The sequence below is a fragment of the Martinezella lusitana genome (genome assembly GCF_016901135.1).
GTDB lineage: Bacteria > Pseudomonadota > Alphaproteobacteria > Rhizobiales > Rhizobiaceae > Rhizobium > Rhizobium lusitanum_D.
The window spans coordinates 1-57,671 of the sequence record NZ_JAFEVL010000062.1; the positions used below are offsets into that span (position 1 = coordinate 1).

A 57,671-nucleotide genomic window follows, 5' to 3' on the forward strand; every position below is an offset into this window, starting at 1 on the left:
ACGTCGCTGCGATCGGCGGCCCGCCGGAAGATCCGATACACAAAACCCCATAGCTCAGAGACTGCCGACCGCGGGTTCCTGCATGAGAGGCTTTCGTACGCCTGACGGCACCCGAAACCCTTCACCAAAGCGGTCATCTATCGAAGGCGAGCCTACGTCCGCTTTTGGCGCGAAGCTGCCATTCCGCCAGGACCGTAATTGCTATCGAACCGCGAGCATGGCTAACCGATACGACAGCGCGTAAGGTGACCGACAATCACTGTCTGGCGCTCCGCCTCAAGCCGCAGCCGTGCGCCGCTTCATCCGCTCGCTGATGATGATGATAAACCCGGCGCTGAGGATGAGAATGGCGCCGATGAAGGTGTTGGCGCCGGGGATGTCTCCCCAGATCAGGTAGCCGAGCAAGAACGCCCAGACCAGCGACGTATATTCGAATGGCGCGAGCACCGAGACGGGCGCCTGCCGCATGCCTTCGAACAGCGCCAGCTGGCCGGCGCCGGCGATGATGCCGGTTAAGGCGAGCAGGACGATCTGGAAAGGCGTCGGCGTGTGCCAGTGGGCGATTGCCATGCCGGCGGTGAGGATGATGAACATGATGTTGGAGACGGCCATCTGGATATGGCTCTTCTCATGCAGCGCCGTCTTGCGCAGCAGCACCATGCCGCTTGCCCAGAGGACGGCTGCCTGCAGCGCCAGATAGACCGGCCAGGAGATCGACAGGCCAACGGGATTGGAGGCGATCAGCACGCCGCAGAAGCCGACCCCGACCGCCATCCAGCGGGCGAGGGTGACCTTTTCGCGCAGCACGATGGTCGCGAGAATGGTGCCGACGATCGGCGCGGCATAATAGAGCGTCGTCACCTCTGCGAGCTGCAGATAGGAGGCGGCCGAATAATAGGAAATCCAGGCAACCAGGATGATGATGCTGCGCAGGATCATCGGCTTGATGATCGGCGAGCGCGCCACCTTGCGGACCAGCGACGGGCCTTCGAAGACGAAGCAGCCGGCCAGGATGGTGCAGCTTCGAATGAACAGGACCTGCCAGACAGGGATGGAGGCAACGAGCAGCTTCACCGCCGAGTCATGGGCAGTGAACAGCATGTAGGCAAACACCGTAAGCAGGATGCCATAGCTGATGGGGTTTTTCACGGGGGCACCAAAGGGATGGCCCGACTCGGGCCGACTGAAGAATCTTTCAGGTCTCAACCGATAGGAGCCTACTTTTTCGCCGTCAATAGGACATTTTGCCAAGCCCTGCACATATGAATGATTTATTTGAGGTTGTGGCGTCTTTGCCTCCGCTTTAACAGAGGGAGACGAAATGTGACTGTTTCCGCTCTTTTCAATCGTTGCGATTTCAATCGATTTAAATAGACTGCGGCACCGATCGGGAGGGTTTTTTATGGACGATATGACGAGATTGGAGGGTCTTGAGGCGCGCAGGAGCGGATTCTTCACAAAACCGCGCGCGGCCGTTTCTCTGATGTTCTTGATCAACGGCTTCATGGTCGGCTGCTGGGCGCCGAAAATTCCGGAATTCGCCGAGCGGCTGCAACTGACGAAATTCGAGCTTGGCCTGATGATCCTGGTCTTCGGCGTCGGTTCGCTTGTCATGATGCCGCTTGCCGGCACGCAGATCGCGGTGCGCGGTTCGAGGGTCGTCGTCAGGGCGTTCGCGGTGCTGCTGGTGCCCATGCTTCTGGCTCTGACGCTGGCGCCGAACGTGTTGACGGCCGCCGTTGCGCTCTTCTTCTTCGGTGGCTTCATCGGTGCCATGGACGTGGCGATGAACGCCAATGCCGTATCGGTCGAGCAATCCATGCGCCGGGCGATCATGTCGTCCTGCCATGCCTTCTGGAGCCTGGGCGGCCTGCTGGGCTCGGCGATCGGCGGCTTCCTGATTTCGCATCTGGGCATTCTCGGCCATGCCGAGGTTTCGACCGTGCTGGCAGTCCTTTTCCTGATCGTTGCCTGGCCGATGGTTCTCGGCGACCAGCCGCATCCGGACGAGGCCAAGCCGAAGGCGCGGCTGCCGATGATCCCGCTGCCGTGGCTGCTCGGCATCGTCGCGCTGTTCTGCATGGTTCCGGAAGGTGCCGTGCTCGACTGGAGCGCGCTCTATCTCGGTCAGGAAAAGGGGGCATCGGTCATCCTGTCAGGCTTCGGCTTCGCCGCTTTTTCCGCCACCATGGCAACGATGCGCTTTGCCGGCGATTTCGTGCGCGATTGGCTCGGTGCGGTGAGGACGCTGCGCGTCTGCACGGTCTTTGCCATTATCGGCATGCTGACGGCGGCGTTGGCGCCGAATGCCGAGATCGCCATCCTCGGCTTTGCGCTTTGCGGCATCGGCATTTCCAACATGGTGCCGATCGCCTTCTCGGCGGCGGGCAACATTCCGGGCCTGCAGCCCGGCATCGCCATCTCCGTGGTCACCACGCTCGGCTATTCCGGCATGCTGGTGGCTCCCTCGGCGATCGGCTTTGCCGCCGAGCATATCGGCTTCTCGCCGGTGCTGATGGCGCTGCCGGTGCTGCTGCTCGTCGTGCTGGCGCTGTCGTCGCTGGCGCGCTACGCTGACGGCATCGGTGACAACAAGCAGTAATTTTGTCGCTTTTGCTCGGTATCGGCTAGATCCCGTCCGTTCAAAAGAGATGCCCGGAGCGGTTGACAACGACCGCTCCGTGATCCACCTGAAAGGCACCAGTTTTCCAAGGCCTGCGAGAGCTCTCCATGTCGTCTGCCAGTGATTTCGACCCGAAACCGCGCCGTTCCTCCGTTGCCGTCGATGTCGGCGGTGTAATCGTCGGCGGCGGCGCACCCGTGGTCGTCCAATCCATGACCAATACCGACACCGCCGATGTCGATTCCACCGTGGCGCAGGTGGCGGCCCTGTTCAAAGCCGGTTCGGAACTCGTGCGCATCACTGTCGACCGCGACGAGAGCGCTGCCGCCGTACCGAAGATCCGCGAGCGGCTGCTGCGTCTCGGCATGGATGTGCCGCTGATCGGCGATTTCCATTATATCGGCCACAAGCTGCTCGCCGATCATCCGGCCTGCGCCGAGGCGCTGGCGAAATATCGCATCAATCCCGGCAATGTCGGCTTCAAGGACAAGAAGGACAAGCAGTTCGCCGAGATCATCGAAATGGCGATCCGCTATGACAAGCCGGTGCGCATCGGCGTCAACTGGGGCTCGCTCGACCAGGATCTCTTGACCGCGCTGATGGACAAGAACGCCGCCGAGGGCTCGCCGCTGTCGGCTCGGCAGGTGACGCGCGAGACGATCGTGCAGTCGGCGCTGATCTCGGCCGATCTTGCCGAGGAAATCGGCCTGCCGCGCAACCGCATCATCCTGTCGGCAAAGGTCAGCCAGGTGCAGGACCTGATCGCCGTCTATTCCATGCTGTCGGAGCGTTCCGACCATGCGCTGCATTTGGGCTTGACCGAAGCGGGCATGGGCAGCAAGGGCATCGTCGCCTCGTCCGCCGCCATGGGCTATGTGCTGCAGCATGGCATCGGCGACACGATCCGTGTTTCGCTGACGCCGGAGCCGAATGGCGATCGCACCCGCGAGGTGCAGGTGGCGCAGGAGCTGTTGCAGGTCATGGGCTTCCGCCAGTTCGTGCCGGTCGTTGCGGCCTGTCCCGGCTGCGGTCGCACCACCTCGACCGTCTTCCAGGAACTGGCGCAGAACATCCAGAACGACCTCCGCAAGAACATGCCGGTCTGGCGTGAGAAATATCCGGGCGTCGAGGCGCTGAACGTCGCCGTCATGGGCTGCATCGTCAATGGACCCGGTGAGAGCAAGCACGCCGATATTGGTATCTCGCTGCCCGGCACCGGCGAATCGCCCGCCGCCCCCGTCTTCATCGACGGCCAGAAGGCGATGACGCTGCGCGGGCCGAATATCGCTTCGGACTTCGAAGCGCTGGTCGCCGACTATATCGAGAAGCGGTTCGGCCAGAAGAGCGTCGCGGCGGAGTGATCCGCCGCACAGTTTTCCTGGAATTGCTCTATATATTGCTCGTCAGCAGCTTGATGCCAGCGAAGCAATAGAAGCCGGCCATGGCGCCCTCGATCCAGCGGCGCGCGTTCCTGTAGATCTTCAGCGCATGCGGCGTCGAGAACAGCATCGCATAGCCCATGAACGCCACGAAACCTGTGACGCCACAGACGGTAATGATCAGCACCGCCACCGAAGCAGGCGCGCCCTGCGGCATGCCGAGCGCGATGATGGCGAGCCAGGCAAAGATCGCCTTGGGATTGGTGACGTGGATGCCGTAACCGCGCAGGACCAGCGACTTGAAGGTCGGAGCCTTTGTTTCGGTGGTAGCGGTCAGTACGTCGCCGCTTGCCCGCACGGCGCGAAATGCCTTGTAGGCGAGATAAAGCAGATAGATGCCGCCGAAGATCTTCAAAACCTCCAGTGCCATCGCGTAGGTCTGCAGCAGGGTGGCGAGGCCGGCGGCAGCTGCGATCGCCCAGGTCAGCGAGCCACCGAAGATGCCGAGCGCGAGGGTCATGCCCGCCTTGCGGCCGTGCGTCATCGATGTGCCGATGATGGCCATGATTGCCGGCCCAGGACTGACGACGGCGATGATATAGGCGATATAGGCCGGCAGGATCTGCGGCAGATAGGCAAGCGTCTCGCGCATGGAGAAAATTCCCGGGACGTTGGCTGGCGCGGACAATTCCGCGTCTACGGGCCAATTCGGCACGGGAATTTGTCATAAAACCTGCGGGAAATCACCCTCCGCTGCGGAGATTTTTGTCATGGTGACATTGGGCTGTTTCGAAAGGCCCATGCAACAGGGTGCTCTGGTGCAAGGCAAGCCACTCGGTCCGAGAGATTTCAGTTCCTGCGGTTCGCCACGAACCGCGCCGTTTCGACAAGCACATCCGCCTTGTCGCCGTAACCGGACAGCAGATCGGCTGCTTCGGTGACCAGCCTTGCAAGCGTCGTCTCGGCCCATTCCCGGCCGTGCAGCCCCACCAGCGTGCCCTTGCCGCGGGCGGCATCCTTGCCGGTTGCCTTGCCCATGGTGGCGGCATCGGCTGTCAGGTCGAGCAGGTCGTCGGCCAGCTGAAAGGCGAGGCCGATTTTTTCGCCGAAGGTTCGCAGGCGCCTTCGATCCTCGGCGCCAGCGCCGGCGATGATGGCGCCGGCCTCGCAGGCGCAGCGGATCAGCGCGCCTGTCTTCATCGCCTGCAGCGTCGTGATGCCGTTTTCGTCCGGCGTTTCTTTTTCCGCGGCAAGGTCGAGTGCCTGGCCGCCGGCCATGCCGCCGATGCCGGATGCCCGCGCGAGCGCAAGCACGAGCGCCATTTTCCGGTTCGCCGGCAGCTCCGTTTCCGGCGCGGCGATGATATCGAAGGCGTAGGTCAGCAGGCTGTCGCCCGCCAGGATCGCTGTCGCATAGTCGAAGGCGATATGCACGGTCGGCTGGCCGCGACGCAGGTCGTCGTCGTCCATCGCCGGTAGGTCGTCGTGGACAAGCGAATAGCAATGCACGCATTCGAGGGCTGCGCCGATCCTCAGAGCTGCATCCGCATTGCCGCCGAGAAGTGCTGACGACTCCATGACGAGAAAGGGTCTCAGCCGCTTGCCGCCATTCAGCACGCCGTGGCGCATCGCGCTCAGAAGCCGGGCGGGACGAACGATCTCATCGCCGAGGCTGGTATCGGCGAGAAGCCGGCTCAGCGTGGCCTCGATCTTGCCGGCATTCTCCCTGAGGCGCTGTTCGAATGAGGAATGGGTGCTGTCCATGGCCGCTGTTTGGCATGAGAGGCGGTTGCTGGCAACGAGAATTGTCAACAGCCGGGTGGGGAATTGCGTCGCACTCTGGTCATCGCTTTGTGTAGACGGTATGACGATTGCAGCATTCTGAGCGTTTCCCGGATGCGTGAAGAATGTTCCGGGATGGAGCGATCGTGGACGTCAGGCAATTGGACATATCGACTGATAGCGAGGGGGAAGCCGAGATGCCGCAACGGTTCTCGCTGTTTGCGCGCTTCAAGGACCGTCCTCTTTGGCAACGCATCGTCCTCATCCTGATCGGCTTGTTGCTGCTGCCCTATCTTTTCATCCTCCTTTACGTATTGCCGTTCGTACACCCGGTCTCGACCCTGATGCTGCGCGATGCCTTGACGTTTCAGGGATATGATCGCCGCTGGGTTCCGCTCGACCAGATAGCGCCGGTGCTGGTGAAATCGGTCATGGTCTCCGAGGACGGGCAGTTCTGCTTCCATGGCGGCGTCGATTGGGGTGAGATGCGGATGCTGGTCCAGGAGACGCTCCAGGGCAAATCCACGCGCGGCGGCAGCACGATCCCGATGCAGACGGTGAAGAACCTGTTTTTATGGAACAGCCGTTCCTTCGTGCGCAAGACGCTGGAGCTGCCGCTTGCGGTTTCCGCCTCCTTCGTCTGGCCGAAGCGCCGGATGATGGAGATCTATCTCAACGTCGCCGAATGGGGCCCCGGCATCTACGGCATCGAGGCGGCGGCGCGATATCATTTCAAGGTGCCCGCTTCCAAGCTCACCGCGCGCCAGGCGGCTCTTCTTGCGGTCTCGCTCCCCAATCCGATCGATCGGGTGGCGAGCAAGCCGGGGCGCGGCCTCAGCCAGCTCGCCTCGCTGATCCAGCGGCGTGCGAGGAATGCCGACGAATACATCAAATGCCTTTATGATTGAGATCAGAACTTGTCGTTCGATCGGCTGAGCGTCATCTGGCATTCTTGCTCATGACGTAAGGGCGGAGGATCTGCCAACCCCGGATCGGACATGCCCATGAATTTCGACGGTTTTTCTCCCGAGCTGCTGCAATATGCCAAGAGCCTGCATCCTGAGCCGCCGCGCCATCTCGGCACGCGCTACGATCTCTCCGGGGTCTTCCAGTACGAGCCAGGCAATACGATCGTCTGCCATGTGCCTGAGGGCTCGCAAACACAGCGTGCGATGGTAGCGGCACGGCAGAAGTACCTCGCGATGCCGGAAGCCCGGCAATTCACCTTCACGCCGATCTCCAGCCTGCATATGACGCTGTTCCAGGGGATCATCGAATATCGCCGCACACCGCCTCATTGGCCTGCGGATATTGCGCTCGACACGCCGATCGACGAGATGACCGAAATCATGCGCGAGCGCCTCAAGGCCTTTTCCATGCGTGATCCGTTCAAGGTGGCGGTGACGAAGGCGCGGCCCAGCGGTCTGGTGGTGGAGGGCGCCACGGAAGCGGATCGCAAGACGATACGGCAATGGCGCGACGCACTGGCCGATCTCCTCGGCTATCGCCATCCCGATCACGACACCTATGTTTTTCACATCACCTTCGCCTATGTCATCGAGCGGCTGTCGGACGAGGCGCTGCCGCGCTGGCAGGCGATGCTGGACGAGGTAGCGGCCGAGCTTCGCGCCGAGGTGCCCGTTCTCGAGCTGCGGCCACCGGCCTTCTGCTCGTTCGAGGATATGAACCATTTCGAGGAACTTCGCGTCCTCGAATTCCGGAGCTAACAAGGGAGCAGGGATCATGGACAAGCTGACCCTTTATATCGGCAACAAGAACTATTCATCCTGGTCGTTCCGGCCGTGGATCGCGCTGGAGGGTTGCGGCATCGCCTTCGAAGAGGTTCTGATCCCCTTCGATTTTCCGGGCGGCAATCCCAGCATTCGCGAGGTTTCGCCGACGGGCAAGGTGCCGATGCTGGTCCACGGTGGCTTCAAGGTCTGGGAATCGCTTGCCATCATCGAATATGTGGCCGAGCTTTTCCCTGATGCCGGGCTGCTGCCCAGGGACCTTGAGGCACGAGCGTTGGCACGATCCTACAGCATGGAGATGCTGTCCGGTTTCAGTGCTCTGCGTAATGCATGCCCGATGAACATGCGTCGTCCGGTGAGCTGCCCCGACCGGCTGGAAGGGGTCATGGAGGATGTGGCACGCATCGAAACCATCTGGCGCGAGGCGCGCTCCCGTTCCGGCGGGCCTTTCCTGTTCGGGGCGTTTTCGGGAGCGGATGCGATGTTCGCGCCGGTCGTCAGCCGCCTCGAAAAATACGATATCGTCACGGCCGCCGACACGCGGGACTATATGGCTGCCATGAAAGCGCTGCCCGCCTGGAAGAAATGGGAGGCGGCTGCGCTCAAGGAGACATGGATCGTGCCGGAGGACGAGGCCTGATCGCTGATTCAGCTCCGACATGTTCGAATCAGCCGCGGCGGGCAAAAAATGCTGGGAGGGACTGGTCAAAGCCCGACAAGCCATGTATAAGCCCGGCCAAATTCCGAAATTGATCCATGTCTGTTTCGGCCGCCTGGCTGGCCGCTGATATGTTTCGTCCGCAAAGTGGAGTAACGAAAAATGGCTGTACCGAAGAGAAAAACAAGCCCGTCCAAGCGCGGTATGCGCCGTTCGGCTGATGCGCTGAAGGCTTCGACCTACGTCGAAGACAAGAACTCCGGCGAACTGCGTCGCCCGCATCACATCGACCTGAAGACCGGCATGTATCGCGGCCGTCAGGTTCTGACGCCGAAGGAAAGCGCATAATTTCAGCGCTGCCCTTAGTGGCATGAATTAAAAAGGCTGGCGGTTTGCCGGCCTTTTTTCGTTTTGATCGGGTTGTATGGGTGGAAGAAAAGCCGCCTGTTTGTATGCCGCACCTCTGATACCCCCCTCTGTCCCTTTCGGGACATCTCCCCCACAAGGGGGGAGATCGTTGGGAGCTTGGGGGCCGTTACCCGTAAAACAACAAGCTATAATTTCAGCGGATTCGATGTTCGCTTGAGGCAAGGGTTGCCTGCGAGTTACTAATCTCCCCCCTTGTGGGGGAGATGTCACGAAGTGACAGAGGGGGTATGCGCTCTCCGCAAGTTCAGGGCCGGCTCTCATCCCGCCTCCGCCCTCCGGAACGTTGAAGAAGGGCGGGCACCTTCTCCCCCGAGGGGAGAAGGGTAGATTTCACAAGCTATCCAGCTTGCTCTGCATGGCGCGGAGCTGTTCCTTCAGCTCGTCGATATCCTTGGCCTCGGCCTTGCGGCTTTCCTTCGCCGGCGGCTTCATGAAGGGCGAGAACATCTGCATGGCCTGCTGGAACATCTCGGTGTTGCGGCGGACCTGTTCCTCGACCATCTGGATCGGCAGTTGCAGGTTTTTGCCGAGCGGCGTTTCGCCGAAGGCCCGGTTGATCTGCTCGCGCATCTGCACCTGTTGCTCTGTGAACGAACGCATGGAATGCTCGAGAAAACTCGGTACGACCATCTGCATCTGATCGCCGTAAAAACCGATCAGCTGGCGAAGGAAGGAAATCGGCAGCAGCGTGTTGCCGGTCTTTGATTCCTGTTCGAAAATGATCTGCGTCAGGACCGAATGCGTAATATCCTCACCGCTTTTTGCATCCTGGACGGTAAATTCCTCACCCTTCTTGACCATCTCCGCCAGGTCGTCCAGCGTCACGTAAGTGCTGGTTCCGGTGTTGTATAGGCGGCGATTGGCATATTTCTTGATTACGATCTGGCCCTCATTCTTTGCCATTATCAGTCTCCTGGCCCCGTCTGATTGTATGGAATACTCCTCCACCCCCGAGTGTAGACGCAAAAGAAGCTTGGTGACAATCGCTTTGTGCGATGCGGCAAGCCCTTTCCTTTGATTGCATTTTTTGAAGGCGGTGACAGCATTCGTGAAATGTGCGCGATGGAAATTCTTGCTGTTTGACTCAGGCGCAAAGCTTTGACAGTTTCGCCTCATATACTGTCCATTCTGTGAGGAGGCATCCATGAGCAGTTCATCCATCGTCGTCGCCAGCGCGGCTCGTACCGCCGTCGGCTCTTTCAACGGTGCTTTTGCGGCCGTTCCCGCGCACGAGCTTGGCGCCACCGCCATCAAGGGCGCGCTGGAACGCGCCGGCGTCGATGCCAAGGAAGTCGACGAAGTGATCCTCGGTCAGGTGCTGCAGGCCGGCGAGGGACAAAACCCGGCCCGGCAGGCTGCGATGAAGGCCGGCATCCCGCAGGAAGCGACCGCCTGGAGCGTCAACCAGCTTTGCGGTTCCGGCCTGCGTGCCGTAGCACTTGGCATGCAGCAGATCGCGACCGGCGACGCGAAGATCATCGTTGCCGGCGGGCAGGAATCCATGTCGATGGCCCCGCATGCCGCGCATCTTCGCGCCGGCACCAAGATGGGCGATATGAAAATGGTCGACACGATGATCAAGGACGGCCTGATGGATGCCTTCCACGGCTATCACATGGGTATCACGGCGGAGAACGTGGCGCGCCAATGGCAGCTTTCGCGCGAGGATCAGGATCAGTTTGCGGTGTCCTCGCAGAACAAGGCCGAGGCCGCGCAGAAGGCCGGGCGGTTCAAGGGCGAGATCGTTCCCTTCATGATCCAGTCGCGCAAGGGCGACGTCACCGTTGATGCCGACGAATATATCCGCCACGGTGCGACGCTGGACGGCATGGTCAAGCTCAGGCCCGCCTTCGACAAGGAGGGCACGGTAACAGCCGGCAACGCTTCCGGCCTCAATGACGGTGCGGCCGCAGCCGTGCTGATGACCGAGGCGGAAGCCTCGCGCCGCGGCATCCAGCCGCTCGCCCGCATCGTTTCCTGGGCAACGGCTGGCGTCGATCCGCAAATCATGGGCACGGGACCTATCCCGGCGTCCCGCAAGGCGCTGGAAAAGGCGGGCTGGTCGGTCGGCGACCTCGACCTCGTCGAGGCCAACGAGGCTTTCGCTGCTCAGGCGTGCGCTGTCAACAAGGATCTCGGCTGGGATACGTCGATCGTCAATGTCAATGGCGGCGCCATCGCCATCGGCCATCCGATCGGCGCTTCCGGCGCGCGCATCCTCAACACGCTGCTGTTCGAAATGAAGCGCCGTGGCGCCCGCAAGGGTCTCGCCACGCTGTGCATCGGCGGTGGCATGGGTGTTGCCATGTGCTTCGAGGCGTTTTGAAGCATCTCGCGCGCGGGGGCGCTCGAGGTGATCCTGAGCAAGGTTTTCCAGAAGAAGCGGTGAAGGCGGAGCGGGCGACCTGAAGAGCGGTCGTCCCGTCTCCGCAGCAACAAAGGGGAGTGGCACATGAGCAGAGTGGCATTGGTAACGGGGGGTACGCGCGGCATCGGAGCGGCCATTTCAATGGCGCTGCGCAATGCGGGCTACAAGGTGGCGGCAACCTATGCCGGCAATGAGGAAAAAGCGCGGGCCTTCCACGAGGTGACAGGCATTGCCGTCTACAAGTGGGATGTGACCGACTACGAAGCCTGCGGCAAGGGCATCGCCAAGGTCGAGCAAGATCTCGGTCATGTCGAGGTCCTGGTCAACAATGCCGGCATTACTCGGGACGCCATGTTCCACAAGATGACGCCGCAGCAATGGCAGGAGGTTATCAACACCAACCTCACGGGCCTGTTCAACATGACGCATCATGTCTGGCAGGGCATGCGCGACCGCAGCTTCGGCCGCGTCGTCAACATCTCGTCGATCAACGGCCAGAAGGGGCAGATGGGCCAGGCAAACTATTCCGCTGCCAAGGCCGGCGACCTCGGCTTCACCAAGGCGCTCGCGCAGGAGGGAGCTGCCAAGAACATCACGGTGAACGCCATTTGCCCGGGCTATATCGGCACGGAAATGGTGCTTGCTGTGCCGGAAAAGGTTTTGAACGAGCGCATCATTCCGCAGATCCCCGTGGGGCGCCTGGGCGAGCCCGAGGAAATCGCCCGCGTCGTTGTCTTCCTTGCCAGCGACGATGCCGGTTTCATCACGGGATCGACGATATCAGCCAATGGCGGCCAATTCTTCGCTTGAAGCCGATCTTCGTTATCGGTGGGATTGCCGGGCTCGCCCGGCAATCATCCTCGGCTTGAATTGGCCGATTGCCGCTGTCGCGGCTTGAATTCCAGGACGACGGCTTCCAGTGCCATCCGCCGTTTTTCCTTGTCACGCGCCCTTGTCGCGCAGACGAGCGCATAAAAACTGGTGCCAATGAGCGCGAACGCTGCAATGCTTGCGATGATTGCGGCCATGATGCCGTTCCTTTCTCAAAACACTGCTCCCTTCCCGCGATCGGTCGTCGCGGGAAGAGGATTGTCCTACAGGAGTTGCTCTCCGGGAATCCGGCGCAAAGAGCCTGACGGTCATGACCGACCGTCAAGTACGATCGGCCATGAGATGTCAGCCTGCCTCAGCGGCAACGAGCCTCGTAACGGCGGCCATAGCGGTCGCGGTAGATGCAATAGCCACGACGATCTTCCGACCGTCCGATAAGGTTGCCAACGACACCACCGGCGACAGCGCCGACGGCAGCACCGCCCCAGCTATGCGTGGCCACGCCGCCGATCAGCGCGCCGGTACCGGCGCCGATGGCTGTGCCTTTTTCGGTGGAGGTGCACGACGCTAGTGCGCCGACAAGCGCGATCGCGACGATGATCTTCTTCATGGTGTTAGCTCCCTGGTGTTTCGAGGTTTTCAACAATGATCTGAGATTAGATCCGACCCATCAATAGCAGAATGAGAACGATAACGAGAACAAGTCCGAGGCCGCCCGATGGACCATATCCCCAAGCCCGGCTGTAGCCCCAGCTCGGAAGTGCGCCGACCAGTAGCAGAATCAGTATGATGAGCAGTACTGTACCAAGCATGATGCGTCCTCCATGTGCGTCGCTCGAACATTCCGCCGGCGCGGGCTTACCGCCCGTCCGACAGCATGCTTCATGTGGCCCCGCTAATCCGTTTATGGCGAATTAGCGGAGTTCCTTGCGTTGCTGCCGTAGAAACTTTCTTCCGGGAAAATTGTTCCGGCTAAGAAATAAAAATACGCGAGTGCAATGAGCTCGATGTCCGGCAAAGGGTTAACGCGACCAGGTGATGTGATGGCGGAGCCGGCCAGGCAAGACTTATGCTTATGGTTAAAATTTGTTTAAAATACAATATGTTGCGGTGAACGAAACGGGAAAGCGATCATGTCTGTGATTCGTCGGCGATTCGTTCTGCATATGAGCCTTGGTTAACGTCGGGGTCGGCGGGGAAGGCGTTTGCGCTCGACGCTCGATCGGGAAGGAGCCTGCGCGGATCGCCGGAAAGTGGTGCGTCGCGGGTCCGATTGGTTAATGGGGACCAATTTGCGCATTGGCCGGGCGCGCGTGCCGTTCTTCATCTCGCGATGCATTTCTGTCCAGCTACTAGATATGGCCGTGAACAAACGAAATACGGAGACGAATCAGCGATTCGTCTCCGATTCGTTCCGGCTTTGGTCGAAGTGTTAATGGATACAATTACAGGGTGTATTTATTGATTCATTATATCTGAGCTCGCTGAAAGATTAATCGCAATCCCAGATTCGGGCCGAATCGCGGTCTCAACCATTCAGAGTCCTGCGTGTTTTCGACGAAAAGCCGCTATATATTGTAGAGAACAAAGGCAGAAACTACCGGAATCAGCGATTCGTCGCTGATTCGTTCGGGCTTTGGCCCAATTGTTAATGCGACGGCGCGCGCATCGGAAAATCCAGCATATTTACAAATGATTAACCGTAAACCCGCGTGAAATTTCGCCTCTCGTGAATTCACTGCTTGACTCCTCTTTCCGCGAAAAAGGTCATGAAAGTATGATTCAGTATTTGGTGGGATTCTGTGAATCGAAATCCATATATAGTGGTGAACGAATGAGGAACGACGCCGAGTCAGCGATTCGTCGCCGATTCGTTCCCAGGCTGTTCCCCAGTCGCCGGGACTCGCATGGGGTGCAGCGATAATGTATCTTTTGGTTGAGACTGCCGTTTATGAAATCAGCTGTTGCGGCCGCTGTTTTTTGATTCAGGTCTTGCCTTTGTCACATATGGTCGTCATCTGTTCTTCTCTTCAAGGAGGAGCTCGCTGATCGGAAGACGGTAGTTTCTCGCCCATGCACGGACCCATGACTCAAATCTCGCAGCCCATGATCCTGAGCGGACGCGGCGTAACCGCGGTGCTCGGACCTACCAACACCGGCAAGACCCATTATGCCATCGAGCGCATGGTGGCGCACGGCAGTGGCGTGATCGGCCTGCCGCTGCGGCTGCTCGCGCGTGAGGTCTATACGCGCGTCGTTGAGAAGGTCGGGGCCCAGCATGTCGCGCTGGTGACGGGTGAGGAAAAGATATCGCCGCCCAATGCACGCTTTTCGGTCTGTACCGTCGAGGCCATGCCGCGCGAGACGCGTGCTTCCTTCGTCGCCATCGATGAGGTGCAGCTCGCCGGAGATCTGGAACGCGGCCACATCTTCACGGATCGCATCCTGCATTTGCGCGGCCGGGACGAGACGCTGCTGCTCGGCGCCGGCACGATGCGGCCGATTCTCGAGCAGCTTCTGCCCGGGATTACCGTCCTCGAACGGCCCAGGCTGTCACATCTCTTCTATGCCGGGCAGAAGAAGATCACGCGCCTGCCGCAACGAACGGCGATCGTCGCCTTTTCCGCCGACGAGGTTTATGCCATCGCGGAGCTCATCCGCCGCCAGCGCGGCGGGGCCGCCGTCGTGCTCGGTGCGCTGAGCCCCCGCACCCGCAATGCACAGGTGGCGCTCTACCAGGAAGGCGAGGTCGAATATCTGGTTGCGACCGATGCCATCGGCATGGGCCTCAATCTCGACGTCGATCATGTCGCCTTTGCGCAGGATCGCAAGTTCGACGGCTATCAGTTCCGCACTCTCAATCCCGCCGAGCTCGCCCAGGTCGCCGGGCGCGCCGGGCGCCATCTGAAGGACGGCACTTTCGGCGTGACGGGCCAGGTCGATCCCTTCGACGACGAGCTGGTGCGCCGGATGGAGGGGCACGAATTCGACACGGTGAAGGTGCTGCAGTGGCGCAGCAAGCATTTCGACTTCGCCTCGATCGCCGCGCTGCGCGCCAGTCTCGAAGACGCGCCGCGCGTGCAGGGCTTGACGCGGGCGCTGCCTGCGGTAGACCAGCAGGCGTTGGAATATCTGTCACGCGATCTGGAGATTGCCGATCTTGCCAGCAGCCCGGCGCGGGTCGAGAAATTATGGGAGGCCTGTGCGCTTCCCGACTATCGGCGCATCACGCCCGCCCAGCATGCCGATCTTATCGCTACCCTCTTTTCCGATCTCGTGCGCTATGGCACGGTGAAAGAGGACTTCCTGGCCGAGCAGGTGCATCGTGCCGATCGGACAGATGGCGAGATCGACACGCTTTCGGCGCGAATCGCGCAGATAAGGACTTGGACCTATGTGTCGAACCGGCCCGGTTGGCTTGCCGATCCGACACACTGGCAAGAAAAGACGCGGGAAATCGAAGATCGATTGTCCGATGCGTTACATGAACGGTTGACGAAACGCTTTGTTGATCGCAGGACATCTGTGCTCATGAAGCGCCTGAGAGAGAATGCGATGCTGGAAGCTGAAATCAGTGTGAATGGGGATGTCTTTGTCGAGGGGCATCATGTGGGGCAGTTGACCGGATTCCGGTTCACGCCAATCTCGGGAACGGAGGGACCGGACGCCAAGGCTGTCCAGTCGGCTTCGCTGAAGGCGCTTGCGCTGGAGTTCGAGGCGCGTGCCGCCCGCATGCACGCGGCCGGCAACAGCGATCTTGCGATCAGCGCCGATGGCCTCGTGCGCTGGCTCGGCGATCCCGTGGCGCGCCTGTCGAGCAGCGATCATATCATGCGGCCGCGTGTCCTCCTGCTCGCCGACGAGCAGTTGACCGGCAATGCGCGCGATCATGTCGCCGCCCGCATCGAGCGCTTCGTGAACCATCATATCAGCACGATCCTGAAGCCGCTCGACGATCTCCAGCGCGCTGAGGATCTGCAGGGCCTCGCCAAGGGGCTGGCCTTCCAGCTGGTGGAAAATCTGGGCGTGCTCTTCCGCCGCGATGTCACCGAAGAGGTGAAGTCGCTGGATCAGGACGCGCGCGCCTCCATGCGCCGTTATGGCGTTCGCTTCGGCGCCTATCATATTTTCGTGCCTGCGCTGTTGAAGCCGGCTCCGGCCGAGCTCATCACCCTGCTCTGGGCGTTGAAGAACGATGGCCTGGACAAGCCGGGCTATGGCGATCTCATTCCGGTGCTGGCCGCCGGCCGTACCTCCGTTGTCACCGATCCGAGCTATGAGCGCATGTTCTACAAGCTCGCCGGCTTCCGCTTCCTTGGCAAGCGCGCGGTGCGCATCGATATTCTCGAGCGGTTGGCGGATATCATCCGCCCGCTGCTGCAGTGGAAGCCCGGCCAGGCTTCGCGCCCCGAAGGCGCCTATGACGGCCGCCGCTTCACGACGACGACGGCGATGCTCTCGATCCTCGGCGCGACGCTTGAGGACATGGAGGAGATCCTCAAGGGTCTCGGTTATCGTGCCGATCCCGTGAAGGCGGAGGAGGCGACAGCCTTCCTCGCACAGCAGGATGCGGTGGCGGCGCCGGCCGCGCAGGCGACGGAAGCTGCTGCCGAAAAGGCAGACCATGACGATGCCGACGCTGCCAGCGACGAGCCCGCCAAGGAGGCCGAATCAACCGCCGAAGAACCAGCTCCGGCTGCGGATGCGCCGACTGAGCCGGCGGTTGCGGCAACCGAAGCCACCGAAACCGAAACTGAGGCCGTTGCAGCCGAGCCGGTGGAGCCGAAGCCGGTTCTGCTTTGGCGTCTTGGCGGCCGCAGCGATCAGCAGCAGCGGCAAGGCGGGCGTGGTCACGGTGATCGCCGTGGCCAGCAGGGCGAGGGCCGCGCTCAGAACGGCAACCGCCGCACTGGCGAGCAGCAACAGCAGCCGAGCGGTGAGGCCAATCGCGAAGGCCGTGACAAGCGCGACGGTCGCGAAGCCCGTGGTGGCGACAAGGGTCCGCGCACCAATAATCGCGATGGTGGCCGTCCGCCGCATCAAGGTGGCCGCCCCGAGCGCAACGACCGCCAGGAACGCGGCGATCGCAATGACCGCAACAATCGGAACGACCGGAACAATCGTGGCGCGTCGCAGCCTTTGCGCTTCGAAGCCAAGCCGCCGCGCAAGGAAAAGCCGATCGATCCGGATTCTCCTTTCGCAAAGCTCGCTGCGCTCAAGGAGCAGATGAAGAAATAGGCTATGAAGGACGAGGGACAGACATTTTCCGGTTCGCGCCAGCGCATCGACAAATGGCTGTTCTTTGCCCGCATGGCGAAATCCCGCTCGCTGGCCCAGGTTTTTATACAGAATGGCAATGTGCGGGTGAACGGCGAACGGGTCGTACAGCCGAGCCACGGCATTAAGGCCGGCGACCGGATAGAGCTATCTCTCGAGCGGCGCGATTTGATCCTCATCGTGCGTGCACCCGGCGAACGCAGGGGGCCTTTTGAGGAAGCCAAGCTACTCTACGAGGACCTGACGCCGCCGCCAGATGAGACAAAACGCCTCACGGCTTTCGAACAGGCCTTGCGGGCGCCGGGCAGCGGCAGGCCGACGAAACGCGACCGGCGCGCCATCGACCGCCTGACCAAGGACGAGGATTAGAAAACTCTGCCTGCCCCGGACGGTTTTCAAGATTGTTTGTCCTTGAAATTAGCTTGCAAAGTCGATACCTCACCATCAACCTGCCGGTAACCAGCCGGACGGCACGGGTGCTCCTTTGGCATTCGTCTGTTCGTTCGGCACCGCGGGAGGGCGCGACGTTCCAGGTTGCGCATCCGCGGAAAACTAGAGACATTCCTGGAGTGCTTCATGACATATGTCGTGACCGACAATTGCATCCGCTGCAAATACACCGATTGCGTGGAAGTCTGCCCCGTCGACTGCTTCTACGAGGGCGAGAATTTTCTCGTCATCCATCCTGACGAATGCATCGATTGCGGCGTCTGCGAACCCGAATGTCCTGCCGAGGCGATCAAGCCCGATACGGAGCCGGGCCTCGACAAGTGGCTGAAGATCAATACCGAATATGCGTCCATCTGGCCGAATATCACGGTAAAGCGCGATCCACTGCCGCAAGCCAAGGAAATGGACGGCGAAGAGGGCAAGTTCGAGAAGTATTTCTCGGCGAACCCCGGCGCGGGCGACTGATCGAAAGCCGTGACAGGCTGCCGATAAAGGTGTAGTCGATATCGCACGGAACGAATCATTGCCGTTGGGCCGCGTGGGCTGTCAACGTGGCCTTTTTGGCGCGCGTGAAGCAAATTATTGATTTCCTCAGATTTTTGTGATAGCTTGCCTACACTGATCCACAGCGGCATTTCGCATGCCCAAAACCATCACGAAAGCAAATTACCAATCCGTACGCGGTTTCCTTGACATATCAACGTTTTGAGTTGTCGGGTCTGGGATCGCGATGGAGGGGTTTCTTTTGCATGAGTCTGGCTGGACCAGGATGAAGTCACCCGACGGTGCTTCCGTCTCATCCGGGCCTGACTGACCCGGCGCCGGCCCTCACCGGTGCGTAACAGGGAGTTTTTGAAAAGAATGACGACCCAGCAGAAAAAACCTTCAGCAGCACGCCATGGCTTCAAGACTGGTGAATCGATCGTATATCCCGCTCATGGTGTTGGTACGATCACCGCGATTGAAGAGCAAGAAGTCGCAGGCATGAAGCTTGAGCTTTTTGTAATCGACTTCGAAAAAGACAAGATGCGTCTGAAGGTGCCCGTGGCCAAGGCCATGAGCATTGGCATGCGTAAGCTTTCCGAGACGGATTTCGTCGAACGGGCGCTTAAGGTTGTCCAGGGCAAGGCTCGCGTCAAGCGTACCATGTGGTCGCGTCGCGCTCAGGAATATGATGCCAAGATCAATTCCGGCGATCTGATCTCTATCGCTGAGGTGGTTCGCGATCTTTATCGTGCCGAGAATCAGCCGGAACAGTCTTATTCCGAACGTCAGCTCTATGAAGCCGCGCTCGATCGCATGGCGCGCGAAATTGCTGCCGTAAACAAGATGTCGGAGACCGAAGCCGTTCGCCTCGTCGAAGCCAATCTCAACAAGGGTCCCAAGCGCGGCAAGGTCGTCGAAGAAGACGATTCCCAGGACGAAGCCGCATAAGGCCAGTGCCAGATACTGCTTCAAAAAACCCGGCCATCGTGCCGGGTTTTTTCTTTGGAACCTTTTTCCGTTTGCCGCGTTTAAGGCTCGTGTTGGCGGTCGGTGCGGGTTCCTTCCTACGGGTGAGTTTTCTCGACTGGCTGTTTCATTGACGTTCACGAGGACCGGCCTATGCGTTTTCATTCGAAGCTCCCCGGCGATCTGAAGATGCTTCAATCGTCAGATTCGTTCGCTGATATCGAGTTAGACTAGTCATCGATTATCCGGCGAGCCGGAGATTGGTCTCCAATTGCATTTCACTCATTGATTTTCATCCGAGCGGGGATGTTCGGAAACGATGCTTGCTGCCCTTTTCGTCGACCGCGGCACAGAGACGACTTGAGGCCGAACCCAGGAGATGCATATGACGAATATGTCTGCAGATCGGCGCATGATTAAAGTTGCGATGGCTGCTCCATATCTAGATCGTGATGAAGAACATGATCTCGCCATACGTTGGAAGGATCACGACGATCGCGGCGCCCGCAATCAGATCGCGACCGCCCATATGCGCCTTGTCATTTCGATGGCAGGCAAATTCCGGAATTTCGGACTGCCGATGAGCGATCTCGTGCAGGAAGGTTACGTCGGCTTGCTGGAAGCTGCCGCCCGCTTCGAGCCGGAGCGGGAAGTGCGCTTTTCGACCTATGCCAGCTGGTGGATCCGCGCGTCGATCCAGGATTATATCCTGCGCAACTGGTCGATCGTGCGCGGCGGCACGAGTTCGGCGCAGAAGGCGCTGTTTTTCAATCTCCGCCGTCTGCGCGCCAAGCTCGCAAGAAGCAATTCGAGCATTACCGTTCAGTCTATTCACGAGGAAATCGCCGTCACGCTCGGCGTCAGCCTTGCCGATGTGCAGACCATGGATGCGCGTCTTTCCGGCAGCGACACCTCGCTGCAGGCGCCTTCGATAGCAAGCGATTCCGAAAGCGCCGAACGCATCGACTTTCTCATCAGCGACGAGCCGCTTCCGGATGAGCAGGTTTCCGACATGATCGACGGCGAACGTCGTCGCATCTGGCTTGCATCGGCGCTGAAGCACCTGAACGAACGCGAGATGAAGATCATCCGTGCGCGCCGCCTGGTCGAAGATGGGGCGACACTGGAGGAGCTCGGCGCCGATCTCGGCATTTCCAAGGAACGTGTGCGTCAGATCGAAAGCCGCGCGATGGACAAGCTCCGCAGCGCGTTGGTGGATGCCGACCCGCGTATGGCAACCTATGCCTGAGAGGCACCTTCTCCCGATCGGGGGAAGGTAAACCGGCCATTATTCCGCAATAATCTTGACCTTGTCGCCCGGTGCAATGTTTGCGCCGGTGGGTAGGGCGTTGATCAGCTTGAACAGGTCGAGCTTGCGGTCGGTACCCATCATACGGGCTGCAAGCGTGGTGATCGTATCGCCGGGCTGGACGGTGACGACGCGAACCCGCAGCGGCTTCAACGACGAAGCCTCCTCCGGGGTCATGTGCCGGAAGCTTGACCGCAGCACATTGGCCGTCTGATCGAGCTGGGCGAGGTTCCCCTTCGGCACCGCCGTCAGGAAGCGGAAGATCTGCGTGCGGTCGCGGATGACGGTGACATCGAAATCCCAACGATCGGCAGAAGCGCGCGCGGTGGCGGCCTGCATGCCGTTGACGGTGATCGATTGGATCGACGAAGGATCGAGGCCGGTCACCCAGCCGCTGGAAATATAGTTCGTCAGGTTCTGATTCTGGGTGTCGGCAACGCCGTCGAAGCGAATGGCGATATCGCCAGGACCGGTCGCCATGACAGCCTCGACCTTGTTGTCGATACGGAAATCAGGCGGCACGTCGAAACGAATGCCAAGGCCGCCATGCAGGAAGGTCTGGCCGCGTACATAGCCTTCCTCCGGGCTGTCGCCATAGAGCAGGCCGTCGATACCATTCAGATAATAGTCGCGGCCGGTGTCGCCGACCTTGCCTTCCTCGCCGAATTCGCGGGCATGGGCCTTGGCGAGGTCGATGCGCTGCGGGGTGCTTGGATGGCTGGATAGGAAGTCCAGGCTCTGGTCGGCATCGGAATTGGCCGTCATGAAGCGGCTGTAGTCTTCCATGGCGTTCAGGAAGCGTGCCGCGGCGTAAGGGTCATAGCCTGCCTGGCCGAGTGTGCGAATGCCGATCTCGTCGGCCTGCAGTTCCTGCTGGCGCGAGAAGGCGGCGAGGCGCAGCTTGCCGCGGGCCAGCGCCTGCTTGCCGGCGAGGTCGCTCGACAGGACCTCAGCGACGACGCGGCTGGCGATGACCTCGGCCTCTTCGCGCTTCTGGCGTTCGATGCCGTGATTGGCGGTGACGTGCGCCATTTCGTGTGACAGCACGGCGGCAACCTCGGAGGCATCGTTGGCAAGAGCCAGAAGGCCGCGCGTCACATAGAGATAGCCGCCCGGCAACGCGAAGGCGTTGATCGACGGCGAATTCAGAATGGTGATGCGATAGGATTGCTGCGGATTCTCCGACACGCTGGTCAGGGCGCCGGCGATGCGGGCAACCAGACGTTCGGTCTTGGCGTCCTTGTATTCGCCGCCGTAGCTCGCGAGAATGCGTGGATGCTCGCGCGCGCCCATCTGCGCGCGCGGATCGTTTTTCTGCACCTCGGAGACGATCTGCGGATTGGCTGAGGGCGAGACGCTCGGCTGATAGGACTGATCCATCACCGTTTGGCAGCTGTTCAATATTGCCGCGGCGACAAGAAGAGGAGCCAGGCGGCGCAAACGGGCTGCGACGGGCACGCTGATCCTTCGTTTTGCTCGTTCGCTCTGCTTCAGTACCTGTATCTCACTCATTTCGCTGCCATGCCGGCTCGGCGCCAAATCCGGTTGATCGTTACCGGGCCGATCGTCGTCGCGCGCCGATAAAGGTTGCTTTCACCCCATCAATCCGCATTTACCGGACGGTCTCCACCCCTTGCTGTAGCCGATTTTGGCACCGGTTGCATAGCGAGACTCCGTTTAAATGTGGCAGCGTTGTATTTTAGCAAGCATTTCTCGCAGGACTTTCAGCCGTTTGGCTGGACGAAATTAAGGCAAAACCGGCAACAGCATGCTGCGTCGCATTCAATGTTGCAAAAATGTAGTCAGTGCCGGAATGCCGTCCTCCTTCAGGAAGGCTTCGATGGGGGCAGAAAGCCGGATCATGCCGCCGTCGATGAAGACGGCATGATCGGCAAGGCGTCTGACTTCGGCCGGATCATGCGAGACGATAAGCACCGTGTTGCCAGTCTCATGGTGGAGGGTTTTGAGAAGCTCGACCATGCCGGAACGCAGACCCGGATCGAGCGCGGCGAAGGGTTCGTCCAGGAGCAGGATCGGTTTGTCGCGCACCAGTGCCCTGGCGAAGGCGGCGCGCTGCCGCTCGCCGCCGGAAAGCGTTCCCGGCTTGCGCTTCTCGAAACCAGGGAGCCCGACACGCGCCAGGGCTTCCGAGATCCTTTGACGGTCCCGGGCGGAGAGCTTCAACGACGGGCTGATGCCAAGGCCGACATTGGTGAAGAGATCGAGATGGGCAAAGAGATTGTTGTCCTGGAAGACGAGCGACACCGGCCGCTCGGCGGGGTGTTTGCCGGTCACGTCCTGTCCGGCAAGCAGGATGCGGCCGCGATCGGGCGGTTCGAAGCCGGCCAGCAGATTGAGGAAGGTCGACTTACCCGATCCGGAGGGGCCGGCAATGGCAACGATCTTGCCCTGCGGCAAAGCGCAATCGAAGCGGAAGTCGTGCGTGCCGAGGCGCAGTTCGACGCCGGTCATCGCTATGCTGCGTTCGATCATGTCACCGCCGTCAGTCATTTCGCCTGCCTTCGTCTTCGCGGGTGCCTTGCCCCGCCGTGCCGGCGATGGTGAGGAGAAGGCATACCGCGCCGAGGATCAAGGCATATCCGTCGGCATCGTTGGTGCGGTAGCTGCCGAGCTTGCTGTAGACCAGCCAGGGCAGGGTCATCAGGCTGTCCGAGCCGAAAAGAGCGACGGCGCCGAGATCACCGAGCGACAGGGCCATGGCGAAGGAGAGCGCCGTGAAGAGCGGTTTGCGAAGGCCGGGCCAGTCGATCAGGCGCAAGCGGGAAATCCCCTCAAGGCCGAGGCTCGCCGCCAGCCGTTCGGTGCGGCGGCGATGAACGGCATAGGCTGGCTCCAGGACGCGGATAACGAAGGGCAGCGCCATCAGCGCATTGATGACGGCGATCAGGACGGCGGCGAAGCGGCTGGGATCGCCGAATGGCCTGAGCGCCAGGAACCAGCCGGTTGCCAGCACGATCGGCGGAACGAGCAGGATGAGGGAGGAGGCGCCACTGAGGGCCGTCGCCAGTGTGCGCAGGCTGAAGGTCTTGTTGCGGTCGGCCGAAATCACCGAGCGGGCGCGGATCATCGCGAACGATATCGCCACGGCCAGAAGGCCGGCGGCGAGTGCGATGGCGAGGCTCGTGACAGCCGCCTGCAGGAAGATCGCCTGACCGACGAGCTTGAGAAGATCGGCTTTAAGGCCGGTGACGACGACCGAGGCGAGCGGCAGGCCGATGAAGAGGGCAGCGCTTAAGAGCAAGGCCGCATCGGCCCATCGCGCGGCGCGCAGCTGCCCGTCGAGGCGCCGCAGGGCGCGGCCGCTGGTTAACCCGTGATTGTCAGGCGAGGGAAACAGCGTCATTGCGCCAAGGATTGCGGCTGTGACGACGATCTGCAGCAGCGACAGCAGCACGGCACGACCGGGATCGAAATCGAAGCGCAGGGCCTGGTAGATCGCGACCTCCAACGTCGTTGCGGCCGGGCCGCCGCCAAGGATCAGTATCAGCGTGAAGCTGGTCGCACACAGCATGAAGATCAGGCCGGCGATGCCTGGAATGAGGCCGCGCAGAACAGGCCATTCGATGAAGCGGAAGACCGAGGCGGGCCGCATGCCGAGCCCGCCGGCAACGAGCCAATATTCCGCCGGCACACGCTCCAGCCCGGCAAGCATCAGCCGGCAGGCGAGCGGCATATTGAAGAAGACATGCGCCAGCAGGATGCCGGCAAGGCCATAGATACTGACGGGCTGCGACAGGCCGAGGGCCGTGAGTGCCTGATTGAGCAATCCCTGGCGCCCCCATATGCCGAGAAGACCGAGCGCGCCGATCAGCACTGGCAGGCCCATGGGCACGGCCATCAGGCGGATCAGCCACAGCCGGCCGGGGAAACGCGGCTGGCGCGCCAAGGCGCGGGCGACGGGGATGGCAAGGACGATGGAGAGCAGGGTCGATAGGACTGCCTGCAGCAGGGTGAAACGCAGCATGCGCAGGAGATAGGGGTCGGCGAGCGTGGTGTCGCCGCCGGATTCGATGCCGGCGGCAAGCAGGACGGCGACGGCGATCCCGACGAAAAGCGCGATGCCGGCGAGGCTGAACGTCCCGCCGGAAATGGCGCGTCTTCTTTCGAGTGCCGTCAGCATGGTCGCGATGTCAGTTGCCGCTGGTGGCGGCCAGCCATTCGTCGATCCAGGCCTTGCGGTTCTTCTCGACGACATCCGGGCTCATGAGGAAGGTCTTCGTCGGCACCACGAGCTTGCCGAAGGCGTCCGGCAGCGGCGTTGATGTGGCCGAGACCGGCATCATCCAGTTGGCTGTCGGGATAATGTCCTGGAAGCCTGTGGAGATCATGAACTTCAGGAAATCGCGGGCAAGGTCCTTGTTCGGTGAGGCTTTGACGAGACCGGCGACCTCGATCTGGATGTAATGTCCCTCGGTGAAGGCGGCTGCCTGATAACGCTCGGTCTTATCCTCGATCATGTGGTAGGCCGGAGACGTCGTGTAGGAAAGCACCATGGGTGCTTCGCCCTTGGTGAAGAGATCATAGGCCTCCGACCAGCCGGGTGTCACCGTCAGGATGCGGCCCTTGAGCTTTGCCCAGGCGTCGGCTGATTTGTCGCCGTAAATCGACTTGACCCAGAGCAGCAGGCCGAGGCCGGGCGTCGAGGTACGCGGATCCTCGATGACGATCTTCTGCGAGGGATCGCCCTCGACGAGATCCTTCATGCTCTTCGGTGGGTTCTTGATCGTCTGGGTGTCGTAGATGACGGCGAAATGGCCGTAATCATAGGGCACGAAGACATCATCCTTGAAATCGCCGGGAACCTTGAGCGCCGATGTGTCGACGCCGCTGGCATCGAACAGGCCGGTATCCTTAGCTTCGTCGACAAGATTGGTGTCGAGGCCGAGAACGACATCGGCCTTGGTGCCGGCGCCCTCAAGCTTCAGCCGGGACAGAAGCGCCACGCCGTCGGTGACGCTGACATAGTTGACCGTGCAGCCGCATGTCTTTTCAAAGGCGGCCTTGACCTTGGGGCCGGGACCCCAATCGGCGGTAAAGCTCTCATAGGTGTAGATGGTCAGCGTCTTGTCGGCCGCCTGGGCGGCCTGGGCGGTAAAAAACATCGTGCCGGCGGCGAGAGCCAAGCCGGCGAAAAGTGACAATAGCGATCGGTCGTGCATGACAGCGCCTCCTCTTTGGTTTCGTCTTGAAGGGGAAAAGGGCGCTATGATTTCGTCACGCGTCTAATCCCTCCGCCGGTGTTAGCCGGATCAGGTTCCGCGGGTTGGCCGGTAAAAGCCTCTCAGCCAGATATCCGATAGGACATAAGGCACCCCGTTAGAGCGTCGGCAGATTTAGCCTTGTGACGAAGGGATGACAAGGGGAATGATTCCCCTGTCGATTGCAGGACGCGCGATCTATTCGGCTGCCTCGGCGGCAACCGTGCTTTCGAATTTCTTGGTGGCACCGGGCAGTTGCACGTTCTTCAGCGTGAGCGATGTGAGAAGACCGAGCAGGCAGATGCCGGCCGCTGTCATGAACAGCGGGCTGAAGGCGCTTGCATAGGCATTGGCGACGGCTTCGCGGGTGGCGTCCGGCAGGGCGGCCATCATCTTCGGCGTCAATTCCTCGATATCGGAGACGCCTGCGATCGAGACGCCGACATTGCCGAGCTTGGCCGCGATGATGGCGCCATAGATGGAGATGGCGATCGAGGCGCCGCCCATGCGCGACAGCGTCACCGCGCCGGTAGCAGCACCGACGTCGCGGTTGCTGGCGGCATTCTGCACGCCGATGACAGGCACCTGCTGCGCAAGGCCGATGCCGATGCCGTGCAGCAGCATCAGGCCGCCGATAAAGGCGATGGGCGTGCCGGCATGGACGAAGGCGAGCGAGCCGAAAGCAATGGTGCTGCAGGCGGCGCTGGCGACGGCAAAGGGCTTGTAGCGGCCTCTTGCCGCGATCAACCTGCCGGCGGAAAGCGAGCCGCAGACGAGGCCGCCGGTCAAAAGGATGAACAGCAGGCCGGCCATCGAGGGCGACAGGTCCGTCGTCGTCTGCAGGAACAGTGCGAAGTAGTTGACCATGCCGATGGCGACCGCACCGCTGGTGATCGAGATGATCAGGAGCAGGCCGAATGTCGGATTGCGGAAGAGCGTCATCGGCACGATCGGCTCGGGCGCACGCCGCTCGATGAAGACCCAGGCGATGGCGCAGATCACACCGAAGGCGATGATGCCGAGACATTGTGGCGACAGCAGCGACCCGAAGAGCTCGGTGCCGTCTGCGGCGAGCACGATGCTTGTCGTCGTCAGCGCAAGAACAAGCGCGCCGGCATAGTCGATCTTCGGCCGGCGGGCGGGCTTGCGGTAGGGCAGCATGGTTGCGAGGCCGGCGAGCACCACGAAGCCGATCGGCACGTTGACGAGGAAAATCGAGCGCCAGCCGAACAGATCGCTCATCGTGCCGCCGAGAACGGGGCCGATGGCGCCCGACGCCATCAGCACGAGGCTCGAATAGCTCTGGTAGCGGGCGCGTTCGCGCGGCTCGAAGAGATCGGCGTTGACGGCGAAGATCGACACCATGATGCCGCCGCCGCCGAAACCCTGCAGTACGCGGGCGGCGATCAGCGTGTTCATCGATACGGCAAGGCCGCAGACGGCCGAACCGACGGTGAAGATCGCTATTGCCGTCATCATTACATATTTGCGGCCGAAGAGGTCGCCGAGCTTGCCGTAGACAGGCATGACGGCGGAGAGGGAGAGAAGATAGGCAGAGCCGATCCAGCCGAAGCGCTCCAGATGGCCGAACTCGCCGACGATGGTGGGGAGTGCCGTCGATACGATCTGGTTGTCGAGCGTTGCCATGAACATGGCGGTCATCAGAAACAGGAAGAGAATAAGCCGCCGCCTTGGATCCGTCACGAGCGGCGCGAACGTTGTCTGCATGTCCATGGAACAAGATATCCGAGCTAGTCCGAAACGCTGCGCCGTCGAGTGAATGCGCGGGCGCCCCGGTTTCATATCTGAAACATATGTGCTGTTAGCATATAATTGTCAATGACAGGTGAATGCTGTTTGCATGTTTTATTTCTTTTCCGCCTCTGATATGGTGGAAAGATGACATCAGCGATGAATACACGTGAAGTTGAAGCCCCGCCGCTGACCGAAGACGCGAATCTCCTGCTGATCGGTCAGGCGATGACGCGCATGCGCCTGCTGACCGGCCGTCGCATGATCGGCAGGCTCGCCATTCAGAACGTCGCTCCAGGGCTCGAGCTTTCGCATCTCGATGTGCTCGACGTCGTGAGACGGGCAGAGGCCACCGGCGAGGTCACGGTCGGGACGATTGCAGACATCCTGCGCATCGATCCGTCGCGGGCGAGCCGCATCGTTGCCGATATGGTGGCGCGCGGCGTCTTACGGCGAAAGGCGTCCCAGGCGGATGCGCGGCGCATCGTCGTGGTGCTCACCTCGCTCGGGCAACGGTTGCTGTCGGAAATTCAGGCGCAAAAATACTCCGTCATCGGCAGCATCTTTGCCGATTGGTCGGCTGAGGACATCAAGAGTTTCTCGCTGCTGTTCGATCGTTATGTCACAGGCTATGAACGCGTTATTGAGGCTCGCCTCAAGGAAACGACCGACTGAGCGGCCGACATGGGTCGTTCTTGCGAACGGCGCTCTTCCCTAGGGATACGACTTTGCGCTATGGGCTTGGCGCATGAGCCAGTCCACCACCTTCACCATTCTGCTCGGCGGCGAGCTTCGCCTGACGGACCGGTTGCGCGCCGCGGTTTCCGGTAGTCGTTTCATCGCGGCCGACGGCGGCATGCGCCATGCGGTGGCGCTTGGTGTAGAGCCGGAGCTCTGGGTCGGCGATTTCGACTCCACGCCCGCGGACCTGCTCGTAGCGTTTCCCAAGGTGCCGAAGCAGCCCTATCCGGCGGCGAAGGCCGCAACCGATGGCGAGATTGCCGTATCGGAGGCGATCGATCGTGGTGCTGTCAGGCTGATCCTGGCCGGGGCCATGGGCGGCGAACGGTCTGATCATGCGATCCAGCATCTGCTCTACGGTGTCCAGCTCGCCGAAAAGGGCTTTGATGTGCTCCTGACATCCGGCGATGAGGAAGCGGTGCCGCTTCTGCCGGGAGCGATGGAAATGACGCTGCCACCGGGCTCGCTGTTTTCCGTTCTCGGTTTCAGCGATCTGACCGGCCTTTTCATCGACAATGCCCGTTATCCGTTGCGCGATTTCCATCTGCCCTTCGGCACGTCGCGCACCATTTCCAATGTGGCGGAAGGCGCTGTGCGCTTTTCGCTCGGCAGCGGCAGGGCGATCGTCCTTGCCCGCCCTTATGATCTCAGTGGAGTCTGATCTTGGCCCCTCCCATTCTGAAACTCGACGACATCTTCCTGAGCTTCGGCGGTGCCCCCCTTCTGGCCGGCGCCGGGCTGCAGGTTGAGTCGGGTGACAAGATCTGCCTCGTCGGCCGCAACGGTTCGGGCAAGTCGACGCTTCTGAAGATTGCAGCCGGCATGGTCGAGGCGCAATCCGGCGAGGTCTTCCGTCATCCGTCGTCGACCGTGCGCTATCTCGAACAGGCGCCGGATTTCGCCGATTACAAGACCGTGGCCGCCTATGCCGAGGCCGGGCTGGGGCCTGGTGACGATCCCTATCGCGTCACCTATCTCCTGTCGCATCTCGGCCTCACCGGCGAAGAAGATCCGAACAACCTTTCTGGCGGCGAAGCGCGCCGTGCGGCTCTTGCCCGCGTTCTGGCGCCGGAGCCGGACATCCTTCTGCTCGACGAACCCACAAACCATCTGGACCTGCCGACCATCGAATGGCTGGAAGGCGAGCTGCAGAAGACCCGCAGCGCCCTGGTATTGATCTCGCACGACCGTCGTTTCCTCGAAAAAGTCTCGACTGCGACCGTCTGGCTCGATCGTGGCACCTCGCGGCGGCTCGATCGCGGCTTTGCATTCTTCGAAGCCTGGCGCGATCAGGTGCTGGAAGCCGAAGAGCTGGAGCAGCACAAGCTCGGCAAGGCGATCGAGCGCGAGGAGCATTGGCTGCGCTACGGCGTGACCGCGCGACGCAAGCGCAACATGCGTCGCCTCGGCGAATTGCACGACATGCGCTCGCGCCATCGTGGCCATAGGGGCGCGCTGGGTTCCGTGCAGGCCGCAGCCGCCGATGCGCAGGAGAGCGGCAAGCTGGTGATCGAGGCCGAGAAGATCACCAAGGCCTATGACGAACGCATCATCGTCGCTCCGTTTTCGATCCGCGTGCATCGCGGCGATTGTATCGGCCTCGTCGGCCCGAACGGCGCCGGCAAGACGACGCTCCTGAAGATGCTGACCGGCCAATTGGCCCCGGACAGCGGCACGGTGAAGCTCGGCACCAATCTGGAGATCGCCACGCTCGATCAGAAGCGCGAAGAGCTTGATCCTGAGGACACGCTCGCCAACTATCTGACCGACGGGCGCGGCGAGAACTTGCTTGTCAACGGCGAGCAGCGGCATGTGACCGGCTACATGAAGGAATTCCTGTTTCAGCCGGAACAGGCCCGCACGCCGATCAGGAATCTTTCCGGCGGCGAGCGTGCCCGGCTGATGCTGGCGCGCATCCTGTCGCGGCCGACCAACCTGCTGATCCTCGACGAACCCACAAACGATCTCGACATCGAGACGCTCGATCTGCTGCAGGAAATCGTTGCCGGCTTTTCCGGCACGGTCATCCTCGTCAGCCACGACCGCGATTTCCTCGACCGCACCGTGACCTCGACGATCGCGCCCGCCAATCCGGAAGATCCGGACGGCCGATGGATCGAATATGCCGGGGGCTATTCGGATATGCTCGCCCAGCGCAAGGGCGCGATGGAAGAGCGCAAGCGGGCGGAAAAGGCGGCTGAAAAGCCGAGGGCCGCGGAGACTGCATCATCCGCCGCGGACACCTCGAAAGGCAAGGCCAAGCTTTCCTACAAGCAGAAATTCGCATTGGAAAACCTGCCCAAGGAAATGGCCAAGGCAGAGGCGGAGATCGCCGCCCGCGAGAAGAAAATGGCCGATCCGAACCTCTTCACCAAGGATCCAGCAACATTCAATCGTCTTGCGGCAGAGATGGAAAAGCTGCGTGAAAGCCTGACCAGAATGGAAGAGGAATGGCTGGAGCTTGAAGTGCTGCGCGAGGAGTTGGAGGGCTAATATCTCTGCCAGCTCGCCCTATGCGCGTCCGTCTATATTAGAAAAAACAATCGGTTGCGCTCGGTCGCGACTGCGTCATTCCCTGTTGTCGAATCCGACAAACCGTTTATACATTAACGCATGTTGCCGGAGGATGAGCCGGTTGATACCCCCGGGCCGGCGCGGCCCGTGGCGCATGTTGGGGAAGTCCGAAGAGACTTGATTGGATTTCGCCTGATGGCGACAGGTCCTTCGCAAAAGTTGCAGGCAAATATCGTAAACGCTTAACGCGGCGGCGCTTATTGCCGTGTGCGGTTTTTCGAGGGGGCCTTCATGCCGATGCTGCCGCGTGCCATTTTGTTCAGCTGTGTAATCACCGTTTTCTCGGGCGCCCAGGCGCTGGCGCAAAGCGCGCCGCCGGCTGCGCCCGTCACAGTCGCCAAGCCCGTCGTTCGCGAGGTCATCGATAGCGACGAGTTCATCGGGCGCTTCCAGGCGGTCGACGAGGTCTCCGTGCGCTCGCGGGTTGGCGGTTATCTGCAGGAGGTGCATTTCAAGGACGGCACCATGGTCAAGCAGGGTGACCTGCTTTTTGTCATCGACCAGCGGCCGTTCATCACCACCTTGAACGAGGCGACGGCGTCGCTGGAGGTGGCGAAATCGTCGCTCACGCTCGCCGATGCGCAATTCAAGCGGACGGAATCCCTGTCGACGACGGGCAGCCAGTCGGCCTCGAACCTGGACGACCGCCGCCGCGATCTCATCTCGGCGCAGGCGAATGTGCGTGGTGCGGAGGCGGCTGTGGATCGCGCCAATCTCGACATGGATTTCACCAAGATCACCGCGCCGCTCAGCGGCCGGATCGACCGGCGGCTGATTTCCGTCGGCAATCTGGTGCAGGCCGATCAGACCATCCTCACGACCATCGTGTCACTCGACCCGATCGATTTCTATTTCGACGTCGATGAGCGCCGGCTGCTTTCCTATGCCGACGAGGCGCGCAAGAACGGCAGCGTCCTGCAGCAGGGCGGCGGCGGCCTCAATGTGACCGTGACGATCGCCGATTCCCGCCAGCAACCGTTCAAGGGCAAGCTCGATTTTGCGGAAAACCGTGTCGACAATGCAACGGGCACGATCCGCGTCCGCGCCACCTTCCCCAATCCCAAACTGATCCTTCAGCCCGGCCTGTTCGGGCGCATCCAGGTGCAGGGCTCGAACAGCTACAAGGCGATCCTAGTGCCTGACGAAGCCATCGGCTCCGATCAGAACCAGCGTGTCGTCTATGCCGTCGACACGGCAGGCAACATCACGCCGAAGTCCGTACGGCTGGGGCCGAAGCTTTACGGCTACCGCGTTATCCGAGACGGCATGACCGGCGACGAGACCATCATCGTCAACGGGCTGATGCGTGTTCGGCCCGGCGTCAAGGTCGCGCCTCAACTGATCGAATTGCCGCAGGAAGCGTCGAATGACGAGCCGCCGGCTCAGGCGGACGCACAGGGGACGGATCAATGAGGTTTTCCCATTTTTTCGTCGATCGACCGATTTTCGCGTCGGTTCTGTCCATCGTGCTGCTGATCGTCGGCGGCATCGCCTATTTCCAGCTTCCAGTGGCGCAATATCCGGAGGTCGCGCCCCCAACAATCGTGGTGCGCACCTCCTATCCGGGCGCCGATTCCCAGACGATCGCCGATACGGTGGCGACGCCGATCGAGCAGGAGGTCAACGGCGTCGAGGACATGCTCTACATGTCCTCCTATTCCAGCGCCGACGGCTCGATGTCGTTGACCATCACCTTCAAGCTCGGCACCGATCTCGACAAGGCGCAGGTGCTGGTCCAGAATCGCGTCGCCATTGCCGAACCGCGCCTGCCTGATGATGTCCGCCGCATCGGCATCACCACGGTCAAAAGCTCGCCGGATCTGATGATGGTGGTGCATCTGCTCTCGCCGAGCAATCGCTACGACCAGCTTTATATCTCCAACTATGCCCGCACGCGCATCCGCGACCTGCTCGTCCGCCTGGACGGCGTCGGCGACGTGCAGCTCTTTGGCGAGCGGCAATATTCGCTGCGTATCTGGCTCGACCCGGAAAAGCTCGCCGCCTACGGCATGACCGCCGGCGACATCGTCCAGGCGTTGCGGGACCAGAACGTGCAGGTTTCGGGTGGCTCGATCGGCGGGCCGCCGGTTTCGGGCACCAACGCCTTTCAATATACGGTGACGACCCAAGGGCGTTTTTCCGATGCTCGGCAATTTCGCTATGTCATCGTCAAGGCAACGGATAGCGGCCGGCTCGTGCAGCTGCAGGACGTGGCGCGCATCGAGCTCGGCGCGCAGGATTACGTCACCAACAGCTATCTGAACGGCAAGCCGGCCGTTGCGCTCGGCATCTTTGCCCGCCCAGGCACCAATGCGCTTGACGCGGCCGCAAGTATCCAGAAGACGATGCAGGGTCTGGCGCAGGATTTTCCGCAGGGTCTCGAATATCGCATCGTCTACAATCCGACCGAATTCATCGCGGAATCGATCTACGAGGTCTATAAGACGATCTTCGAGGCAGCCGTGCTCGTTGCCATCGTCGTCCTGGTCTTCCTGCAATCCTGGCGAACCGCGATCATTCCGATCATCGCCATTCCGGTGTCGTTGATCGGTACCTTCGCCTTCCTGCTCGCCTTCGGTTTCTCGCTAAACATGCTGACGCTGTTCGGCCTTGTGCTTGCCATCGGCATCGTCGTCGACGATGCGATCGTGGTCGTCGAAAATGTCGAGCGCAACCTTGCGCTTGGGATGACGCCGAAGGAGGCGTCGCATGTGACGATGAACGAGGTCGGCACCGCGGTTCTGGCGATTTCGCTTGTCCTGATCGCCGTCTTCCTGCCGACGGCCTTCATTCCTGGCATAACGGGACAGTTCTACCGGCAGTTCGCAGTGACCATCTCCATCGCAACGGCGATTTCCTGCCTGAATTCACTGACGCTGTCGCCGGCGATTGCCGCGATCGTGCTGCGCCCACACGACCACAAGAAATCCAACAATATCTTCTCGCGCTTCGGTCGCGCTCTGGGTGATGGCTTCAATCGGGGTTTCGAGTCGATGAGCCGGGGCTATTCCTGGATCATCCGCCATCTCGTCACCACCTGGGTTGCGCTTGGCTGCGCCCTTCTCGTATTCGTCGGGCTGCTCGGCGCAACATGGTATATGGGCAGGATCGTGCCGCAGGGCTTCGTTCCCACAATGGACCAGGGTTATGCCATCGTCGTCGTGCAGCTGCCTGACGGAGCGTCGCTGGCGCGCACCAACGCGGTCATCGAGAAGGCGACCGCGATCATCAACAAGACGCCCGGCGTGGAAAACGCCGTTGCTTTCGCCGGCTTCAATGGCGCGACCTTCACCAATGCCTCGAATTCGGGCGTCATCTTCACGCCCTTCAAACCCTTCGAGGAGAGATTGAAGAGCGGTGAGACCGCCATGAAGATCATCGGCCAGATCTATGGCAGCCTCCAGGGCATTCAGGAGGCCTTCATCATCGCCATTCCGCCGCCATCGATTCGCGGCGTCGGCAATTCCGGCGGCTTCAAGATGCAGATCATGGACCGCGAAAATCCCGACATGCGCCGTATCCTGCCGCTGGCCTATCAAATGATGGGCGCTGCCGCGCAGAACAAGGGCGTCAGCGGCGTCTTCACCACCTTCTCGGCCAATAGCCCGCAATATTTCCTGGCGATCGACCGTGACAAGGCGCGGGCGCTCAACGTGCCGATCCCGAATATCTTCGAGACGCTGTCGATCAACCTAGGCACGTCCTACGTCAACGACTTCAACGCCTTCGGCCGCGTCTATCAGGTGCGGGCACAGGCCGACCAGCAATATCGCATGGATCGGGAAGATATCCTGGCGCTGAAGGTCCGCTCGGCCACCGGCGCGCTGGTGCCGCTCGGTACGCTGGTCGATATCAGGGATACGACCGGGCCGACGCTTGTGCAGCGCTACAACATGTATGTCTCGGTTCCCATCCAGGGCAATCCCGGGCCGGGCGTTTCGACCGGCAGCGCCCTCGACGTCATGGAGGGGCTGGCAAAGAACCTGCTGCCGACAGGCACGACCTTCGAATGGACCGAGCTTGCCTATCAGGAAAGGAATACCGGCAATACGGCGGTCTATATCTTCGCCCTGTCGGTCATCTTCGTTTTCCTGGCGCTTGCGGCTCAGTATGAAAGCTGGACGCTGCCGCTTGCCATCATCTTGATCGTGCCGCTGGCCGTGCTGGCCGCATTGATCGGGGTTCATCTCAGGGGCATGGACAACAATATCCTGACGCAGATCGGGCTCATCGTGCTGATCGGCCTGGCGGCCAAGAACGCGATCCTGATCGTCGAATTCGCGCGTCAGGCACAGCTCGAGGGAAAGAGCGCGGTGGAGGCGGCGATCGAGGCCAGCCATCTGCGTCTGCGGCCGATCCTGATGACGGCCTTCGCCTTCATCTTCGGCGTCGTGCCGTTGATGATCGCCACCGGGCCGGGGGCGGAAATGCGTCAGTCGCTCGGCACGGCCGTATTCTCCGGCATGCTCGGCGTGACGCTGTTCGGCCTGTTCCTGACGCCGGTGTTCTATGTCGTGCTGCGCAGGCGGCGTAAGCAGGCGGAGACCGTGGCGGAAGAGCCTTCGGCCTCCGATGCCGCGGCACAGTAACGTCGATTAGAGTGGCTCAGCGTTTCACCGAATCGTCGAGCCGCTCTATCGTTTGCTTTAGAGATGCGGGTTGCGCGGCCGGTATTTCTTCACCAGCCGTTGATTGGTCTCCTTGGCGCCCGGCATGTTGGCGCTGAGGTAGACCGGCGGCTCGCCATCCTTGCAGAGCTCGGCGGCGACATCGGCAAAGATGGCGTTCAGCACGGTGGTGCCGATGGCTGTCGATGCCGGGCCGACCTTCAGATCTGTGCCGGGCAGGTCGATAATGGCATCGCCCGGCGGCAGGCCGTTGTCCAGCACGACATCGGCGATATCAGCAAGCCTCCGGCGCCCATTGGCAATAGCGGCCGAATAGGCGAACGAGGTGATGGCGATGACCGTCGCGCCGATTTCGCGGCCGTAGTCGGCAGCCTCGATGGGCGCGGCATTGACGCCGGAATTGGAGGCGATGATCAGCACGTCGCCCGGCTGCATGCCGTAGCGCTCGAAGATCGGGCGGATAAGGCCCTCGGTGCGCTCATAGACCGAGCTGATGACGGCGCCTTCATGCAGCATGGCGGATCCCACAAGCACCGGGATGGTGAAAGCCAGACCACCGGCGCGGTAGTGCACCTCTTCCGCCAGCATATGCGAATGGCCGGTGCCGAAGACATAGACGCGACGATCGGCACGTGCGGCTGCGCAAATGGCGGCCGAAGCCTTCGACATCGGCTCCGCAAGCGTTTCGCGCAGGCTTTCCAGCCGGCCGATGAGGGCGGAAAAATAGCTGTCCGTGACTGCGGTCATGTCGCGCCTCCTTCTCGATTGTTTCAGGCCGAAGGCTGGCCCGAGATCCATGTTCCGGTGACTTCGATGCCGTCGTCGATGTGAACGAGGTCGGCGCGGGTGCCGGGTGTCAGGTGGCCGCGATCGCTGAGCCGCAGGAAGCGGGCGGGATAGGAAGTCGCCATGCGGAGCGCCTCCGCCAGTGGCAGCTCAAGAACATTGACACCGTAGCGGATCGTCGAGGCCATATCGACATCGGAACCGGCGAGCGTGCCGTCGTCCAGCGTCAGTTTGGAGCAATAGCCGCCCTTGGTGCGATAGACCGTGCGGCCGTTCAGGGTAAAGCTCGGAAGATCGGTGCCGACGAGCGACATGGCATCGGTGACGAAAAACAGGCGGCCTTCGCCACGCTTGGCGCGCAGCCCGACGCGCAGTGCTATCGGGTCGACATGGTGGCCGTCGGCGATGATGCCGCACCAGGGAGCGGGATGGTCGATGGCCGCGCCGACGAGGCCCGGCGCACGATGACCCATCTGGCTCATGGCGTTGAAAAGATGGGTGACGCCGCGGGCGCCGGCATCGAAACGCGCATCCGCCGCTTCCGCCGTGCAATCGCTATGGCCGATGCTGACGATGACGCCCCCGTCGCTCAGCGCTTGCACCTGCCGCTCCGTCACCTGCTCGGCCGCCATGGTGACCAGCAGCGTCCCGATCGCCTCGCGGGCACGGATGAAAGTCTTGACGTCGCTATCCTCGACCGGGCGCATCAGCTCGGCCAGGTGCGCGCCCTTGCGGGCCGGCGCCAGATGCGGGCCTTCGAGATGCAGGCCGGCGACGCCGCGATTGGCCTTTACTGCTTCGACTGCCGCCTCGATGGCGGCCGTGGTAGCTGCCGCGACATCGGTGATCAGCGTCGGCAGCAGCGAGGTGGTGCCGTAGGGCCGATGTCCCTCGGCGATCATGTACATGGATTCAGGCGACGGCTCGTCGTTCAGCATGCGGCCACCGCCGCCATTTACCTGCGCGTCGATGAAGCCCGGCGACAGGACGCCGCCCTTCAGTTGGATCGTCTCGGCGTTGTCGGGCACGTCGTTGGCACCGGTGATCGCGTGTATGCGGCCGTTGCCGATCACCAGCGCGCTATCCTCGTGAAAACGGTCGCCATCGAAGATGCGGGCGCCGGTAAAGACCTTGTAGTCCATCACATGGTCTCCGTTACCTTGAGAAGGTTAGCCGGCTTGTCAGGGTCGAAACCCTTGCGGCGCGTCACGGCCTCGATGAGGCGATAGTAGCACAGCAGCGATACCAGCGGATCGAGCAGGCCGTTGCCGGTGCTCGGCATGCGCAGGTTGATGCCCGGGAGTGCCGCGGTCGAGAAGGAGACGGCGGTCGCGCCGAGCTTCTGAAGGCGCTCCAGCGCCTGGGCATTGTTGGCAAAGGCGGCGTCATCGGGCGAGAAAGCGACGATCGGGAAGCCCGGCTGCACCAGCCGCATCGGGCCATGCATCAATTCGGCCAGCGAGAAGGCTTCGGCATGCAGGCCGGCGGTTTCCTTGGCCTTCAGCGCGGCTTCCAGCGCGATAGCGAAGGCGGGGCCGCGTCCGCCGGTATAGAGCGAGGAGGCGTTGAAGAGCACGTCTTCGGCAGCCTTGCCGTCGATGCCCGAGGTGGCCGTTAATGCTTCCGGCAGCCTGGCGAGGCCGGCAAAGAGGGCTTGGTCCTGCGAGATCGCCGCGGTGACGCCGGCAAGGGCTGCAACGGAGGCGATGAAGGATTTCGTGGCGGCGACGCTCTGCTCCTTGCCGGCATTGAGGCCGAGCACGATGTCGGCTTCCCTGGCGAGCGGGCTGTCGGTGACGTTGACGACGGCGATCGTGGTGGCGCCACCCTTCTTGGCGGCGGCCTGCATGGCGATGATATCGGGACTGCCGCCGGATTGCGACACGGTGAAGTGGATGCCGCCCTTCAGGTGGAGCGGAGCGCCATAGACAGAGGCGATCGACGGGCCGACCGAGGCAACGGGGATGCCGCAGGATATTTCCAAGAGATATTTGAAGAAGGTCGCGGCATGGTCCGAAGAGCCGCGTGCGGCTGTCGTGATCAGGGATGGACGGGTGGTGGAGAAGAGCTTCGCGATTTCGGCAAAAGCGGGCTTTTCCTTTTCAAGCAGCGTCGCAACCACGTCCGGCGACTGGCCGGCTTCCGTCAGCATCAGGGACTGGGTCTCGCTCATAGGTCATCTCCAATTCTCAATTCAGCTACAAAATCATAGGCATCGCCGCGATAATGCGAACGGGTGTATTCAACGACGCGCTGGTCCGCGAGGCGGGAGACGCGCTCGATCAAAAGCGCCGGCGCCCCGGCCTTGACGGTCAGGATCGATGCGGATGTGGGGTCCAGCGTCACGGCCGTCAGCCTTTGCTGGGCACGCACGGGCTTGAAGCCCTTGGCGGCGAGCGCATCATAGAGCGAACCCTCGGATACCGCGTCTTCGCCGAGGAATTTGATGGGGACGACGGCGCGTTCGATGGCAAGCGGCTGGCCGTCGGCCAGACGCAGGCGGTCGAGCCGCAGCACGGGTTCGTCAAGGCTGAGACCGAGCAGGAAGGATTCCTCCGGCGCGGGCGCGCTGATAGTGCGCGACAGAATGCGGGCCGCCGGCTCGCGGCCGCGTGAGCGCATGTCGGCGGAGAAGGAGGAAAGGCGCCAGAGCGGCTGCTCGATGCGCTCGACATGCTGCGAGACGAAGGTGCCGCTGCCGTGGCGCGATTCAATGACACCCGAAGCGAGCAGGTCGCGATAGGCTGTTCGCACCGTGACACGGCCGATCTGCAGGGCGCCGGCAAGATCGCGCTCGCCGGGCAGCGCCGCGCCCGATTTCAGCAGTCCCTCCTGAATGAGGCCCGTCAGCGCCTGCGCCAGGCGTTTGTAGAGCGGCCCGCTCCCGGTCCCCTCGCTGAGGCCGCGGTTGTTCAATTCGGTGATCAAACTGGTTCTATCCATGATGTACATATAGAACCTATTTAGAACCAATTCACAAGGCGAATCTGTCTGCCGGCCTAAAAAGAATCGGCCGGGCGCTTTGGACGCCCGGCCGAATTTCAAGAGAGCGGGGCATGTCCCGATCAGTTCTTGGTGAAGATGTAATCCGTTTCCTGCCGCAATACCTCACCCGGGCGGAGCACGGCATTGGGGAAGCCTTCGTGGTTGATGGCATCCGGCCAGACCTGCGTTTCCAGGCAGAAGCCGGCAAAGGGGCCGATCTTCTGACCATCATGACCGGGAACCGGAACGTTGAGCTTGAAGCCGGTATAGAACTGCACGCCGGGCTCGGTTGTGCGCACTTCCAGCGACACGCCGGAATTGACGCTGCGGGCCAGCACCACGGAACGCTTGGCGGTGCGCTCGGTCGACAGGCAGAAATTATAATCGTAGAGCGCCTGCTCGGTTCCGTCGAAGCGCTTCATCGGCGCCATTTCGCGGAAATCGAAGACAGTGCCTTCCACAGAACGCACTTCGCCGGTCGGGACCTGTTTCTCGTCCGTCGGCGTATAGTGATCGGCGGCGATCATAATGTCGTGACCGAGAGCATCGTCGCGGCCGTCGAGATTGAAATAAGCGTGCTGGCAGACGTTGGCGAGGGTCGGCTGGTCAGCGGTCGATTCGTAGGTGACCGACAGTTCGCCGTTGCCATGCACCCGATAGGTCGCCTGAATGGTGCAGTTGCCGGGATAGCCGGCGCGTCCATCGGGATCGACGATCTTCAGCACGACGCGATCGACGGCATGCTCGACGATCGTCCAGTTGCGCTTGGCGATATTGTCCTTGCCGCCGTGCAGATGCGTCACGCCCTTCTCGTTGAGCTCGAGCTGGTATTGCTTGCCATCAAGCGTGAAGCGGCCGGCGCCGATGCGGTTGGCGCAGCGGCCGGGTGTGGCGCCGAAATAGGAGGAATGCGCCGGATAGTCAGGGAAATTGTCGAAGCCGAGCAGTAAGGCCGGCTCGTGGCCGTCAAGCCGGAGGTCCTGGATGACCGCGCCCCATGACATGATATGCGCCGTCAGGCCGCCACCGACGATCTTGACGCGATAGACCGTTTCGCCGCTCGGCGTCGTTCCGAAAACTTCCCGTTGCAAAGTATTTTCCGTCATATCAGCTCATCCATACCTATCTAAAATGCGAGGCCAGACCCTGCCCCCATTCGTGCGGTTCCGCAACCGGCTCGATTGCGAAATTTAGAGGCGGCCAACGGGGGATCAAGCCTCGATCGGGCGTTCGAAGCGCTACGCTGCGCCGGAAGTGTGCAATGTCTATGACAGACCAACTGGTTTCCGTGACGGCCCCTCACCCTAGTCCTCTCCCCGCTCGCGGGGAGAGGGGACGACAGCATTAGACGATTGACCTCTCTGGTTTATGGGGAGGGATTTTGGGGCATTTTAGAGCTCCCTCTCCCCGCAATGCGGGGAGAGGGTTGGGGTGAGGGGTCAAGCACAGAGCCGCGGCAAAACTGTGCGTGCCAGATTATTGCAAAACAGACCGATCCGCTCAGCGCGACAGCTCCCGCGTCGCCTTCTCCAGTCCGCCGAGCGTCAAGGGATACATGCGCTCAGTCATGATGCGGCGGATGAGGGAGATCGACGTCGTATAGCCCCAGTAATCCTCGCGCACGGGGTTGAGCCAGACGCATTTGCGGAAATGGCCGGTCATCCGCGCGAGCCAAACGTCGCCCGCTTCCTTGTTCCAATGCTCCACCGAGCCGCCCGGCTGGGTGATCTCGTAGGGGCTCATCGCCGCGTCGCCGACGAAGACGACGCGGTAGTCGGGGCCGAAGGTGCGGATCAGGTCCGTCGTTGCTGTCATATCGACGCGTCGGCGGCGATTGTCCTTCCACACGCCTTCATAGAGGCAATTGTGAAAGTAGAAATATTCCATGTGCCGGAACTCCGAGCGGGCGGCGGAAAACAGCTCCTCCACCCCGCGGATATGATCATCCATCGAGCCGCCGACATCGAAGAACATCAGCAGCTTGATGGCATTGCGCCGTTCCGGCCGGGTCTGGACGTCGAGATAGCCGTGTTCGGCGGTGGAGCGGATGGTGCCGGAAAGATCCAGCTCTTCGGCTGCACCTTCGCGCACCCAGCGGCGCAGGCGCTTCAGCGCCACCTTGATGTTACGGGTGCCGAGTTCGACGCCGTCGTCGAGATTCTGGAAATCGCGGCGATCCCAGACCTTAACAGCCCGGCGGTGGCGTGACGCCTCCTGGCCGATGCGCACGCCTTCCGGATTGTAGCCATGGGCGCCGAAGGGCGATGTGCCCGCCGTACCGATCCATTTCGATCCGCCCTGATGCCGGCCCTGCTGTTCGGCGAGCCGCTGGCGCAGCGTCTCCATCAGTCTGTCGAAACCGCCGAGCGCCTCGATCTGTTTTCTTTCGTCTTCGGTGAGATGCTTTTCCGCTAGCTTGCGCAACCATTCATCGGGAATGGCCGTTGCCTCCACCGCTTCCGCATCGCCGCCGATCGTCTCCACGCCACGGAAATAATCGGCGAAAACCTGGTCGAAACGGTCGATGAACCGCTCGTCTTTGATCAGCGTCGTACGGGCCAGATAGTAGAAGGCCTCGATATCGTAGTCGGCGATCCCTTCTTCCATCCCTTCGAGCAGCGACAGGAATTCCCGGAGCGTTACCGGCACCTTCGCTTCCTTCAGCTTCAGGAAGAAGGGAATGAACAAGGCTATGACCTTTCTTGGCCGATCTCCTCCAGATCATAAGGCGTGGTCTGGTAGATCTCGTTGATCCAATTGCCGAAGAAAAGATGCGCGTGGCTGCGCCACCGGTTCTGCGGGGGAATCTCCGGGTCGTTATGGGGGAAGTAGTTATGCGGCATCTTGATCGGCACGCCCGCATTCACATCCCGGAAATATTCGTCCGCCAGCGACGTGGAATCATACTCCACGTGATTGAACATGTAGAGCCGGTTACAGGCCTGTTCGTGCAAGAGACAGACGCCCATTTCGCTTGAATCCATTAGGATCTGCAGGCCGGGGACCTTTTCGATGTCGTTGCGGCGCACTTCCGTCCAGCGCGAGACCGGAATGGCGAAATCGTCGGAGAAGCCGTTCAGATAGACGGATGACGGTGCCAGGTTCTGGTGGCGGTAGACGCCGAAGGCCTTTTCCTTCAGCGTATGCTTCGGCACGCCATGGAAATGATAGGCGGCCGCCATCGCTCCCCAGCAGACGTTCATCGTCGAATGGACATTGGTGGCCGTCCAGTCGAAGATCTGCCGCATCTCGTCCCAGTAGGTGACCTCTTCATACTCCAGCAGCTCGATCGGTGCGCCTGTTATGATGAAGCCGTCGAACTTGCGATCCTTGACCTCTTCCCAGGTCTGGTAGAAGGAAAACAGATGTTCCTCGGAGGTGTTCTTGGCCTTGTGCCCGCCGACGCGCACCAGCGAAAACTCCGTCTGCAGCGGCGATGCGCCGACGAGGCGCGCCATCTGTATCTCGGTCTTGATCTTGTTCGGCATGAGGTTGAGAAGCCCGATCTGGAGAGGGCGGATATCCTGACGGATCGCCACCGTTTCAGTCATCACCCGCACACCCTCGTTGCGAAGGGTCTCAAATGCGGGCAGCGTATCGGGAATCTTGATGGGCATTGTTTTCACTCGACCAAATACAAAAAAACCGGCCGCGATCATGAATCGCTACCGGTCCGCACGCGGCCCTTTAGCGACTTATTTAACGTGGCTGCAAGCCGGCCGGCCAAATCACCACAGAAGGAATTCCATAAACCTGCTGTCGCGGCGGGTCAATGGGCAAGCTTTGCGGGGGCTGGCGACCGCGCTTTGATGTCGGTTGCCGCTTACAGATGTTCAAGAAGTGCAAGCGTGACGTATTGAATGAGCCACCGTCTCTCAGACGGAAGCGGGAACGATTCCCGCGCATTTCGGGAAGCCACGGTTATGGAAATGCGTTCGGGAAACTTTCGTTGAGAAGATAGAAATGATCGCCAATTTTCGTTACGCTAATATATTCATCTGGCTGAGGATCGAGATTTACACAATCTCTGTTTTTGGCGCATGTCTTTTGAATTCGTTGGCGCCAAGCCTCTGATTGGTTGCCAATGGGCAAGACAATCTCATCGCTCTCGTCATAAACGAGAGTCACGTAAGTCTTCGCCGTGAAAGTGTCATCCCAGACAAATGTATTAAAGCGAGGTTCTGTGCTTTGCGCATCGCTTCGTTGGATTTCCGCTAGGTACCCGTTTCGCGTCAGCGCAAACCTTATGCTGTTGGGGGTTATGCCAGCAATTGCAAGCAGAACGATTGGAATCAGCAGAAAAACCGGGGTCACTAAAAGCGATAATACGCGCCGCCAGCGGCGACGTATTGAATTGATGCAGAGAGAAACTACAATTGCGATGGCAAGCAATAAGAATGCTAAAAAGTCAATGCCTAACCAATCCCATCCAGCGGGAAACCAACCTTCCCACGGTTGCACCAACACCGGCAGGAACCAGAGGGCATATGTCCAAGTGAATCTGTCGCCACGTTTTATATTTGGACCTGCCATGCTTTGCTTCCGTCGATTATCGCCTGCAGATGGTCTGAAAGCGCTTCGATCTCATGACGAGGTTGCATTACTTCCCTTGTCCCCGCGCCATGAAGGCCAGCCGCTCGAAGAGATGCACATCCTGCTCGTTCTTCAGGAGTGCACCATGCAGCTTCGGCAGGGCGGTTTTCGCGTCGCCGCGCAAGGTGGCCGGATCGACATCGTCGGCGACCAGCAGGCGGATCCAATCGAGCGCTTCGGATGTGGAGGGCTTCTTCTTCAGGCCCGCCACGTCGCGGATCTCGAAAAATTGCGTCAGCGCCGCATGCAGAAGCGCCCGCTTGATGCCGGGATAGTGCACCTCGACGATGCGCGTCAGCGTTTCCATGTCGGGAAAGCGGATATAGTGGAAGAAGCAGCGGCGCAGGAAGGCGTCCGGCAGCTCCTTTTCATTGTTTGACGTGATGATGACGATCGGCCGGATCGCGGCCCGGATCGTTTCGTCGGTCTCGTAGACATGGAATTCCATGCGGTCGAGTTCCTGCAGCAAGTCGTTCGGAAATTCGATATCGGCCTTGTCGATCTCGTCGATCAGCAGCACGCATTTCTGCGGCGCGGTGAAGGCCTGCCAGAGCTTGCCCTGTCTGATATAGTTACTGATATCATGGACGCGTGCGTCGCCGAGCTGGCTGTCGCGCAGGCGCGAGACGGCGTCGTATTCGTAGAGGCCCTGTTGCGCCTTGGTGGTCGATTTTACATTCCACTCGATCAGATCCAGGCCGAGAGCAGCGGCCACCTGTCGCGCCAGTTCCGTCTTGCCCGTGCCCGGTTCTCCCTTTACCAGAAGCGGACGCTCCAGCCGGATGGCGGCATTGACGGCGACCATCAGATCCTTGTCGGCGATATAGTCGGCAGTTCCTTGAAATTGCATCGGAAGGCTTTCTCAATCTTTCCAGTGCAAGCTAGTTGCTGACCTTATTCGGTTCAAGGCGTGAAACCGTGTATATAGGAACGTGATCGCACTAATCTGTTGCAAGGGTGGACATGAGGGCGGGTCATGATTAACTGACGGGACGTGCGTCGCAGGGAAGTGCTGATGGCAGTTGAAGCGCAAGCCAAGCCGAATATCCAGGGAAACGAGCAGGTCGGTTACGATTTGAGCCTTTTCTTTCGGCTGAGGATGATGTTCTCCGCTTTCTGGAATTCGCCGGTACGCATCAAGATCATTTCGCTGACCGTAGCGCTCTTCCTGATTATCATGGTCACCGCCTACGTCCAGGTGCTGCTGAACAGCTGGAACGCTCCTTTTTACGATTCGCTGGCAAGGCGCGATACCTCCGCCTTCTTCCACCAGCTCGGCGTCTTCGGCATCATCGCCGGCTCGCTTCTGGTCCTCAACGTCATCCAGGCCTGGCTGAACCAGATGACCGCGCTCTATATGCGCGAGGGCCTGGCAAGGGATCTGGTGAACCAGTGGCTGCAGGCAAAGCGTGCGCTTCGTCTTGCCTCCTCCGGCCTGATCGGCGTCAATCCAGACCAGCGGCTGCATGAGGATGCCCGCAATCTCGCCGAAAGCACGACGGGTCTGGCGATCGGCCTGGTGCAGGCGACGATCCTGCTGCTGAGCTTTATCGGCGTGCTTTGGGAGCTGTCGAGCGGCATGGTCTTCCATTTCAGGGGCGCGAGCTTCTCCGTCCCCGGCTACATGGTCTGGGCGGCGATCCTCTATGCCGGTTCGGCATCGTTCCTCAGCCAGTTCGTCGGCCGCCGGCTGGTGCGGCTGAATGCCGACCGCTATTCGAAGGAAGCCGAGCTGCGCTTCGCGCTCATGCACGCCAACGAGCATATGCCAGCGATCACAATTGCCGGCGGCGAAGAGAATGAACGCCGGCGGATCAATGTCGATATTTCCGCAGTGCTCGCCGTCATCCGCCAACTTGCGATAGCCAATACCAATCTCACCTGGGTTTCCGCCGGCTACGGCTGGCTGGTGCTGATCATCCCCATCCTCGTGGCTGCGCCCGCCTATTTCTCCGGCGGGCTGACCTTCGGCCAGCTCATGGTGGCGGTCGGCGCCTTCAATCAGGTCAATTCGGCCCTGCGCTGGTATGTCGCCAATTTCGGGCCGATCGCCGAATGGCGCGCCACGCTGATGCGCGTCACCGATTTCCGCAAGGCACTGACGGAGATGGACGACAAGACGCCGATGCCGCACACCCTCGTCTTCGAGAAGGCCGCGCCCGGCACGATGGTTTGGACCGACATGGAGATTTCCACCAGGACCAGCGACGAGGCGACCGAGAACGGCTTCCGGATCGCCGAGGGGACGGTCACGATCAATGCCGGCGAACACATCATGATCAATGGCGATCACGGCGTGAACCGCAGGCTGCTGTTCGAGGTGCTGGCGCATCAATGGTATAGCGGCTCCGGCACCGTCAGCCTGCCGCCGATGGAAGACGTGCTGTTCATGCCGCACACACCCTATGTGCCGAGCGGCACGCTCAGGGAGGCGATCTGTTTCCCTGAGGATCGGGATGTCTACGATGAGGCCGCGGTCGAGGCCGCGATGGATAAGGTGAGCCTTGGTCGCCTCAAGAGCCGTCTCGACACGCAGGCCCGCTGGGACCGACTGCTTGATACCGAGGAGCAGAAGGCCGTCGGCTTTGCGCATCTGCTGTTGGCGAAGCCGAAATGGATAGTCCTCGACGATGCCATGGAAGGGCTGGAGGCGGAAATTCAGGCGCAGTTTTCAGCGCTGCTGGCGGAATTGACCGACGTGACCGTGATCTATATCGGCCGCAACGATGCCTACCTTCATGCCATGTCCCCTCGCGTCCTGCACCTGCAGGCACTGGCGTCGCGCGAGGATGAGGTGGCCGCCGCCACGCCGCCGGCGGCCGCGCCCGCCGAGGCGGCGGTCAGGGATCCGAAGAAGGCCAATGCGCCGTAACTTTGCTTCGGAGACGTGTATGTCCGGCCATGGCGGTGCCAGCCGCCAAAACTAAAACGCCCCGTCGTGGCGACGAGGCGTTTCTCATGCAAGCAAGAGGCTGAAGCTCAGTCCTTGGCGCGCTCGACGTAGGAATTGTCTTCCGTGGCGACGACGACGCGGGTGCCGGCGTTGATGTGCGGCGGCACCATGGTGCGCACGCCGTTCGACAGCATGGCGGGCTTGTAGGAGGAGGATGCCGTTTGGCCCTTGACGACCGGTTCGGTCTCGGTGATCTCAAGCGTGACATGGCGCGGCAGCTGGAGTGCCAGCGCAATACCTTCATGTATCGACAGGACGCAGGTCATGCCTTCCTGCAGATAGGCTTTCTGGTCGCCCATGGTCTCGACATCGACGACCACCTGATCGTAGTTGGCCGGGTTCATGAAGTGGAAGCCTTCGCCATCTTGATAGAGGTACTGGAAGTTCACGTCTTCGACGAAGGCGCGCTCGACCTGCTCGGTGGTGCGCCAGCGTTCGGACACCTTAACGCCGTCGACGATGCGGCGCATATCGACCTGGGTAACCGGCGTACCCTTGCCCGGATGAAAGTTCGCGGCGGTGAGAACGACGTAGAGCTTGCCGTCGACGTCGAGAACGTTGCCCTTGCGGACCGAAGAGGCGATGACCTTGACCATAAGACTTCCTTGTAACGCTGCGTTTTGCGTCGTAGAGGGACTGTCTAAATGCTCTCCGAGACGCAGCAATTGTTTGCTTGGGGGCGCAACTACCCTAAATCAATGGAAATTGCCACCCCCAACGCGGCTTGCGCCCTGAAGAAAGCTAGGAATGAAGCCAACGACGAGCAAAGCGTCTCCCTGGTGGACCCGCAATGTCCATGCGGACCGGCGGCCGTTTCTCATTGGCCGTAACGCCATCCAGGCGGCTCTGCGGGGTTTCTTCGTGCGCAACGACTTCATCGAGGTGGATACGGCGACGCTGCAGGTGTCGCCCGGCAACGAGGCGCATCTCCATGCCTTCGAGACCGAGGCGCTGACGACGGACGGCAAGGCATCACCTCTCTATCTTCATACATCGCCAGAGTTTGCCTGCAAGAAGCTGCTCGCGGCCGGTGAGGAGCGCATCGCCTGTTTTGCCCACGTCTATCGCAATCGCGAACGGGGGCCGCTGCACCATCCGGAATTCACCATGCTGGAATGGTATCGGGCTGGGGAAAGCTACGAGGCCCTGATGACCGACTGCTCTGTTCTGCTGGCGCTGGCAGCCGAGACGGTCGGGGCAAAAAAGCTGACCTATCGGGGCGCCGAGACCGATCCTTTCCTCACGCCGGAGCGTATCAGCGTCGCAGCGGCTTTCGAACGTTACGCCGGCATCGATCTTTTTGCCTCCATCGGCATGGGCGGATCCACGGACCCGGAGCGCCTGGCGGCGGACATGCGGCGGGTCGGCATACGCGTTGCCGCGGACGACCTCTGGCCCGATCTCTTCAGCCGGGTGCTGGTCGAGAAGGTCGAACCCAATCTCGGCTTCGGCCGCGCCACGATCCTCGATGAATATCCCGTCTCCGAGGCGGCGCTTGCCCGGCCTTCGGCTGGGGATCACCGTGTCGCCGAACGTTTCGAGCTCTATGCCTGCGGCGTCGAGCTTGCCAATGCGTTCGGTGAACTGACCAATGCCGTCGAGCAGCGGCGGCGGTTCGAAATCGAGATGGCGGAAAAGCAGCGCGTCTACGGCGAGACCTATCCGTTGGACGAGGATTTTCTGGAGGCGCTGGCCGTCATGCCTGACGCAAGCGGCATCGCGCTCGGCTTCGACCGGCTGGTGATGCTTTCAACCGGGGCCTCGCGTATCGAGCAGGTGCTCTGGGCGCCGGTCACGGAGTTCGGCGCATGAATTCGATGCGTCCGATCAGGAATATCAGCGAGCTCGAGCGTGCCGGATTGATCGATGCCGACGAGGCGATCTCGCTGGAGGCGGTGGCGGAGCGATATGCGGTCGCGCTGACACCGACGGTTGTGCGGCTGATCGACCGTGCCGATCCCGCCGATCCCATCGCCCGGCAATTCGTGCCCGACATGGCTGAACTTGTCGTCACGCCGGAAGAGCGCGCCGATCCGATCGGCGATCATGCCCATAGCCCGGTCGAAGGCATCGTCCATCGCTATCCGGACCGGGTGCTGCTGAAGGCCGTGCATGTCTGCCCGGTCTATTGCCGCTTCTGCTTTCGCCGCGAGATGGTCGGGCCGCAGGGTCTCGGGACGCTCGATGGCGAGGCGCTCGATGGCGCCTTCGGCTATATTCGCGATCACGGCGAGATCTGGGAGGTCATCCTCACCGGCGGCGACCCGCTGGTTCTTTCGCCGCGGCGACTGGAAGAGATATTGCGGCAGCTCGCCGATATCGATCATGTGAAGATCGTCCGTTTCCACACGCGCGTTCCCGTCGTCGATCCCTCGCGGATCGACGCGGCGCTGATCGGGGCACTGAGGGCGAGCGGCAAGACCATTTATGTGGCGCTGCATGCCAATCATCCCCGGGAACTGACGGGCGAGGCGCGTGCGGCCTGCGCCCGGCTGGTCGATGCGGGGATCGTGCTCGTCAGCCAATCGGTGCTCCTGAAGGGCGTCAACGACGATCCGGATGTGCTGGCAGCTCTGATGAAGGCTTTCGTCGAAACGCGGGTGAAGCCCTATTACCTGCACCATCCCGATCTCGCGCCCGGCACCAGCCATTTCCGCCTGACGATCGCAGAAGGCCAGGCGATCGTCGCGGCTCTGCGCGGCCGCATTTCCGGCCTCTGCCAGCCCACCTATATTCTCGATATTCCCGGCGGCCACGGCAAGGCGGATATCGGCAGGAGTTCGGTTCGCGAGATCAACGAGGGTTGCTATTCGATTTCGGATTATCGCGGCGGCGAGCACGTCTATCCGCCCGATTCATAGATCCGGGGCTGCCGTTTTACTCTGCCGCTATGCTTGTTATGAGATTTTTTGAATAAAACGTATTGGCGAATTTGGCACATTAACCTTATTGCCGGTGGCGCCTATTCACAAATCGATACGCGAAAATATTAGATCATCATAATATTTACCTGTAAACGCTGCCTTGCATGGCTTACAGATGGTAAACCTCATTTAGGCAAATGTTGAATATGGGAATCTTCTATGAAGTATATCCCGATTGTATTTACCACGTCGATTAGCGGAATGTTCTATTTTCCCCGTTACTTCTTGGCTGACGATAAAACTGCGTAACTGCAGTTATGCTTGCCATTGCCAGAAGGGACTAGATTATGAACAAGACGATTCGCGATTTGCTGGCCAAGTTCGGTGCGCTTCCCGTTGCCATCGACGAGATTGCCGATGATGCCGATCTCTATGTCACGGGATTGTCCTCATTCGCCTCCGTACAGCTGATGCTCGGCATCGAAGAGGCTTTTGACGTCGAGTTTCCCGACAATCTGCTGAACCGCAAGTCCTTCGCCAGCATCGCCGCCATCGAAAAGACTGTCGGCATGATCCTGGACAGCCGGAAGGTTGCATGATGAGCGTGGCGGTCGCTTTGCTTGAGGTTGGGTCGGGAGACGGACCGGCTGTACGTGCCGCGCGCGTCGCCGCGATCGCCAGCCAACACGCCGATGCCGTCGATGCCGAGGGCCGGTTCCCGCGCGAAGCCGTCGACGCAATGCGCGCCGAGAGATTGCTATCCATCCAGATCCCCGCCGCTCTCGGCGGCGAGGGCGCATCGATCACTGAAATCGCCGAGCTTTGCTCGATCCTCGGCCAGGCCTGCGCGGCCAGCGCCATGGTTTTCGCCATGCATCAGATCAAGCTTTCGAGCCTGGTCGAGCATGGCGCAGACAGCGATTGGCACCGTGATTTCATGCGCCGCATTGCGAGCGAGCAGCTGTTGCTGGCCTCGGCGACGACCGAAGGCGGCATTGGTGGCAATCTGCGCAACAGCATCTGCGCCATCAAGATCGAGGGCGATACCTGCTTCCTGGAAAAGGATGCGACCGTCATTTCCTATGGCGCCCATGCCGATGCGATCCTGATCACGTCCCGCAGCCACACCGAGGCCGCTTCTTCCGACCAGGTGCTGACGGTTTTCCTTAGGGATCAGTATAGGATTGAACGCACCGTCGAGTGGAACACGCTCGGCATGCGCGGTACCTGTTCCGACGGCTTCCTGTTCAAGGGCGAGGCGCCGGCCGCGCAGATCCTGCCGAAGCCGTTTGCCGAGATCGCCGCGCAATCGATGCTGGCGAGCTCGCATCTGCTCTGGAGCGGCGTCTGGTACGGAATTGCGGCCGATGCCGTTGCCCGTGCTCAGGCTTTCGTGCGCGCCGCGGCCCGCAAATCGCCGGGCACGCAGCCGCCGGGCGCGTTGCGGCTGGCGGAAGTCTCCAGCCTGCTGCAGATGGTGAAGTCGAATGTCGTTGCCGGTCTGAAAGTCTATGAAGAGGCCAAGGCCGATGCCGACCGGCTTTCTTCGATGGGCTTTGCCGTCGCGATGAACAACGTCAAGATCGCGTCGTCGGAGATGATCCTGCCGATCATCAATCACGCCATGCTGATCTGCGGCATCATGGGCTATAAGAACGGCACGCCCTATAGCCTTGGCCGCCATCTGCGCGATGCCCATTCCGCTCAATTGATGATCTCGAATGACCGCATTCTCGGCAATACGTCGACCATGCTGCTCGTCCACAAACAAGATACCAGCCTATTGGGGTAATCGTCATGGATATGCAAACTTCGTTTCTCGACCGCCTTTTCGAATCCGGTCTTCTGATCGATACCGGCGTTGACGGTCTTTACGGCCGCAGCGGCCAGTTCGAAGACGTCATTGCCGCTTTCGAGCGATTGATCGACAAGTTCGGTGGTGCCGATGGCGCCGAGGCCATCCGCTTTCCGCCGGGCATGAACCGCGTCTTTTTCGAGAAGAGCGGCTATATGAAGAGCTTCCCGCAGCTCGCCGGCACGGTGCACAGCTTCTGCGGCAGCGAGCTCGATCATATGAGCCTCTTGAAGTGCATGGAGGTCGGCGACAACTGGACGAAAGACCAGCAGGCGACCGATATCGTGCTGACGCCGGCGGCCTGCTATCCGCTCTACCCGACCGTCGCCAAGCGCGGCGCTCTGTCGGAAAGCGGCGCTCTGTTCGATCTGCAGTCTTACTGCTTCCGTCACGAGCCTTCCAAGGATCCGGCCCGCCAGCAGCTCTTCCGCATGCGCGAATATGTCTGCATGGGCACCGACAAGCATGTGACGGATTTCCGCCAGAGCTGGATGGATCGCGGCATCGAGATGATGAAGGCTGTCGGCCTCGACGTGACCATCGACGTCGCCAACGATCCCTTCTTCGGCCGCGCCGGCAAGATGCTCGCCAACAACCAGCGCGACCAGAACCTGAAGTTCGAGCTGCTGATCCCGATCACCTCGACCGCCAACCCGACGGCCTGCATGAGCTTCAACTATCACCAGGACGCCTTCGGCGCGAAATGGGGGCTGAACTTCGCTAACGGTAGTGTCGCGCACACGGCTTGCGTCGGCTTCGGCCTGGAGCGCATCGCGCTGGCGCTGTTTCACCACCACGGTCTCGACGTCAAGGAATGGCCCGAGAGCGTGCGCCAGGCGCTGTGGGGCTGATCGCTTCCATGGCTGCCGTCTTCCCGGGATTGGATCCCGCCGCCTACAAGCCGCATGCGTTGCACTACAGTGAGCGCATGTGGCCCGAGACCAATTGCTACATCGATCTCTGGATCGAAGTGCTCTCGAGCCTGAAGCTTCAGCCGGAAGCCATGCTCGGCTTCACCATGGGCCAGGATTTCGAGGGCGACCAGTTCACCTTCTTCAAGGTGCCGCTCGAAGATCTCGAAGCACTCTACGGCATCCGCTGCACGGAGCTTGCGATCTACGACAAGATCCAGCATCACGTCGCCGAGCAGATCGGCCGCGGCCGGCTCTGCCTGGTGGAGATGGACTCCTTCTTCATGCCGGATACGCAGGGCGTCGGCTATCGCCGCGAGCATGGCAAGACGACTGTCGCGATCAACCGGCTGGATATGGAGGAGCGCAGGCTCGACTATTTCCACAATGGCGGATTCTTCCAGCTTTCGGGCGAGGATTTCGACGGGCTGTTCCAGCTGCAACTGACGGAAGACGACCTGCCGTTCCTGCCCTATACGGAATTCGCGAAATTTTCCGACAAGACACCGGGCGAAGCCGCCATCCGGCAAACATCGCGGCAGCTGCTGTCGTTCCATTTCCGCCGCCGTCCGCAGGCCAATCCCATCCGCGCCTTCGCCGAGGTCTTTCCCGTGCAGGTCGAAGCGGTTGCAGAACGGCCTTTCGGCTTCTTCCACAAATATGCCTTCAACATGCTGCGCCAGCTCGGCGCCAATTTCGAGCTTGCGGGCAGCCATCTCGACTGGCTGACGGCGGATTTCTCCGATGCCGCCGCTGAAGCGCGGCGGATTTCCGAAGCGGCGAAATCGGTGCAGTTCCAGCTTGCCCGCGCCATCACGCGCAAGAAATTCGAGCCATTGCGGACAGCGCTTGATCCGGCCGCCGATGCGTGGGATGCCATGATGGGGCTGCTTGAACGGAAGCTCTGACCGGCTTCCGTTCGATTGCGAAACGGCTCGGCGATTTCGGGATAGATGTGGGGCGGGGAAATCCCCCGGAAAGATGTCATGGGCGGGCGCTTGGCTGATATCGGCGGCGGAATGCGGCTGAGCGAAGGGTGGAATCTGGTGCTGACGGATGCGGGCACCTGTGCCCTGCCTTCCGACGTGCCCTTTTCGGCCGGCTTGATCCCTGCGCCGGTGCCGGGCACCGTGGCAGAGGCGCTGGAAAAGGCCGGGCTCTTCGACCGCGCGAAACCTCACCCCCTCAACGACCGGGATGCCTGGTATATCTGTCGCATGGTGGATGTGGATGCCGGTGATGCGGTGCTGCGGCTGGAAGGGCTGGCAACACTCTGCGAGGTCTTCCTCAACGGTCAGAAAATCCTCGTCTCCGAAAGCATGTTCGAAGCCCATGATATCGCCGTGAGCCTGCTTGGCGGTGATGAGCTGGCGCTGTGCTTCCGCGCTCTGGGGCCACGGCTTTCAGAGCAGGGTTCCCGCGCCCGCTGGCGGCCGCAGATGATCACGCCGCAGGGCCTCCGGTTCGTTCGCACGACATTGCTCGGCCACATGCCGGGCTGGTGCCCGGAAATCCATGCCGTCGGCCCATGGCGACCGGTTTCCCTTCTGCGCCCGAGCGCGCCTGTGATCCGCGACCTCTCCCTGCGGCCGGATTTGCTCGATGATGGCGAAGGCCGGCTCTATGCGTCGCTTTCGATCGAAGGCGATGCCGGGGAGATCGTCCTGCGCTGCGGTGAAGTCGAGCAGGCTTTCGAACGAGACAGTCCCGGCCGCTACAACGCCATCCTGAAAATTCCCGGTGTGGAACCGTGGTGGCCGCATACGCATGGCCTGCCGCACCTCCATGAGGTCGCGCTTGTCATCGACGGCGCGGAATATCCCCTCGGAAACACCGGCTTTCGACGGCTGTCGGTCGATCGCGGCGCCGACGGGCAGGATTTTGCTGTTGTCATCAATGGCGCACGGATCTTTTGCCGCGGCGCGGTCTGGACGGCGGCCGACATCGTGCGCTTGCCCGGCAGCCGCGAGGACTACGAACCCTGGCTGCGGCTGGCGGCTGAGGCCGGCATGAACATGATCCGCATCGGCGGCACCATGGCCTATGAGGCGCCGGATTTCTTCCGCCTCTGCGACGAACTCGGCCTGCTGGTCTGGCAGGATTTCATGTTCGCCAATTTCGACTATCCGAAGAGTGACAAGGCGTTCAACGCCCATGTTGAGGCGGAAGTCTCGCAACTTCTTAGCCGTACGCGCCTGTCGCCTTCGCTTGCCGTTCTTTGCGGCGGCAGCGAGATCCATCAGCAGGCGGCAATGATAGGCCTGCCCGAGCGCTTCTGGGCAAGCCCGATCGTCGAGGAAATCATCCCGCCGGTCGTACAATCGCTGCGGCCCGATGTGCCCTATGTCGTCAACTCTCCCTCCGGCGGCGCCATGCCGTTTTCTCCGAATGCCGGCGTCACGCATTACTACGGTGTCGGCGCCTATATGCGGCCGCTCGCCGATGCGCGCCGTGCCGATGTCCGCTTTGCGGCCGAGAGCCTGGCATTCGCGCATGTGCCGCAGGCCCGCACGCTCATCCGGCATCTGACGGTTCCTGCCGTTCATAGCCCGCTATGGAAGGAGCGCGTTCCGCGCGATCGCGGCGCCTCCTGGGATTTCGAGGATGTGCGCGATCATTACCTTCAGGAACTTTACGGCTTCGAGCCGAATCGATTGCGGCGGGAGGATCCGGATCTCTATCTCAGCCTCTCGCGCGCCGTGACCGGCGAGGTCGCGGAAGAGACCTATGCCGAGTGGCGGCGGCAAGGTTCGGGTTGCAACGGCGCGCTTGTCTGGACACTGCAGGACCTGCTGCCCGGCGCCGGCTGGGGTGTGATCGACTCCACGGGCGAGCCCAAGCCGATATGGTATGCGTTGCGCCGCGCCTTCCGGCCCGTGCAGGTGCTGTTGACAGACGAAGGCACCAACGGTCTCGACGTGCATATAATCAACGAGAGCGATGCGGCGCTTGATATCGCGCTCGAGGTTTCCTGCCTGCGCGACGGCCGTCAAAGAGTGGTGGGCGGCAGCCGGGAATTGGTGGTCGAAGCTCGCGGCAAGCAGAAGATAGCCTGTACGGATCTCTTCGGCGCCTTCTTCGATACGACCTACGCCTTCCGCTTCGGGCCGCCTTCGCATGATGTGACGGTGGCACGGCTGACGGCACCCGGTACCGGCGCGCTGATTGCGGAAGCCTTTCATTTCCCGCTCGGCAGGGCGGCCGCATTCCACGACGCGGAGATTGCGGCATCGGTCCTGCAGGAGGGCGAGGATTGGTTCCTGGATCTTCGCAGCGACCGTCTGGCGCAATCGGTGCAGATCGATTTCGAGGCCTATCGGGCCGAGGATGACTGGTTTCACCTGCCGCCGGACGGCAGCCGGCGGGTCCGGCTTCACCGGCGGGCAGGAATACCGGCCGACTCCGTTCCGATGGGTCAGATCCGCGCCATCGGTAGCCGGCGAATCGTCGAGGTTTGATTGAGGTGCGGCAAATGCCGACACCTATCTCGCTCTTGGCGGGCGAGAAAGTAAAAACTTAGGATTGGGCGCGGGCTTGTCCCTCGTCTAATTCTTAGTTTTTACAAGAGCGAGGGTAGGTATGGGCGCAAGAAAACGACCCCCTCTCTTGCAATTTCAATGGCTTAGAAATTGCTCTAAACTTTCGAATGTGAAGCGTCTCCAGTGACGCAATTCCTAAACCAGTGAAATTACTTTCTCGCCCGCCAGGGGCGAGATAATTCGGTGCACTCCATCGGCTTCCCTTACAGCGTCGCGCCATCCGGCCTGAACAGGTGGCAGCGTTCCGGATCGATGCGGATGTTGACCGTCTCTCCGGCGCGGATGGCCTGTTGATCCTCCAATGCCACCGTCAATGTTTGGCCGCCCTGCAGCGTGGCGTAGAGGATCGTCTGGCCGCCCAGATGTTCCACGAGATCGACGCTGGCGGTGCCGAGCGCCAGACCGCGATCGCCGACATTCAGATGTTCGGGGCGGGCGCCGAGTGTCACGGTTTCTCCGGGCTGGATGCCGCCCAGCCGGCGCGGCAGGCGAACCGTCTGGCCGTGGAGGTCGATGACGGCGGAGCCGTCGTCGGAGGCGACGATCTTGGCATCGAGGAAGTTCATTTTCGGCGAGCCGATGAAGCCGGCGACGAACTTGTTCTTCGGTTTGTTGTAGAGGTCGAGCGGCGCGCCGACCTGCTCGATTTTGCCGCCGTTGAGCACGACGATTTTGTCGGCCATGGTCATGGCCTCGGTCTGGTCGTGGGTGACGTAAATCATAGTGTTGCCGAGCCGCTGGTGCAGGCGGGCGATCTCGACGCGCATCTGCACGCGCAGTTCGGCGTCGAGGTTCGAAAGTGGTTCGTCGAAGAGGAAGATATTGGGCTCGCGCACGATGGCGCGGCCGATGGCCACGCGCTGACGCTGGCCGCCGGAAAGCTGCTTCGGCTTGCGCTGCAATAGCTGCGTAATCTGCAGGACCTCAGCCGCTTTTTCGACGCGCGGCTGGATATCCTGCTTTTTCATACCAGCCGTTTCGAGGCCGAAGGCGAGATTTTTGTAAACAGACATATGCGGATAGAGCGCATAGGACTGGAACACCATGGCGATGCCGCGCTTGGAGGCGGGGACATCGTTCATGCGGCTGCCGTCGAGATAGAGCCCGCCGCCGGAAATCGGCTCCAGCCCGGCGATCATGCGCAGAAGCGTGGACTTGCCGCATCCCGACGGGCCGACGAAAACGGTAAATTCCCCCGGCTCGATTTCCAGATCGATGCCGTGGACGACCTGGAGTTCGCCATAGCGCTTGATAACCTTCTGCAGCGAGACACTTGTCGCCATGGGCGCTTCCTCCTTGTTCGTCCTGGTGGCTACCGGGGCAACGTTCATGACGGCCTCCAGCTCTTGTATTTTGCGCTTTCCGGTCCGACAGGAAAGCGGACTTCGGTGCGCGTTTCCGATGATTCATAGAATGCCGTGACCAGCTCCAGCGCCTGGCGGGCATCGGCTGTCGTCACCGGCAGCGGTCCGCCTGAAACCAAGGCTTCGTGGAACAGCTTCATCTGCGAGTTGAAGCGGTTGGGAATAGGCGTCCAGTTCGCCAGCAGCGCATCGATCTTTGCGGCGACCTCGTCATTGGCCGGGATGATCTTCCAGGGGTCCTGGCCGGGGCTGTAGGGCTCATGGTTGCTTTCGATCAACACATTCTCGAAGGCAAGCCGCAGGCGGCTGATCTGCTCCTGCGAGCCGAGCGTGGCGCTGATGGTGGCGAGCGCGCCGTTTTCCATCAACAGGCTGGCGCTGGCGCAGTCCTCCACCTCGATATCGTTGACCCTCGTCGCGACGCGGCCGAAGAGGCCTGCGATCGGTCCCATCAGATAGGTCAGCATGTCGTGCAGATGGATGGAATGCGTCATCAGCACGCCGCCGAGCTCCGTCGCCCATTTGCCGCGCCAGGGGACGGCATAATAATCGGCGCCACGCACCCAATGGGTCTCGGAGGTGGCGACATAGGCCTTCC

Annotated in this window: 50 protein-coding genes and 2 riboswitches (1 of these 52 running past the window's edge); of the genes, 26 read left to right on the forward strand and 24 right to left on the reverse strand. The window is 61.1% G+C overall.

Going from position 1 to position 57,671, the window contains the following annotated elements:
* Positions 1-276 precede the first annotated feature (276 nt).
* Positions 277-1,149: a DMT family transporter gene (locus tag JTP94_RS26470; RefSeq protein WP_204853397.1), complete on the reverse strand. Its 873-nt coding sequence runs from the start codon at positions 1,147-1,149 to the stop codon at positions 277-279.
* Between the two features lie 253 nt (positions 1,150-1,402).
* Between JTP94_RS26470 and JTP94_RS26475 the strand changes: the two genes are divergently transcribed.
* Both JTP94_RS26475 and ispG read left to right on the forward strand, forming a co-directional pair.
* Positions 1,403-2,602: an MFS transporter gene (locus JTP94_RS26475; protein WP_204853398.1), complete on the forward strand. Its 1,200-nt coding sequence runs from the start codon at positions 1,403-1,405 to the stop codon at positions 2,600-2,602.
* Positions 2,603-2,730: 128 nt separating this feature from the next.
* A complete protein-coding gene (gene ispG / locus JTP94_RS26480) occupies positions 2,731-3,984 on the forward strand; it encodes a flavodoxin-dependent (E)-4-hydroxy-3-methylbut-2-enyl-diphosphate synthase (protein ID WP_204853399.1) in 1,254 nt (417 codons plus the stop codon).
* Positions 3,985-4,012: 28 nt separating this feature from the next.
* Here ispG and JTP94_RS26485 read toward each other — a convergent pair whose 3' ends face one another.
* Complete coding sequence (locus JTP94_RS26485) at positions 4,013-4,654, reverse strand: LysE family translocator (protein WP_204853400.1); 642 nt, start codon at positions 4,652-4,654, stop codon at positions 4,013-4,015.
* Between the two features lie 197 nt (positions 4,655-4,851).
* Positions 4,852-5,766 carry a polyprenyl synthetase family protein gene (locus tag JTP94_RS26490; protein WP_204853401.1) on the reverse strand — a complete coding sequence of 305 codons (915 nt, stop codon included), beginning with the start codon at positions 5,764-5,766 and terminating at the stop codon, positions 4,852-4,854.
* A gap of 179 nt (positions 5,767-5,945) precedes the next feature.
* On the opposite strand from JTP94_RS26490, the gene mtgA reads away from it, so the two are divergent.
* The 4 genes from mtgA to rpmF all read left to right on the forward strand — a co-directional run bounded on the left by mtgA (position 5,946) and on the right by rpmF (position 8,541).
* Positions 5,946-6,692 (forward strand): monofunctional biosynthetic peptidoglycan transglycosylase, encoded by a 747-nt coding sequence (mtgA, locus tag JTP94_RS26495; protein WP_204853672.1) that lies wholly within the window; start codon positions 5,946-5,948, stop codon positions 6,690-6,692.
* A gap of 96 nt (positions 6,693-6,788) precedes the next feature.
* Positions 6,789-7,511 (forward strand): DUF1868 domain-containing protein, encoded by a 723-nt coding sequence (locus JTP94_RS26500; RefSeq protein WP_204853402.1) that lies wholly within the window; start codon positions 6,789-6,791, stop codon positions 7,509-7,511.
* A 16-nt stretch (positions 7,512-7,527) separates the two neighbouring features.
* Entirely contained in the window at positions 7,528-8,175 is a 648-nt protein-coding gene (locus JTP94_RS26505) for a glutathione S-transferase family protein (protein ID WP_204853403.1), read from the forward strand.
* 180 nt (positions 8,176-8,355) lie between these two features.
* A complete protein-coding gene (gene rpmF / locus JTP94_RS26510; protein WP_006724402.1) occupies positions 8,356-8,541 on the forward strand; it encodes a 50S ribosomal protein L32 in 186 nt (61 codons plus the stop codon).
* A gap of 411 nt (positions 8,542-8,952) precedes the next feature.
* Here rpmF and phaR read toward each other — a convergent pair whose 3' ends face one another.
* A complete protein-coding gene (gene phaR, locus JTP94_RS26515; RefSeq protein ID WP_034509395.1) occupies positions 8,953-9,525 on the reverse strand; it encodes a polyhydroxyalkanoate synthesis repressor PhaR in 573 nt (190 codons plus the stop codon).
* Between the two features lie 241 nt (positions 9,526-9,766).
* Here phaR and JTP94_RS26520 point away from each other — a divergent pair, with 241 nt between their 5' ends.
* Positions 9,767-10,948, forward strand: a complete 1,182-nt coding sequence (locus JTP94_RS26520) for an acetyl-CoA C-acetyltransferase (protein WP_204853404.1) — start codon at positions 9,767-9,769, stop codon at positions 10,946-10,948.
* Between the two features lie 126 nt (positions 10,949-11,074).
* The gene (locus tag JTP94_RS26525; protein WP_204853405.1) at positions 11,075-11,800 is read left to right on the forward strand and encodes a beta-ketoacyl-ACP reductase; all 726 of its coding nucleotides are present in this window, start codon (positions 11,075-11,077) and stop codon (positions 11,798-11,800) included.
* Positions 11,801-11,844: 44 nt separating this feature from the next.
* Here the strand turns inward: JTP94_RS26525 and JTP94_RS26530 are convergent, their stop codons facing one another.
* The 3 genes from JTP94_RS26530 to JTP94_RS26540 all read right to left on the reverse strand — a co-directional run bounded on the left by JTP94_RS26530 (position 11,845) and on the right by JTP94_RS26540 (position 12,633).
* Positions 11,845-12,018, reverse strand: coding sequence for a hypothetical protein (locus JTP94_RS26530; RefSeq protein WP_204853406.1), 174 nt, complete (start codon positions 12,016-12,018; stop codon positions 11,845-11,847).
* A gap of 158 nt (positions 12,019-12,176) precedes the next feature.
* Positions 12,177-12,431, reverse strand: coding sequence for a YMGG-like glycine zipper-containing protein (locus JTP94_RS26535; protein WP_034481118.1), 255 nt, complete (start codon positions 12,429-12,431; stop codon positions 12,177-12,179).
* A gap of 46 nt (positions 12,432-12,477) precedes the next feature.
* Complete coding sequence (locus JTP94_RS26540) at positions 12,478-12,633, reverse strand: DUF3309 family protein (protein WP_120666106.1); 156 nt, start codon at positions 12,631-12,633, stop codon at positions 12,478-12,480.
* Positions 12,634-13,906: 1,273 nt separating this feature from the next.
* Between JTP94_RS26540 and JTP94_RS26545 the strand changes: the two genes are divergently transcribed.
* The 5 genes from JTP94_RS26545 to JTP94_RS26565 all read left to right on the forward strand — a co-directional run bounded on the left by JTP94_RS26545 (position 13,907) and on the right by JTP94_RS26565 (position 20,249).
* Positions 13,907-17,059: a helicase-related protein gene (locus JTP94_RS26545; RefSeq protein WP_204853407.1), complete on the forward strand. Its 3,153-nt coding sequence runs from the start codon at positions 13,907-13,909 to the stop codon at positions 17,057-17,059.
* A 3-nt stretch (positions 17,060-17,062) separates the two neighbouring features.
* The gene (locus tag JTP94_RS26550; protein WP_204853408.1) at positions 17,063-17,467 is read left to right on the forward strand and encodes an RNA-binding S4 domain-containing protein; all 405 of its coding nucleotides are present in this window, start codon (positions 17,063-17,065) and stop codon (positions 17,465-17,467) included.
* A gap of 207 nt (positions 17,468-17,674) precedes the next feature.
* Positions 17,675-18,013, forward strand: a complete 339-nt coding sequence (gene fdxA / locus JTP94_RS26555; protein ID WP_034509384.1) for a ferredoxin FdxA — start codon at positions 17,675-17,677, stop codon at positions 18,011-18,013.
* 396 nt (positions 18,014-18,409) lie between these two features.
* On the forward strand, positions 18,410-18,982 hold the full coding sequence (locus JTP94_RS26560; protein WP_034509382.1) for a CarD family transcriptional regulator: 573 nt from the start codon (positions 18,410-18,412) through the stop codon (positions 18,980-18,982).
* Between the two features lie 403 nt (positions 18,983-19,385).
* Entirely contained in the window at positions 19,386-20,249 is an 864-nt protein-coding gene (locus JTP94_RS26565; RefSeq protein ID WP_037195866.1) for an RNA polymerase factor sigma-32, read from the forward strand.
* Between the two features lie 39 nt (positions 20,250-20,288).
* On the opposite strand, the gene JTP94_RS26570 is transcribed toward JTP94_RS26565, so the two are convergent.
* The 5 genes from JTP94_RS26570 to JTP94_RS26590 form a co-directional block, all read right to left on the reverse strand.
* Positions 20,289-21,689: a M48 family metalloprotease gene (locus tag JTP94_RS26570; protein ID WP_034509378.1), complete on the reverse strand. Its 1,401-nt coding sequence runs from the start codon at positions 21,687-21,689 to the stop codon at positions 20,289-20,291.
* 402 nt (positions 21,690-22,091) lie between these two features.
* A complete protein-coding gene (locus JTP94_RS26575; RefSeq protein WP_204853409.1) occupies positions 22,092-22,820 on the reverse strand; it encodes an ATP-binding cassette domain-containing protein in 729 nt (242 codons plus the stop codon).
* A complete protein-coding gene (gene thiP / locus JTP94_RS26580) occupies positions 22,813-24,450 on the reverse strand; it encodes a thiamine/thiamine pyrophosphate ABC transporter permease ThiP (protein WP_204853673.1) in 1,638 nt (545 codons plus the stop codon). The genes JTP94_RS26575 and thiP overlap by 8 nt, the downstream gene beginning before the upstream one ends.
* Positions 24,451-24,460: 10 nt before the next feature.
* Positions 24,461-25,432, reverse strand: a complete 972-nt coding sequence (gene thiB / locus JTP94_RS26585) for a thiamine ABC transporter substrate binding subunit (protein ID WP_246755387.1) — start codon at positions 25,430-25,432, stop codon at positions 24,461-24,463.
* 107 nt (positions 25,433-25,539) lie between these two features.
* A riboswitch (TPP riboswitch) is annotated at positions 25,540-25,656 on the reverse strand.
* 70 nt (positions 25,657-25,726) lie between these two features.
* Positions 25,727-27,262: an MDR family MFS transporter gene (locus JTP94_RS26590; RefSeq protein ID WP_204853411.1), complete on the reverse strand. Its 1,536-nt coding sequence runs from the start codon at positions 27,260-27,262 to the stop codon at positions 25,727-25,729.
* 165 nt (positions 27,263-27,427) lie between these two features.
* Here JTP94_RS26590 and JTP94_RS26595 point away from each other — a divergent pair, with 165 nt between their 5' ends.
* From JTP94_RS26595 to JTP94_RS26615, 5 genes are all read left to right on the forward strand, one after another.
* Positions 27,428-27,955, forward strand: coding sequence for a MarR family transcriptional regulator (locus JTP94_RS26595; protein WP_204853412.1), 528 nt, complete (start codon positions 27,428-27,430; stop codon positions 27,953-27,955).
* Positions 27,956-28,028: 73 nt separating this feature from the next.
* On the forward strand, positions 28,029-28,682 hold the full coding sequence (locus tag JTP94_RS26600) for a thiamine diphosphokinase (protein WP_204853413.1): 654 nt from the start codon (positions 28,029-28,031) through the stop codon (positions 28,680-28,682).
* Between the two features lie 2 nt (positions 28,683-28,684).
* On the forward strand, positions 28,685-30,514 hold the full coding sequence (locus JTP94_RS26605) for an ABC-F family ATP-binding cassette domain-containing protein (protein ID WP_204853414.1): 1,830 nt from the start codon (positions 28,685-28,687) through the stop codon (positions 30,512-30,514).
* 312 nt (positions 30,515-30,826) lie between these two features.
* Complete coding sequence (locus JTP94_RS26610) at positions 30,827-32,008, forward strand: efflux RND transporter periplasmic adaptor subunit (RefSeq protein ID WP_204853415.1); 1,182 nt, start codon at positions 30,827-30,829, stop codon at positions 32,006-32,008.
* Entirely contained in the window at positions 32,005-35,184 is a 3,180-nt protein-coding gene (locus JTP94_RS26615; RefSeq protein ID WP_204853416.1) for an efflux RND transporter permease subunit, read from the forward strand. The genes JTP94_RS26610 and JTP94_RS26615 overlap by 4 nt, the downstream gene beginning before the upstream one ends.
* Positions 35,185-35,241: 57 nt before the next feature.
* Here JTP94_RS26615 and JTP94_RS26620 read toward each other — a convergent pair whose 3' ends face one another.
* The 9 genes from JTP94_RS26620 to JTP94_RS26660 form a co-directional block, all read right to left on the reverse strand.
* Complete coding sequence (locus tag JTP94_RS26620; protein ID WP_204853417.1) at positions 35,242-35,970, reverse strand: SIS domain-containing protein; 729 nt, start codon at positions 35,968-35,970, stop codon at positions 35,242-35,244.
* 23 nt (positions 35,971-35,993) lie between these two features.
* Positions 35,994-37,151 carry an N-acetylglucosamine-6-phosphate deacetylase gene (gene nagA, locus JTP94_RS26625; protein ID WP_204853418.1) on the reverse strand — a complete coding sequence of 386 codons (1,158 nt, stop codon included), beginning with the start codon at positions 37,149-37,151 and terminating at the stop codon, positions 35,994-35,996.
* The gene (locus JTP94_RS26630; protein ID WP_204853419.1) at positions 37,151-38,182 is read right to left on the reverse strand and encodes an SIS domain-containing protein; all 1,032 of its coding nucleotides are present in this window, start codon (positions 38,180-38,182) and stop codon (positions 37,151-37,153) included. Before JTP94_RS26630 ends, nagA begins: the two co-directional genes overlap by 1 nt.
* Positions 38,179-38,952 carry a GntR family transcriptional regulator gene (locus JTP94_RS26635; protein WP_204853420.1) on the reverse strand — a complete coding sequence of 258 codons (774 nt, stop codon included), beginning with the start codon at positions 38,950-38,952 and terminating at the stop codon, positions 38,179-38,181. Before JTP94_RS26635 ends, JTP94_RS26630 begins: the two co-directional genes overlap by 4 nt.
* A gap of 122 nt (positions 38,953-39,074) precedes the next feature.
* The gene (locus tag JTP94_RS26640) at positions 39,075-40,100 is read right to left on the reverse strand and encodes an aldose epimerase family protein (RefSeq protein ID WP_204853421.1); all 1,026 of its coding nucleotides are present in this window, start codon (positions 40,098-40,100) and stop codon (positions 39,075-39,077) included.
* 394 nt (positions 40,101-40,494) lie between these two features.
* Positions 40,495-41,682, reverse strand: a complete 1,188-nt coding sequence (locus JTP94_RS26645) for a VWA domain-containing protein (RefSeq protein WP_204853422.1) — start codon at positions 41,680-41,682, stop codon at positions 40,495-40,497.
* A gap of 2 nt (positions 41,683-41,684) precedes the next feature.
* Positions 41,685-42,611 carry a homoserine O-succinyltransferase gene (gene metA, locus JTP94_RS26650; RefSeq protein WP_204853423.1) on the reverse strand — a complete coding sequence of 309 codons (927 nt, stop codon included), beginning with the start codon at positions 42,609-42,611 and terminating at the stop codon, positions 41,685-41,687.
* Positions 42,612-42,661: 50 nt separating this feature from the next.
* A riboswitch (SAM riboswitch) is annotated at positions 42,662-42,739 on the reverse strand.
* 176 nt (positions 42,740-42,915) lie between these two features.
* The gene (locus tag JTP94_RS26655; RefSeq protein ID WP_204853424.1) at positions 42,916-43,527 is read right to left on the reverse strand and encodes a hypothetical protein; all 612 of its coding nucleotides are present in this window, start codon (positions 43,525-43,527) and stop codon (positions 42,916-42,918) included.
* A 67-nt stretch (positions 43,528-43,594) separates the two neighbouring features.
* Positions 43,595-44,437, reverse strand: coding sequence for a MoxR family ATPase (locus tag JTP94_RS26660; RefSeq protein ID WP_204853425.1), 843 nt, complete (start codon positions 44,435-44,437; stop codon positions 43,595-43,597).
* Between the two features lie 165 nt (positions 44,438-44,602).
* On the opposite strand from JTP94_RS26660, the gene JTP94_RS26665 reads away from it, so the two are divergent.
* Positions 44,603-46,459, forward strand: a complete 1,857-nt coding sequence (locus JTP94_RS26665; protein WP_204853426.1) for an ABC transporter ATP-binding protein/permease — start codon at positions 44,603-44,605, stop codon at positions 46,457-46,459.
* A 107-nt stretch (positions 46,460-46,566) separates the two neighbouring features.
* Here JTP94_RS26665 and efp read toward each other — a convergent pair whose 3' ends face one another.
* Positions 46,567-47,136 carry an elongation factor P gene (gene efp, locus JTP94_RS26670; protein ID WP_204853427.1) on the reverse strand — a complete coding sequence of 190 codons (570 nt, stop codon included), beginning with the start codon at positions 47,134-47,136 and terminating at the stop codon, positions 46,567-46,569.
* Between the two features lie 151 nt (positions 47,137-47,287).
* Between efp and epmA the strand changes: the two genes are divergently transcribed.
* The 7 genes from epmA (at position 47,288) to JTP94_RS26705 (ending at position 55,628) form a co-directional block, all read left to right on the forward strand.
* Positions 47,288-48,352: an EF-P lysine aminoacylase EpmA gene (gene epmA / locus JTP94_RS26675; RefSeq protein ID WP_204853428.1), complete on the forward strand. Its 1,065-nt coding sequence runs from the start codon at positions 47,288-47,290 to the stop codon at positions 48,350-48,352.
* A complete protein-coding gene (locus JTP94_RS26680; RefSeq protein ID WP_204853429.1) occupies positions 48,349-49,401 on the forward strand; it encodes a lysine-2,3-aminomutase-like protein in 1,053 nt (350 codons plus the stop codon). Before epmA ends, JTP94_RS26680 begins: the two co-directional genes overlap by 4 nt.
* Before the next feature lie 350 nt (positions 49,402-49,751).
* Complete coding sequence (locus tag JTP94_RS26685) at positions 49,752-50,003, forward strand: acyl carrier protein (RefSeq protein WP_034509339.1); 252 nt, start codon at positions 49,752-49,754, stop codon at positions 50,001-50,003.
* The gene (locus tag JTP94_RS26690) at positions 50,003-51,196 is read left to right on the forward strand and encodes an acyl-CoA dehydrogenase family protein (RefSeq protein ID WP_204853674.1); all 1,194 of its coding nucleotides are present in this window, start codon (positions 50,003-50,005) and stop codon (positions 51,194-51,196) included. Before JTP94_RS26685 ends, JTP94_RS26690 begins: the two co-directional genes overlap by 1 nt.
* 5 nt (positions 51,197-51,201) lie before the next feature.
* Complete coding sequence (locus JTP94_RS26695; RefSeq protein WP_204853430.1) at positions 51,202-52,110, forward strand: amino acid--[acyl-carrier-protein] ligase; 909 nt, start codon at positions 51,202-51,204, stop codon at positions 52,108-52,110.
* A gap of 8 nt (positions 52,111-52,118) precedes the next feature.
* The gene (locus JTP94_RS26700; protein ID WP_204853675.1) at positions 52,119-53,078 is read left to right on the forward strand and encodes a DUF1839 family protein; all 960 of its coding nucleotides are present in this window, start codon (positions 52,119-52,121) and stop codon (positions 53,076-53,078) included.
* A 78-nt stretch (positions 53,079-53,156) separates the two neighbouring features.
* A complete protein-coding gene (locus JTP94_RS26705; RefSeq protein ID WP_204853431.1) occupies positions 53,157-55,628 on the forward strand; it encodes a glycoside hydrolase family 2 protein in 2,472 nt (823 codons plus the stop codon).
* Positions 55,629-55,912: 284 nt separating this feature from the next.
* Here JTP94_RS26705 and JTP94_RS26710 read toward each other — a convergent pair whose 3' ends face one another.
* Together JTP94_RS26710 and JTP94_RS26715 are read right to left on the reverse strand one after the other, a co-directional pair.
* On the reverse strand, positions 55,913-56,992 hold the full coding sequence (locus JTP94_RS26710) for an ABC transporter ATP-binding protein (RefSeq protein ID WP_204853676.1): 1,080 nt from the start codon (positions 56,990-56,992) through the stop codon (positions 55,913-55,915).
* 44 nt (positions 56,993-57,036) lie between these two features.
* Positions 57,037-57,671: the 3' portion of a Gfo/Idh/MocA family protein gene (locus JTP94_RS26715; protein ID WP_204853432.1), read on the reverse strand. Its footprint extends 436 nt past the window's final position; the window shows 635 of its 1,071 coding nt (coding positions 437-1,071); the start codon falls outside the window, past its right edge; it ends in the stop codon at positions 57,037-57,039.

Bases quoted from the DNA above. Each gene is read 5' to 3' on its own strand.
- JTP94_RS26600 (WP_204853413.1), top strand. From the start codon at position 28,029: ATGAGCCAGTCCACCACCTTCACCATTCTGCTCGGCGGCGAGCTTCGC.
- JTP94_RS26610 (WP_204853415.1), top strand. From the start codon at position 30,827: ATGCCGATGCTGCCGCGTGCCATTTTGTTCAGCTGTGTAATCACCGTT.
- metA (WP_204853423.1), bottom strand. From the start codon at position 42,611: ATGCCCATCAAGATTCCCGATACGCTGCCCGCATTTGAGACCCTTCGC.
- JTP94_RS26570 (WP_034509378.1), bottom strand. From the start codon at position 21,689: ATGGATCAGTCCTATCAGCCGAGCGTCTCGCCCTCAGCCAATCCGCAG.
- JTP94_RS26655 (WP_204853424.1), bottom strand. From the start codon at position 43,527: ATGGCAGGTCCAAATATAAAACGTGGCGACAGATTCACTTGGACATAT.
- JTP94_RS26690 (WP_204853674.1), top strand. From the start codon at position 50,003: ATGAGCGTGGCGGTCGCTTTGCTTGAGGTTGGGTCGGGAGACGGACCG.
- JTP94_RS26665 (WP_204853426.1), top strand. From the start codon at position 44,603: ATGGCAGTTGAAGCGCAAGCCAAGCCGAATATCCAGGGAAACGAGCAG.
- JTP94_RS26550 (WP_204853408.1), top strand. From the start codon at position 17,063: ATGAAGGACGAGGGACAGACATTTTCCGGTTCGCGCCAGCGCATCGAC.
- JTP94_RS26695 (WP_204853430.1), top strand. From the start codon at position 51,202: ATGGATATGCAAACTTCGTTTCTCGACCGCCTTTTCGAATCCGGTCTT.
- JTP94_RS26685 (WP_034509339.1), top strand. From the start codon at position 49,752: ATGAACAAGACGATTCGCGATTTGCTGGCCAAGTTCGGTGCGCTTCCC.
- JTP94_RS26525 (WP_204853405.1), top strand. From the start codon at position 11,075: ATGAGCAGAGTGGCATTGGTAACGGGGGGTACGCGCGGCATCGGAGCG.
- JTP94_RS26590 (WP_204853411.1), bottom strand. From the start codon at position 27,262: ATGGACATGCAGACAACGTTCGCGCCGCTCGTGACGGATCCAAGGCGG.
- JTP94_RS26710 (WP_204853676.1), bottom strand. From the start codon at position 56,992: ATGGCGACAAGTGTCTCGCTGCAGAAGGTTATCAAGCGCTATGGCGAA.
- JTP94_RS26640 (WP_204853421.1), bottom strand. From the start codon at position 40,100: ATGACGGAAAATACTTTGCAACGGGAAGTTTTCGGAACGACGCCGAGC.
- nagA (WP_204853418.1), bottom strand. From the start codon at position 37,151: ATGGACTACAAGGTCTTTACCGGCGCCCGCATCTTCGATGGCGACCGT.
- efp (WP_204853427.1), bottom strand. From the start codon at position 47,136: ATGGTCAAGGTCATCGCCTCTTCGGTCCGCAAGGGCAACGTTCTCGAC.
- JTP94_RS26535 (WP_034481118.1), bottom strand. From the start codon at position 12,431: ATGAAGAAGATCATCGTCGCGATCGCGCTTGTCGGCGCACTAGCGTCG.
- JTP94_RS26575 (WP_204853409.1), bottom strand. From the start codon at position 22,820: ATGACTGACGGCGGTGACATGATCGAACGCAGCATAGCGATGACCGGC.
- JTP94_RS26530 (WP_204853406.1), bottom strand. From the start codon at position 12,018: ATGGCCGCAATCATCGCAAGCATTGCAGCGTTCGCGCTCATTGGCACC.
- JTP94_RS26560 (WP_034509382.1), top strand. From the start codon at position 18,410: ATGACGACCCAGCAGAAAAAACCTTCAGCAGCACGCCATGGCTTCAAG.
- JTP94_RS26540 (WP_120666106.1), bottom strand. From the start codon at position 12,633: ATGCTTGGTACAGTACTGCTCATCATACTGATTCTGCTACTGGTCGGC.
- JTP94_RS26565 (WP_037195866.1), top strand. From the start codon at position 19,386: ATGACGAATATGTCTGCAGATCGGCGCATGATTAAAGTTGCGATGGCT.
- JTP94_RS26680 (WP_204853429.1), top strand. From the start codon at position 48,349: ATGAATTCGATGCGTCCGATCAGGAATATCAGCGAGCTCGAGCGTGCC.
- JTP94_RS26700 (WP_204853675.1), top strand. From the start codon at position 52,119: ATGGCTGCCGTCTTCCCGGGATTGGATCCCGCCGCCTACAAGCCGCAT.
- JTP94_RS26505 (WP_204853403.1), top strand. From the start codon at position 7,528: ATGGACAAGCTGACCCTTTATATCGGCAACAAGAACTATTCATCCTGG.
- rpmF (WP_006724402.1), top strand. From the start codon at position 8,356: ATGGCTGTACCGAAGAGAAAAACAAGCCCGTCCAAGCGCGGTATGCGC.
- phaR (WP_034509395.1), bottom strand. From the start codon at position 9,525: ATGGCAAAGAATGAGGGCCAGATCGTAATCAAGAAATATGCCAATCGC.
- JTP94_RS26635 (WP_204853420.1), bottom strand. From the start codon at position 38,952: ATGGATAGAACCAGTTTGATCACCGAATTGAACAACCGCGGCCTCAGC.
- JTP94_RS26620 (WP_204853417.1), bottom strand. From the start codon at position 35,970: ATGACCGCAGTCACGGACAGCTATTTTTCCGCCCTCATCGGCCGGCTG.
- thiP (WP_204853673.1), bottom strand. From the start codon at position 24,450: ATGCTGACGGCACTCGAAAGAAGACGCGCCATTTCCGGCGGGACGTTC.
- ispG (WP_204853399.1), top strand. From the start codon at position 2,731: ATGTCGTCTGCCAGTGATTTCGACCCGAAACCGCGCCGTTCCTCCGTT.
- JTP94_RS26490 (WP_204853401.1), bottom strand. From the start codon at position 5,766: ATGGACAGCACCCATTCCTCATTCGAACAGCGCCTCAGGGAGAATGCC.
- JTP94_RS26475 (WP_204853398.1), top strand. From the start codon at position 1,403: ATGGACGATATGACGAGATTGGAGGGTCTTGAGGCGCGCAGGAGCGGA.
- JTP94_RS26520 (WP_204853404.1), top strand. From the start codon at position 9,767: ATGAGCAGTTCATCCATCGTCGTCGCCAGCGCGGCTCGTACCGCCGTC.
- JTP94_RS26485 (WP_204853400.1), bottom strand. From the start codon at position 4,654: ATGCGCGAGACGCTTGCCTATCTGCCGCAGATCCTGCCGGCCTATATC.
- JTP94_RS26630 (WP_204853419.1), bottom strand. From the start codon at position 38,182: ATGAGCGAGACCCAGTCCCTGATGCTGACGGAAGCCGGCCAGTCGCCG.
- thiB (WP_246755387.1), bottom strand. From the start codon at position 25,432: ATGTTTTTTACCGCCCAGGCCGCCCAGGCGGCCGACAAGACGCTGACC.
- JTP94_RS26545 (WP_204853407.1), top strand. From the start codon at position 13,907: ATGACTCAAATCTCGCAGCCCATGATCCTGAGCGGACGCGGCGTAACC.
- epmA (WP_204853428.1), top strand. From the start codon at position 47,288: ATGAAGCCAACGACGAGCAAAGCGTCTCCCTGGTGGACCCGCAATGTC.
- JTP94_RS26595 (WP_204853412.1), top strand. From the start codon at position 27,428: ATGACATCAGCGATGAATACACGTGAAGTTGAAGCCCCGCCGCTGACC.
- fdxA (WP_034509384.1), top strand. From the start codon at position 17,675: ATGACATATGTCGTGACCGACAATTGCATCCGCTGCAAATACACCGAT.
- JTP94_RS26615 (WP_204853416.1), top strand. From the start codon at position 32,005: ATGAGGTTTTCCCATTTTTTCGTCGATCGACCGATTTTCGCGTCGGTT.
- JTP94_RS26705 (WP_204853431.1), top strand. From the start codon at position 53,157: ATGGGCGGGCGCTTGGCTGATATCGGCGGCGGAATGCGGCTGAGCGAA.
- JTP94_RS26660 (WP_204853425.1), bottom strand. From the start codon at position 44,437: ATGCAATTTCAAGGAACTGCCGACTATATCGCCGACAAGGATCTGATG.
- JTP94_RS26500 (WP_204853402.1), top strand. From the start codon at position 6,789: ATGAATTTCGACGGTTTTTCTCCCGAGCTGCTGCAATATGCCAAGAGC.